This window comes from Flavobacterium cupriresistens (assembly GCF_020911925.1).
Taxonomy (GTDB): Bacteria; Bacteroidota; Bacteroidia; order Flavobacteriales; family Flavobacteriaceae; genus Flavobacterium; species Flavobacterium cupriresistens.
In genome coordinates this window covers 288358-346028 of the sequence record NZ_CP087134.1, presented here as the reverse complement: position 1 = coordinate 346028, position 57671 = coordinate 288358, and the positions used below count along the sequence as shown (strand labels likewise).

Below are 57671 nucleotides of genomic sequence, written 5' to 3'. Positions count from 1 at the left end.
AGCACTAGGAAGCAGTTATAAAGGAAAAAAGTGTGGTACTTTTGGAGATTTTGGAGTTTTTTCTTTTAACGGAAATAAAATCATTACAACTTCAAGTGGAGGTGCACTTATCTCACGCTCTAAGAGACTAAAAGAAAAAGCTATTTTTTATGCTACCCAATCAAGGGATGAAGCAATCCATTATCAGCATAGTGAAGTGGGGTATAATTATAGAATGAGCAATGTTTGTGCAGGAATCGGAAGAGGGCAGATGGAAATTTTGGATTCTAATCTGGATGCCAAAAGACAAATTCATGATTTTTACGTTAACCTGTTTAAAGACATAAAAGAGATAACCGTTTTTGAAAACCCAAGTCTCGAGTATGATTCAAATTACTGGCTAAATACGATTTTGATTGAACCTAGTCAAAAGGTAACCAGAGATGTTTTGTTGCAAGCTTTCGAAAAAGCCAATATAGAATCAAGACCGTTATGGAAACCAATGCATTTACAACCTCTATTTTGTGACTATCCATTTTATGGGAATGAAGTTTCCAATGATTTATTTAGGAAAGGTTTGTGTCTTCCATCAGGAGTAAACCTTAACGATCAGGAAAAAGGACGAATAAAAAGAGTTATTGATAAACTCTGTGAAGTCGCATAATGAGAAGACTTAACTTATAAGTTGCCTCTGATTTAATATATCTAGTATTAGACTATTTTTTGAAGCAATAGGAGACTAATGCTTTAGTTATTATTTTTAATTGAAATGAATTTTTAATATCTTTAAATTTGTATTTTTGTAGAAATTATACATTAAGATTTCCAAAGCAAAGCAAACCAAATTGAATACAGATAAACCAACCAGAATCACGGATTTCTTGCATAGTTATTTTTCGCCAAGAAATCTAAGAGCCAATATTAATAACTTAAGTTACTTACCTAGGTGGATTATTGTTGGTATAGACGTAATGGTATTAGTCTTTTCCTTTACTTTTACTTATATGTTGTTTGAAGGAACAGCATTGGGTTACATTGTTACTTCACATCATTTTTACTTTGTAACCAGTTTAATTTTTATTAATATCTTTTTCTTTTGGTTATTTAGGACTTATTCAGGGATTATTAGACACTCGTCTTATATTGACGCTATAAAACTGCTGTTTTCACAAATGTCAGTTTTGGTGTTCTTTTTGTTTTTTAACCTAGTATTTGAGTTGTATTTCGGGCACAAAGCGTTTTTAAATACAGCATTGTTTATAAATTTAGTTTTATCTTTTTGCGGTTTGTTTTTATACCGTGTAATTGTCAAACAAACTTTCGAATTGTATTTTTCTGAGAAAACCAGTTCTAAGTTAATCAGAACCGTTATTTATGGTACCGATGCAAATGCTATTTCGGTAGCGAATGCATTAAAATTTGAATCTCCTTCCAGATTTAAAATCGTTGGTTTTGTAGATAAAAACAATCAAAATGCATCTAAACGAATGTTAGATCTGCCGATTTTGATTTTAAGAAAAAAATTACCGGCATTAATGCGTTCTGTTGCTGCAGAAGGCGTAATTATAGCGGATAAAAGTTTATCTAAAGAAGAACAATTGATTATCGTTGATCAGTGTTTAGAGTTTAATTACAGGGTTTATACAGTACCTCTTATTTCTGACTGGGAGAATCAAAAAGAGATTTCACAGAAAGTAAAAAATATTCAAATTGAAGATCTATTAGAACGAAAACCTATAGTTCTGGATAGTAAATCAATTTCGAAACAGCTAAAAGACAAGACAATTCTTATTAGTGGTGCAGCAGGGTCAATAGGGAGTGAGATAGTAAGACAAGTATTAGGGTTTAACCCTAAAAGAATCATTATTTTGGACAATGCAGAAACTCCCCTTCATAATTTATGCTTAGAAACTTTAAGCATGAACAGTGAAACAAAAATCGTTGCTGTAATTGCTGACGTGAGGAGTAAAAAAGCATTAGAAAAGGTTTTTAAAACCTATAATCCACATGTTGTGTATCATGCTGCGGCATATAAACATGTTCCTTTAATGGAAGAGAATCCGTCTCAGGCAATTTTAACAAACATTAAAGGAACTAAGAATTTAGCCGATTTATCTTGTAAGTATAACATCAAAAAGTTTGTTATGGTTTCTACGGATAAAGCTGTTAATCCTAGTAACGTGATGGGGGCCAGTAAAAGAATTGCAGAGAAATACGTACAGTCTTTATTTTTGAAAAATCAAAAAGAAGAGAATCAAACCGCAACAAAGTTTATTACGACTCGTTTCGGAAATGTTCTAGGGTCAAATGGATCTGTTGTGCCCTTGTTCACCAAGCAAATTGCTGAAGGCGGACCGGTAACGATTACGCATCAGGATATCATTCGTTATTTTATGACTATTCCCGAAGCATGTCAGTTGGTGTTAGAAGCCGGAGCGATGGGTAACGGTGGAGAGATTTATATCTTCGACATGGGTAAACCGGTAAAAATTATTGATTTAGCGAAAAAAATGATTAAACTGGCAGGTTTTATTCCTGACAAGGAGATAAAAATAAAAATTGTTGGATTAAGACCGGGAGAAAAACTATACGAAGAATTATTAAATGATACTTCTAAAACATTACCCACTTATCACAATAAAATCATGATAGCGCAGGAGATACAGGATGAATATGAAAATTTACATACAGAGATCGAAGAGCTTATCGGTATTGCAGATTTTTATGATAATGACGATATTGTTACTAAAATGAAAAAAATAGTTCCGGAATTTAAAAGTATGAATTCGACTTTTGAAGTTTTGGATAACTAGTTTTGGTAAATTAAATTTTGATTATAAGAGTATATTAAAAGTTGTTTTTTTAAAAAACGCCTTTTTGCTTTTTAAATAATTTTTAAGGAAGCAAAAATCTTGTTAATTGAATATACCAATAAAAAGGCAGGCTCCAATTTTAAATAATACTATTGCAATTTTATTGTGATATAAGTAAAAATGAACAATACAAATACTACTAATGACTGGCTGTTTGAAATAATACCAAAAAACAGATTTTTTTCGCTAAATCTTAAAGAGATTTGGCAATATCGGGATTTACTGTTTCTTTTTGTAAAGCGAGATGTTATTACGGTTTACAAACAGACTGTTTTAGGGCCGCTTTGGTACCTGATTCAACCGCTGTTTACGTCAGTAACTTTCACCATAATATTTAATAATGTTGCCGGAATTAATACCGGTACTGTTCCTCCGTTTTTATTTAATTTGGCAGGAATAACTGTATGGAACTATTTTACAGCCTGCCTTAACGGAACATCAGATACTTTTAAAGCAAATGCCGGAATCTTTGGTAAAGTCTATTTTCCCAGAATCATAACACCACTTTCAGTTGTGATTTCTAATTTAATCAAGTTTGGGATACAATTTTTTATTTTTATTGCTTTCTATTGTTATTACTGTATTCAGGGAAGAGACTTAAGTTTTAATAGCCTTGTATTGTTTTTCCCTGTTCTTATTCTCATCATGGGAATTTTAGGATTGGGATTGGGAATGTTGATTTCCTCAATGGTAACAAAATACCGTGATTTTAGCTACTTAATTGGTTTTGGAATACAGTTACTAATGTATTTGTCTGCGGTAATGTATCCAATGGATTTGATTAAACAAAAACTGCCGGATTACGGTTGGATTGTAACGTATAATCCTTTGGCTTATATTATAGAAACTTCCAGATACATGCTTTTAAATGTTGGTGAAATATCAATTTTAGGGTTATGTTACACCGTCACGATCACTATTGTAGTTTTTTTTATTGGACTTTTAGTTTTTAACAAGACCGAAAAAAGTTTTATTGATACCGTTTAGTTTAAAATTTTAAAAGAGTCAACTTATAATTTACCATTGAAAAAAGATATCATATTAAAAGCCGAAAATATTTCTAAACAATATCGTTTAGGTCAGGTTGGTACAGGAACCATAAGCCATGATTTAAACAGATGGTGGCATCAATTGCTAGGAAAAGAAAATCCTTATCTGAAAATCGGAGATACAAATGATCGTTCTACCAAAGGAACTTCAGATTATGTCTGGGCCCTTCAGGATATTAATTTTGAAGTAGAACGTGGAGAGGTGTTGGGAATTATCGGTAAAAACGGGGCAGGAAAGTCTACACTGTTAAAAATATTATCAAAGGTAACGGCGCCAACAACGGGCAGTATAAAATCACGCGGTCGTATTGCTTCACTTCTTGAGGTCGGTACTGGTTTTCATGGTGAAATGACTGGTCGTGAGAATATTTTCTTGAACGGTGCTATTCTGGGTATGACCAAGAAAGAAATCGCTTCAAAACTGGATGAAATTATTGAATTCTCAGGTTGTGAACGTTATATTGACACCCCCGTAAAAAGATACAGCTCCGGAATGACGGTTCGTTTGGCTTTTGCGGTTGCAGCTTTTTTAGAACCTGAAATTTTGGTAATTGACGAAGTTTTAGCTGTTGGAGATGCCGAGTTTCAGAAAAAGGCAATTGGTAAAATGCAGGATATTTCTAAAGGAGAAGGGCGAACTGTTTTGTTTGTGAGTCACAATATGGCAGCAGTGAAGAGTTTGTGTACCAAAGGGATTATTTTAGAAAATGGTAAAGTTGTTTTTGAAGGCGAAATAGAAAATGCAGTAAGTTATTATCTTGGTGGTGGTGCTGAAGCAATGAATTTGAAAACATTTGGAAAAGAGTATGACCTTCCAATTTTCAAATTAAACGAAATTTCTTTACATAATTTAGGAAGAAGTTCTGATACTGTATTACTGGAGAATGAATTAATTATTCTGAATACAAAAATAGATATAAAAGTAAATGATGCACAGAGATATCATATAACCTATCACTTGTTTAACGAAATGGGCGAGGCAATGTTCTCGTTCTCTAATGCAGGATCATTTTCTTTAAAAGGTGGAGTAAATAGGATTACATGTAATTTTCCGGCGTCTTTTTTCCAGTCAGGGCAATATTTTCTGTCGCTTTTTATAATTGAGGATGCAAGAAAATCAGTTTTTGTCGAAAATGATATTATTTCTTTTACGGTTGTAGATTCCGGAAGGGAATTGGGGACCTATATGGGTAGAGAGCCCGGTTATATAAAACCGCAGTTTGAATGGAAAATAGAATAAATTTTTAATAGATCAATAAATGTCGGAAAAAATAAAGGTCAGCGTATGCATGATAACTTATGGCCATGAGAAATTTATTGAAGAAGCAATAAACGGTGTTCTGATGCAAGAAATTGATTTTGAGATTGAATTAATTGTTTCTAATGATGCATCCCCTGACAATACTCATGAAGTTGTAATGTCAATTATTGAAAATCATCCAAGAGGTAGCTGGATTAAATATATAAAACAGGAGTCTAATCTCGGAATGATGCCAAATTCGGTATTTATTTTAAAGGCATGTAGAGGTGAGTTTATTGCCATTTGTGAAGGAGATGACTACTGGATCGATCCGTTAAAATTAAAGAAACAAGTCGATTTTTTAGAGTTAAATGATGAATATGTTATACATAGCGGGAATGCAATCCAATTAACTGCAGATTCTAATTTATGTGGCAAGCCTTTATTAAATATTGAAAAGAGTAATTGTTTTGAGTTAAAAGATTTTTTAACTCAAAACAATATAATTACATGTACAGTAATGTTTCGAAATGTTAAATTTAAATTTCCTAAAGATTTTGAAAAAGTAACTTTCGGTGATTGGATGCTCTATGTTATTTTAATTAAGAATTCTGGACAAAAAGCATATTTGTCAACTGACTGTTTATCTGTTTATAGAAGCCATAGTGAAGGAGTTATGAATAATTTGAGTAAATACAATTATTACAATACTCATATTTTTCAAATAGTAACTATTTATAAGTATTTGAAAATTAAAAGACTTGATAGAAATGTAATTTCAATTCTAAATAATTTTTACTTGGAGAAATTCAGAATTGAAGTTAAAAGTAGGTCTTATATAAACATCTTTAAAACTTCATTTTTGCATTTTAAAACTACTTCTACATCAATGCCTTTTAGAAAATATTTAAGTGCACTAAAACAAGAATTCTTAACATTTTAAACAAGTAATTTTGAATAAAGTTTCTATAATTGTCCCCTGCTACAATCAAGCACATTATTTGCCCGAAGCTTTACATTCAGTATTATGTCAAATGTACATTAATTGGGAATGTATTATTATCAATGACGGAAGTTTTGATAATACAGAGCAAGTGGCTCGTGAGTGGTTGTTAAAGGATAATCGATTTAAATACATTTTTAAAGAAAATGGGGGGCTGAGTAGTGCAAGAAATGCAGGTTTAGATTTTGCAAATGGAGATTATGTGCAATTTTTAGATGCAGACGATTATTTAGATAGTGAGAAACTTTCTAAATCAGTAAACATTATCCGGAAAGACTCAATTAATACTGTTATTGTATCAAATTTCAAGTTTTTTAAAAAAAGCCTTGTGGATGAATTAGGATATGGTTCTAATCTGGATATAAATTTGTTTACTTTTCAAAAAATTTTATTTGAATGGGATTCTACTTTTAGTATTCCAATTCATTGTGGTTTTTTTAGTTCTTCATTATTTGATGAGTTTAGATTCAATGAAGATATACGAGCAAAAGAAGACTGGATAATGTGGTTATATATTTTTCAAAGAGAAATATCTTTTGACTTTTTAAACGAAAAGTTGGCTTTTTATCGACAACATTCAGGAGGAATGACTAGAAATAAAAAACATATGTTTGAAAATACAATTAAGGCTTTCAGTTATATAGAAAATTTGGTTACAAGAGAAGATTATAATTTTTTTTTGCTGCATATGATAAGTAAAAAAATGAGAGAATATGACGAATTGAACCTTAAAGTTGAGGAATTAAAAAAGAGAATAATAAATTCAAATAATAGTATAGGATTTAAAATTGAAAAAAAAATAAAGAAGTATTTAAAGAAACTAAATTTTATTGGATTTTTTTAGTCTCTACAGGATGATTCTAAAAAAAACTTAATGATTGCTTAAAAAAAGATAGAAATAGATGATTAAGTTGCCGCTTGTTTCTGTAATTGTACCCAATTTTAATCATGCTATTTTTCTGGAAAGAAGATTAGAAAGTATATTCAACCAGAGTTATTATAATATCGAAGTAATTTTATTAGATGATTGTAGTACAGATAACAGTCGTCAAATTCTTTCAAACTACGCTAAAAATCCAAAGGTAAGTCACTGTATTTTTAATGAAATTAATTCAGGAAATACATTCATACAATGGCATAAGGGTATAGAATTAGCAAAAGGAGATTTTATTTGGATTGCTGAATCAGATGATCATTGCGAACCCAATTTTATAGAGGAGTTAATTAAACCTTTGATTGAAGATGTAAGTATTGTTTTATCTTATTCTCAATCAAATAAAATGAATGAGTTAGACAAAATTACAGGAAGTTGGTTAGATTATACTTTAAATTTGGATGATTCAGCGTTTGACAAAAAAAATGTAATGGATGGTAATATATTTGTAGAAAAATTTTTAATTTATAAAAATGTCATCCCAAACGCAAGTGCTGTTATTTTTAGATTTAAGAATAATTTTCAAGCCGAGTATATTACAACAGACAAAGAGTTACGATATTGTGGCGATTGGATTTTTTATTTTAAAGTATTACTGAACAATAAAATAGCATTTACTCCAAAAAAATTAAATAATTTTCGCTACCACAACAAAAGTGTAATTGCAAAAGCACTCAAAGCGGATGATAAGATGAAATTGTTGAACTTAGATCTTGTTATGCGTTCTAATATGAATGATTTTTTATACTCGAAGAAACCTTTTAATTATCTGAATATTGCGGCAGTGAATGCTAAAATTATTAGAGAGATCAAGTACAATAAAGCACTACTATTATTTGAAAGTAAAGAATATTCGAAGTGGTTTGGATACCTTATAATGATTCCAGGTACATTTATTACTAAAAATAAATATTTTAGAAGGTTTAAGAGAAGATTGTTTTTGTATTTAAAGCTCAATGATAAGTGATGATTTCTATTATTATATGCTCGCGTAAAGATAAAATCGATCCCAAATTTGAAGATAATATTCGAAATACAGTTGGAACTAATTTTGAACTTGTACTAATTGATAATTCTACTAATAAATATTCGATTTTTCAGGCATATAACCTGGGTATTCAGAAAAGTAGAGGAGATATATTGTGTTTTATTCATGATGATATCTTGTTCCATACTAAAAATTGGGGACTGCTTTTAAAATCAGAATTTAACAATTATCCTGATTTTGCTCTTATTGGAATTGCTGGTGCAAAAGTCAAAACTCAATTTCCGACAGGTTGGTGGGATTGTGAAGATAAGGACAAAGTAATAAACATCATTCAACATGAAAAGGGAAATGTTACAAAGGAAAATTTTGGATTTGAAGATGGTGATCTAAGCGAAGTTTATGTTATTGATGGTGTATTTATGGCTTTAAAAAAAGGTCTAAATATAGAATTCGAGACAAGCTTGGGGGGATTTCATGGTTATGATTTAAATTTATCGTATGAAGTAATTGAAAAAAACAAAAAAATAGGAGTAACAAATAAAATTCTTATAGAACATCTCTCTATTGGGAGATTAGATAAAACATGGCTTTTTTCAATGATGCTTTTTCATAAAAAGTACCAGAAGAAATTAAAAAAGTATAAATATAGTTACGAGCAGGAGTTTTTTGCCGGTAAGGCGTATATAGATCATTGTCTGCGTATTTTAGGCAAAAAAGAAGGATTGATTTATCTTTTTTCAATTTTTCAGTTTAGCTCTTCAATAAAAATAATTTTTTCTTTAGAAAAGTACTTCTATATTAAGTTAAAAAAATCATGAAAATAAGTGTAGTCATAGTTACTTTCAACGGTATGAAATGGATCGAAGATTGTATAAAATCTATCTTTGAAAGTGCATTGTTACCAGAAATAATAATTGTAGATAATTGTAGTACCGATAATACAGCTGCGTTTTTAAAGCATAACTATTCTCAAAAAATTAAGCTCATCGAATCTAAAGAAAATTTAGGATTTGGACGAGCGAACAATAAAGGCATTTTACTAGCACTTGAATTAAACAGTGATTTTGTTTTTTTATTAAATCAAGATACCGTTATAGAAAAAAAGACTATCGAAAAACTCTTGGAGGTCGCAAATAATAATACGGATTTTGGCATAATCAGTCCGATACACTCAGATGGGAAAGGCGTTTCGTTAGACGTAAGTTTTTTGTATTACATAAATCGTCAATGTTCAGATTTAATTTCTGATTCAATTTTAAATAATACATTGAAGGAAATTTATTCAGTAGAAATGATAAATGCTGCTGCTTGGTTTTTACCAAAAAAGACATTTGAGGTTGTGGGAGGTTTTGATCCTATGTTTTTCTTGTATGGTGAAGACGATAATTTTTGTCAAAGAGTGCTTTATCATAATTTAAAAATAGGAATTACACCTTCAACGGTTATAAAACATGATAGTGATAACAATTATACTGTCAATTTTTCCAAAGGTTCTGAAAAATATTACAATAGATTTTTAAATAGAATAAGAGTTAAGTACGCTGATGTAAATTCAGAAGAGTATAAAAAAATTGATAGAATAAAAACATATTTTTTTAAAGAAGCAGTTGTGAGTTTATTAAAACTCGATTTTAAAGGATATTTAGTAAATAAGACCAAATGCAGATTGATAGATAAAAAAAGCATTAAAAATAGTGTTTTGCAAAATAGAGAAACTGGTAAAAAATATTTAGTGTAAATGATGCAATCAAATGTAAATAATCTTGTATCTGTAATAATTCCTTGTTATAATGACCAGAATTATATTCAGCAAGCAATAAATTCGATTAATAATCAAACGCATAAAAATGTTGAGATTATTATTGTAGATGATGGCTCAGACTTTGCCACAAAAGAAGTTCTTAAAGGGATAAGACAGGAAAAACTCATCATTTTATCTCAAGAAAATGCAGGGCCGAGTGCTGCGAGGAATAATGGAATAAAACAAGCTAAAGGAGATTTTATTTTAACGCTGGATGCAGATGATTATTTTGAGAAAGATTTTATTTCAAAGGCTTTAAATTGTCTCATGCTAAATGATAAGTTGGGTTTGATTAGCTGTTGGATAAATGTTTTTAGTGACAAAAAAGGTGTTTTAGAAAAATTTAAGCCTGAAGGAGGAGATTTAAAAATATTAATTCTTGGTAACGGAGCATCAGCAGGAAGTGTCCTTTTTAGAAAGCAATGTTGGATTGATGCAGGTGGTTATGATGAAAAAATGAGAAAAGGATATGAAGATTGGGAATTTAATATTTCAGTTGCCAAGGCTGGTTGGAAGATTAATATAATAGAAGAATATCTTTTTTATTACAGGAAAAAAGAGGAATCGAGAAATTCTCAGGCAGATAAATTTCATAAATATGAGTTATGGAAATATATTTATATCAAACATAATGACTTATGGAATGCAAACCATGAGTTAATGATAAATAATATTTTTTCTCAGATGGAAAGAATTGAAATAGGGTCGCATAATCTTCGGAAATCGATGGATTATAAGATTGGGAGAATGTTTTTAAAGCCTTTTCGTTTTATTAAAGGTTTTTTTGTTTAAATAAAAAATAGATAAAGTGGAATATTTAAAATTGGTTTCAATCGTCATTCCGTGTTATAATGATAAAGATTATATTGAAGAAAGCGTCAATTCGGCTTTAAGTCAAACCTACCAAAATACCGAAATTATTATTGTAGATGATGGATCAAATGAAGCAACAAAAAAGATTTTATCGAGTTTCAATCATAAAAAAGTAAAAATAATTACTCAAGAAAACAAGGGACTAAGTGCGGCTAGAAATGTAGGAATTATAAACTCCAACGGTGACTATATTGTAACCTTAGATGCCGATGATATTTTTGAAAATTCTTTTTTAGAAAAAGCAGTCCCCATTTTAAATTTAAAACCAGATATTGGTGTTGTTGGTTGTTTTTCGAACTATTTTATAAAACGAGATAAAATAATCGGTAAAAACTGTCCAACAGGAGGGAATATAGACAGTTTCTTATTTCGTAATAACACAATGGCCAGTTCTTTATTTAGAAAAAAATGCTGGTATGATGCTGGCGGTTTTGACGAAAAAATGAAAAAAGGTTATGAAGACTGGGAATTTTGGATTTCAGTTACCAAACAAAATTGGGAGGTATTCGTTATTGAAGAATTTCTTTTTAACTACAGAAAAAAGGAAAATTCGATGCTTCAGATCACTAATCTTTTATACGAAGAAGAAAATTACTACTATGTATTAAACAAGCACAAAGAACTTTATACAAGAGATTTTGATAAAACTATTGATTTTCTACAAAGAAGAACATTAAGATACAAATCAAATGAATTAAAAAGATTAAGTTCTGTCGATTATAGATTGGGAAATATGGTTTTAAGACCATTGAGGTTTTTTAAAAAATGTATTTCTTCGCTATTTGCAAATTAAATTATTAACAATGAAAAGAGCTATTTATAAATTGCTTTCAAAATGGAGTGCGATAATTAAAAATGAAAAACAAAAGAAGGAAACAACTCGTTTTTTATTTAGATATGATTTTATAAAAGATTTAGTAGCTAAAGCACTTTTATTTATTCAGTATTTATCCTGTAATGTGCGAACGAGTAATGCGGTTAAGAATAAGAGATGAATCAGCCACTAATTTCTATAATTATACCAGCTTATAATCGTGGACATTTAATAGATGAAACTTTAGATAGTATTTTGGCTCAGACTTATTCAAATTGGGAATGTATTGTTGTTGATGATGATTCAACAGATAATACAGAGGCTGTTGTTGAGGAATATGTAAAAAAAGACAGTCGTTTTTATTTTCATAAAAGGCCTAAGAGTAAAGTAAAAGGAGCTAATTCTTGCAGGAATTTTGGTTTCGAAGTAAGTAAGGGAGAATGGATAAAGTGGCTCGACAGTGATGATATTATGTATACAGAGGGTTTATCTTCAGAATCAAAACTGATAAATGAATATTCAAAAGTTATACTCTCTCCTTTGGTACTTTATGATTTTGATCTAAAAAAAGAAATTAAAAAAAGTACTGTTTTTTCAGTTAATTTAGTTCATGATTATTTTACAGCTAAAGTAGCATTATATGTATCAGGGCCTTTGTGGAAGAGGAGTTTTCTAAATAAGCAGGATTATCTTTTTGATGAAAAAATATCAAATGTAGATGATTGGGATTTTAATATGAGAATGTTATATGAAAAACCAATTATTGAATTTAATGAAAAGCCGATAATTCTTTACAGAATACATTTGGATTCTTTGTCGCATGAGGTGGTAAAAGGGAATAAAACTGAAATAATTTCAGTTTTAAATGCTTTAGAAAAGCATTTAAAACTAATTAAAGTAAATAAAATAACAACATACAAGCCTTTATTAAAATACACTCATATTTATTATAAAAGAGCAATTTATAATGCATTATCCTCTAATCAGGATTATACATTCTATTTATATTTGAGAATATTCAAAATTCATTTTTATAATTGGTATGATTTGGCAGGGCTTATTAAAGTTAGTTTTGGATTTTTAGTATATAAGTTCTTTAATAAGGGATATGTTTTTTTTAAATAAATGATAAGTTACTATGTTGGTATTTAATAGCTTGGGTAGAAAAGGGAATTTAGGAAACCAATTGTTTCAAATTGCTGCAACTGTGGGGCTGGCTATAAAACACAAAAAAGAGTTTTCATTTCCGGAATGGGAATATTCGAAATATTTTGAATACAAATTACCAAAACAGGATAAAAATAAAAAGTTGATTCAAGTTGTTGAAAAGAGCTATGAATTTCATAATTGGGAAATTGGTACTAATGATTATGATATAAATGGAGCTTTACAATCAGAGAAATATTTTGATATTGAAAAGACCAGAGAGATATTTAAATTTAAGGATGATTTTTTGGAAGGATTATTAGATAAGTATAATTATCTGTTTAAAAACAAACCAATTTTTATATCTGTAAGAAGAGGTGATTTTGTAAATCACCCGGATTATTATCAGTTGCCATATTGGTACTATTTTTTGGCTTTAAAAAAAAATTTCCCCGATTGGAAGGAGCGAGATTTGATTTTCATGAGTGACAACATAGAATATTGTAAGTATCATTTTAAGTTTTTAAAGAATGCTTTTTTTTTAGAAAATTTGTCAGGGATAGAACAATTAGCTTTAGGTGTGCAAGGAGAGGATTTTATAATAAGTAACTCTACTTTTTCTTGGTGGTTAGGCTGGTTGGGAGAAAAAGAAAACAGTAAAATCATCAGACCTGTTCACAATTTTAGAGGGCAACTGGGGAAGCAAAATAATGACAAAGATTATTTTCCTGAAAGATGGATCTTATTTGATTACAAAAAACATTGTTTAGGGGGTAAAAATTACAAATTTTTTATTCAAGAAATTTATTTTCAATTACAAGATTTTATTAAATTAAAGATGGACAAAGTTTGTAGCATAGTAGACAGAATAAAAAAGAAAATTTTTAAATGAGAATCCTTTTTATATCAATGCCATCCATCCATGTCATTCGCTGGATTGAAAATCTAAAAGATACTTCTTTTGAATTGTATTGGTATGACATTCTTGGAAGAGGAAAGTTGGAGACTTTAGAAAATGTCCGACAATTGCTAGAAACTTCAAAAAGAAAAATTCCGCACATAAAGGGGGAATTTTTTCTTTCTAAAAAAATGCCCGGATTTTATTCGTGTATTCGCCCTTTTCTTGAGGTTACGGAAAATGAAGCCCTCGAAAAAATTATCAGAGAGATAAGTCCAGATATAATTCATAGTTTTGAGATGCAGTCCTGTTCTTATCCAATAGTCAAAACGATGAATAAGTTTCCAAATAGCAAATGGATTTATTCGTGTTGGGGCAATGATTTGTTTTATTTTCAAAAGGATAAGAAACATAATGCAAAAATAAGAAGTGCGCTTTCAAGAATAGATTTTATACATACAGATTGTCTGAGAGATTATCAGATTGCCAAAGAATTAGGGTTTAAAGGGAAACACTTGGGTGTAATTCCGGGCGGAACAGGTTACAAATTAGAAGCGTTGGATAAGTTAAAAATCCCTTTCGAAGAAAGGAGAATAATTCTTGTGAAAGGGTACCAACATAAATTTGGAAGAGCCCTTAATGTAGTGAAAGCATTGCAGAAAAAATTACCCAATTTGAGTCAATATGAGGTAATTATTTTTGGAGCACATCCGCAGGTCATAACCTACGTAAAACAGAATAATCTTCCCTTTACGGTATTTGACAGAGATGAATTATCGCAAAATCAGGTAATGGAATTGATGGGAAAAGCACTTTTGTATATTGGAAACAACATTTCAGACGGTATGGCAAATACAATGCTTGAAGCAATAGTTATGGGAGCCTTTCCGATTCAATCTAATCCAGGTAACGTTTCGGCCGAAATTATTGAACATGGCGTTAATGGTTTTTTAATTCAGGATCCTGAAAATGTTGAAGTTATTGCAGCGTTAATTATTCAAGCAATTGAGAATAAAGAAATGTTGGTTAATGCGAATAAATTAAATGAAAAAATTGCTTTGGAAAAATTAGATTATGTCCTTAATCAGCGAAAAGTAATAGCTTTATACCAAAATATTGAAATAAATTTCTAAATGCGAATAGGCTTTAATCCCAATAAAGATAAACCACAGGAATCAAATGATTTTTTTCATCAGATTGTAATTCCTGTTTATATTCCCGATCAGGAAGGATATTTTAAGGAAAGTTTTAAAATTTTGCAATATTGTCTGGAATCAGTATTCAAGACTGTTCATCAGAAAACGTACATTACGGTTGTAAATAATGGGAGCCATGATGATGTGGTTGAATACTTAAACGAGCTTCAAAAAGACGGAAAAATACAAGAAGTAATCCACTCTACAAATATCGGAAAGCTAAATGCTATTGTCAAAGGTATTTCAGGACATGATTTTACTTTTATTACCGTTGCTGATTGTGATGTTTTGTTTTTAAAAGACTGGCAAAAAGAGACTTACGCTGTTTTTGAGAAGTTTTCAAAAACGGGGACAGTTTGTCCAACACCATCTTCGAGGTCTTTAAAAAGTTATACCTTTAATATATGGTTTGAACTGCTGTTTTCAAAATCACTTCGTTTTAGAAAAGTTAAGAATCCCGAGGCATTAAAGGCTTTTGCGGCAAGTGTCGGAAAACCTAATATGTATAGTAGTTTGCATCTCGAAAAATATCTGACGGTTGCAAATGGTAATTTTAAAGCTGTTCCCGGAGCAGGTCACTTTTTAGCAACATATAGAAAAGAAGTTTTTGAAAAAATGGAGATTAAACACTCCGCCTTTATGCTTGGAGGAGATAGTGAAGAAAAATTTCTTGATCTTCCGGTAGTGAAGAATGGAATGTGGCGACTTTCAACCGAGGATAATTTTGCTTACCATTTAGGAAATGTAGAAGAGAAATGGATGCAGGAAACCTTAGAACAAATAAAACCGAATGATTTTTTTCCTGTTGAACCACCTGTTTTAAGAAAAATAAAATCATCGGAAATTGCATTTTTATTAAAATATAAAGTATTCTCAAGGATCATTACACAAAAAATGATATGGCAATATTGTCTAAAGCTAAAAGGACTTTCCCGAGAAGAAGTACTCCAATATACCCGGAAATATGAATAATCCGGCGCAAGTAATTCTGATTTCTCAAACCTCTCTTCCTTATAGTAAGATTGGGAGTTGGACGACTCTGTATAAAAATTACCTCGAGAACAATCATAAAATCGATTATATCATATGTCCGAAACCGCAAAAATTGTTTGATGGAATACAATACCATTTTGCAAAACTTACGTTCTGGCACAAATTGCAACGTAAATTTCTGAAGCGTAAAAATCTGGAATATTTTGTGGCTCTTGATAAAATAATTGACCCCAAGCAAAAATATATCATCCAGGTTGTTGATAATTATGGAATGGTTAAGTCACTTAGAAAACATCTTGTTTCAAAAGGAATTGAGAAACAATGTTACATCCAGTTTTTTTACCACGGTTTTTCACCCTATACAAAATCAGGTTCTGGTCAGGATTTTTACGAAATTATTGATGAAATGATCGTGTTAACGATGGACAGTTATAAAGCGCATCAAAAAAACAATATTATACTTCCAAGCCATTTTTCAATTTTAAATAACGGAATTGATACAAAGAAGTTTAAGAAAGTTCCTGAAACCGAAAAAATAAAATTAAAAGAAGAATTAGGCTTTGGCAATAAAAAAACCTTCGTTTGGTGTTCGCAAGACCGACCAAAAAAAGGACTGGAGTTAATTTTAGAGGTTTGGAGAAAAATCTATTCCGTTGAAAAGAAAATACAATTAGTTGTGATTGGTTGCGATCCAAGACAAAAAATGGAGGGAGTGGTTTTTCTGGGGAAAATTCCAAACGAAGAACTTCCAAAATATTATCAGGCTTCTGATTGTTATCTTTTCCCTACTTTATGTCAGGAAGGTTTTGGGCTTAGTCTGATAGAAGCTTTGCATTGTGGGAATTATTGTATTGCATCTGCTTTTGGGGGTGTTCCGGAAGTGCTGCACTACGGGAAACTTGGAAAGCTAATCGAAAATCCTTATTTTATTTCAGAATGGGAAACGGCAATAAATGCATTTTTAGAGGGAAATATTGAGCTTCCTGAATTTTCAAATGAATTGTATGCTATGGAGAATTGGAATATAAAAATGAACCAGATTATTGATCAGGCAAAATGCAGACTGGCAAACAGTCAAATAGCATTATGAGAATAGAGCAGTTAACCTTTACCAGATTTCTGGCTGCAGTTTCAGTTGTTGTTTTTCATTACGGTGGAAAAAGCTTCCCTTTCAACAATGAGAATATTGCTTTTATATTTCGCAATGCTGACGTATGTGTTAGTTATTTTTTTATTTTATCAGGTTTTGTAATGATACTGGCCTATGGAAATAAAGCTTTTATTTCAGCAGGAGATTATTTAAAAAACAGGCTGGCCAGGATTTACCCACTCTATTTTTTGGCTATACTGATTATACTTTTACTGCAATTCAGAGAAAAAAACATAGACTACTGGGGTTTGTTCTTAAATGTTTTTATGATTCAGGCCTGGATTCCAGACAAAGTTTTATCTGTTAATCCGCCAGGATGGTCGCTGTCTGTTGAATTACTTTTTTATGCCATCTTTCCTTTTGTATTCAATAGATTCCTCAAAAAAATGACCTTGGAAAGAATTACGGTCGTTATTGTTTTGTTTTGGGTTTTGAGCCAGATCATCTTTCAGCTGTATTTTTTCAGGTACGAAGAAAATCAATTAAGCATTATCAAAGATGTTTTGAAATACAATCCGTTACTGCATTTGAATGAGTTTCTTGTCGGAAACCTCGCCGGACTTTTTTTTATTAGAAATTTAAAAGAGAAAAAAGGCAACTATGATTTCATCCTTCTGATATTGGTCGCTTTATTAATTTTGGCATTAAAATTTCCACTAGGCTTAAATTTTCATAATGGATTATTAGCAGTGCTTTTCATTCCGATGCTGTTTTTTATTTCATTAAACAATGGAATCATAACAAAGCTGTTCAGAAATAGAGTCTTTGTACTCTTGGGAGAAATTAGTTTTGGAATTTATATTTTACAACATCCGGTTTATGCTTTAATAAGCGCTTATAGTGTTAACAAATACCTGCATATTAGTGATCCAACAATTGTCTTTTTTCTAAGGCTTTTTATCTTGATAGTCTTTTCTTCAGTAGCTTATATTTATTTGGAGAAACCAATTCAAAGCAAAATGAGAATTCGAAATAAGGCTGCCCTTCAGATAAAAAATGCCTCTTGACAGCTCTGTCCTTGAGGTTAGAGTGTTTTTTTGATCTTGGAAGAGATTTTAAAAGAGATAAAATTAAGTAATAGATTAAATTAATGAAAAGACCAGTAAGTATCACATGAGAATAGACCAATTAACCTTTACCAGATTTCTGGCTGCCACTTCGATTTTTATCTTCCATTACGGTGGGGGAAGTGTTTTTATCGAGAACGAGCACTTGTCATTTATTTTTCAAAATGGCATTGGGGTAAGCTATTTTTTTATTCTGTCTGGTTTTGTAATGATTATTGCCTATGGGAACAGCCCTTTGGTGTCCTTTGTTGAGTATTATAGAAACAGGTTTGCACGAATCTACCCGTTATATTTTTTCGCCATAATTTTGGTGATTTTTGTACAGTTGATAGATCGAATGTTTGATTTTTCAGGTTTTTTTTTAAATGTTTTCATGATTCAGGCCTGGATTCCCGGAAAGGCTCTTTCGTTTAATTTTCCAGCTTGGTCTTTGTCAGTAGAAGCCTTATTCTATGCTGTTTTTCCTTTTGTGTTTAATAAAGTGTATCAAAAAATAACGATTAAACGACTGGCCATTTATGTTGCTTTATTTTGGATTATTATTCAGATCGTAACTAATGTACTGTATGCGTCTTTTGGAAAAAGTGATTCCGTGTACATTGGTGAGTTTTTACGTTACAATCCATTATTACACCTTCATCAGTTTTTGGTTGGGAATCTCGCGGGATTACTTTTTATAAAATTCCTGCAGGATAAAAGAAAGAATTATGATTTGCTAATTATCGTATTCTTTGGTTTGATGATTTTAGCCTTAAAATTTCCATTTCAATTAAACCTAAATAGTGCCTCAGCATTGCTTTTAATACCGATAATAATTTTAGTTTCCCTCAACACGGGGTTAATCACAAGGTTTTTTGAGAAGAAAGTATTTGTGTTTTTAGGAGAGATCAGTTTTGGAATTTATATTCTTCAATACCCGGTTTGTTTTTTTATTAGTAACTACAGGATCAAAAAATACTTTCATATTGAGGATTTGACAATTGCGCTCCTGATTAGATTCGGTATGCTGATTTTGGTTTCTTCCATAACTTATATTTATCTTGAGAAGCCAATTTTAAGCCAATTGAAATCAAAGAAAAAAAGGCTGGAACTTTCTGAAAATGCAGTTTGATAAAAACAGAAAAATTATGAAAACTATAGCTATTATTCCCGCTCGGGGAGGTTCAAAGAGAATTCCGGATAAAAACATTCAGATTTTTGGAACATTGCCATTAGTAGTACATTCTATTTTATATGCCCAGCAAAACGGTAGCATAATTGATGAAATTTATGTTTCGACTGATAATGCCGAAATAAAAAAAATAGCCCTACAGTTTGGAGCAAAGGTAATTGATCGTCCTGCCGCAATTTCAGGTGATTTAGAGCCCACTGTTTCAGCATTAAAACATGTTTTGGAATCTATTGACAGTAATGACGTTGAAAACGTAATTTTACTGCAAGCCACTAATCCGTTGCGACCGGAGAATTTGTTAGCAGAAACTTTCGAAGCCTATCAAAAAGAAAACGTTGACAGTCTATTTACAGTGACCAGAAATCATCAGAAATTTGGAAAAATCATTAATAAAAAGTTTACTCCTTTTAATTATACAATTGGCCAGCGAAGTCAGGATTTAGAGCCTCTTTTCTTCGAAAATGGATTGTTATACATCACAAAAGCATCCTTAATTTTGAATGATATTATTATTTCAGAAAATGCATTTCCGTTCGAAGTAAATCATATTTTTGCACAAGTTGATATTGATACCGAAAACGATTTTAAATACGCACAATTTATACAAGCATTAAATCAAAATGAAGGATAAGATTTATTTTCCTAATTTAAATGGACTAAGATCTATAGCAGCTTTTATGGTGATATTTAGTCATTTAGAGTTAAATAAAGGGCTTTTTGGGATATCTAATCATTTTCAGGAAATTAAGCACATTGGAAAATTAGGGGTTTCATTATTTTTTGTTTTAAGCGGGTTTTTAATTACTTTTCTTCTACTTATGGAAAAGGGAAAATATGCAACAGTTGCATATAAAAAGTTTTACACCAGAAGAATATTGCGAATTTGGCCTTTGTACTTTGTTATTGTGATTCTTTCCTTAGGGGTACTTCCTTTTTTTGATTTATTTCAAATTCCGGGAATGCGAATAGATCTGAAGAATTCTTTTGAATATTTGATCGTCATTCTTTTATTCGTTTTCTTTCTGCCAAATTTGCTGATTCAGATTAAAATAATTCCGTTTGCAGCGCAGACTTGGTCAATTGGAACTGAAGAACAATTTTATCTTATTTGGCCGTGGATAATAAACAATGTTAGAAGATTAAGTCTGTTATTTATATTCTTAATTTTTGGTTATAATGCCCTTTTGTATCTAATTGATATGACGTTTTTGCAAAGTGTTCCGTATTCCAATTTAATAATAGGTTTTATCTATAGCTTTCAACTGGATGCCCTTACAATTGGAGCCATGTTAGCCTATCTAATGTATAGCAAACATCCGGTTATTAGATTTTTTACCTATACACCTTTATTTATAATTGTGAGTATTTCTACAATAGTACTGATTACATTAAATTTCGAAAACCATTATGTAAGTAGATGTTTATATCCACTTCTTTTTGGCATGTTAATATTGTGTCTCGTTTATAACCCTCAATTAAAAAAAATACTGGAAAACAGAATTTTAAATTATTTGGGAAAAATATCATATGGCTTATATATGTATCATCAAATAGTAATTGTTTTGGTATTAAATATTTTATTTAAATTGGATATTGTAGAGGATTGGCTTATCTATATTTTGTCTATAATTTTGACAATTATTATTTCAGGTATTTCTTATCGCTATATAGAAACTCCTTTTTTAAATAAGAAAAAAGCATTGTCTGTTTTTAATAATGAAAAATAAAAATATGAATCCATACATAGAAATTGCCGGTAGAAAAATCGGAGCGGATTTTCCACCTTTAGTTATTGCCGAAATCGGAATTAATCACGAAGGATCTCTTGAGGTTGCTAAAGAAATGGTTGATGCAGCATATAGAGCAGGAGTTGAGGTTGTAAAACACCAGACGCATATTGTTGCAGACGAAATGAGTGGTGCTGCCAAAAAAGTAATTCCTGGTAATGCAGATGTTTCTATTTATGAAATCATGGAGCGTTGTTCCTTAAATGAAGAGGAGGAACTGGAACTTAAAAATTACGTTGAAAGTAAAGGTATGATCTTTATTTCAACACCTTTTTCACGAGCAGCAGCAGAAAGATTAAAGAAATTTGATATACCGGCTTATAAAATTGGTTCAGGAGAATGTAACAATTATCCACTACTGGAACATATTGCTTCTTTTGGGAAACCGGTTATTTTGAGCACAGGTATGAATACGATTGAAAGTATTCAAAAAGCGGTGGCTATTTTTGATAAACATGCCATTCCCGTTGCTCTGTTGCATACGACTAACCTATATCCAACACCAATTCATTTGGTTCGTTATGGAGCCATGACCGAATTGCATGAGGCATTTCCTGATAAAGTTTTCGGATTGAGTGATCATACCTTAAATAATAATGCCTGTTTGGGAGCTGTTGCTCTTGGAGCCAGTATTTTAGAACGCCATTTTACAGATCATATGCAACGCACAGGTCCGGATATTGTTTGCAGTATGGATGAAAAAGCTTGTGGTGAATTAATTGTTTCGAGTGCCGAAATTGCTTTAATGCGCGGGGGAACAAAAAAACCGGCACTAGAGGAGCAGGTAACTATAGATTTTGCTTTTGCAACAGTTTGCGCGATTGCACCAATTAAAAAAGGAGAAAAATTATCAAAAGAGAATATCTGGGTAAAACGTCCCGGTACAGGAAAAATTCTGGCAGAACATTTTAATGATCTAATTGGAAAAGTGGCAACAAGAGATATAGAAAACGATGAGCAGTTAGATTTTTCTGATTTTCAACACTAAAAAAGCTATGATATCTATTGTTATTAGAAATAAAAATGAGGCAAAAGCTCTTGAGAATATTCTGTCTATTATTACAGATGTATATTCCGGAGACTATAAAGAAATTATAATTGTAGATAATTATTCGACAGACAATAGCGTAGAGATAGCCTTAAAATACAATTGCAGGGTGGTAAATATAAAAGACTTTACCTACGGCAGAGCAATAAATGTGGGAATCGAAGCTGCGGCAACCAAATATGTTTTATTGTTAAGTGCCCATGCGATTCCGGTTGGCACGAGTTTCTTTAAAAATACATTAGCTGCTTTAACTGCCAATGAAAATATAGCAGGAATAAGATATATTAATAGTATAGAGAATTATAAGCGAGCAGTAATAAATAATTTTAAAGTACTAGAACCTCTTGATAGTGGTTTAATGGCCGCCTGTGCTTTAATAAATAAAGAAGTGTGGGCGCAGTTTAAGTTTAATGAAGAGCTCGTTGCGATTGAAGATAAAGAATGGTCCGACCGGGTAGTTAAGAACGACTTTCAAATAATAGATTTGAACGAAACTTATTTTTATTTCATAAAAAGGACGGTAAAAGGAAATATTGCGAGATATAAAAACGAAACCATTGCCTCGAATGTATTACGACAAAAAGAGTTTCTCAGTACAACCGTTATTTGGGGTTCGTTTTTAAAGAATATACTATTTGCCAATACCAAAAAATATTTTGAATCAATGAATCGTGAATTCTTGCTTTTGAAAGCCAAAATTGAAATTCAAAAACAGTCCAAAAAGAAAGCTTCGAATTAATGAAAAAAATCCTTTTCCTAACCGGAACCCGAGCCGATTTTGGTAAAATAAAGTCGCTGATTTCAATTCTGGAAGCACAACCGGAATTTGAAGTTTATGTCTTTGTGACCGGAATGCATCTGCAGGAAATTTATGGGTATACCTTAATCGAAATTGAGCGCTGTAATTTTAAGAATGTATTTACTTTCGAAAATCACACGCACGAAACCACAATGGATTTAACTTTGGCCAAAACAATCGAAGGTTTATCCAATTACTGTAAAAAGATCAACCCCGATATGATTGTGGTACATGGTGATCGTGTAGAAACACTTGCAGGAGCTATCGTAGGGTCTTTAAATAATATTTTGGTCGCTCATATTGAAGGTGGAGAAGTCTCAGGAACCGTTGATGAATTAATCCGTCATAGTGTTAGTAAATTAAGTCACATTCATTTTGTGTCGAATAAAGAGGCCAAGAGAAGATTAATTCAAATGGGAGAAATAAAAGAATCTGTTTTTGCTATAGGTTCGCCCGATATTGATATTATGTTCTCTGATACACTACCCGATTTAGAGATCACCAAGAAGTATTATGAAATTCCATTTCAGGAATTCGCCATTGTGATGTTTCACCCCGTAACGACGGAATTTCAATCCATGAAAGAATATGCAGCTACTTTCGTCGATTGTTTACTGGCGGATGATCATAATTATATTGTTATTTTTCCAAATAATGATTTAGGGAGTCAATTCATTTTAGATTCCTATGAAAAGTTAAAACAAAATACAAGATTCAGAATTTTCCCATCTCTTCGTTTTGAATACTTTCTAACCTTGCTAAAAAACAGCCAGTTTATTATAGGAAACAGTAGCGCCGGAATTCGAGAAGCTCCTTATTATGGAATTCCAATCATTAATATCGGAACCCGTCAGCAGAATAGGGCCGTTCATGCCGATATTATCAATACAGATTATGCTTCCGAAAGTATAAAAGAAGCATTATCGGTTATAGATTCTCACGAAGTTCAGGCTTCTACTACTGATTTTGGACAAGGAAATAGCAGCAAATTGTTTTTGGATTCACTAAAGAAAAACGATATTTGGCAGCTGAATCACCAAAAGCAGTTTAAAGATTTTTAATGAGAAACAATAAGGTTTTTAGTTTAGGATACGCGGGGATTGGCTTACGAAATTTTGCGTCTGCCATTTTTTGTGAATTTGGTCTTGAAAATAGCAGTGTTGTTTCATTTTGGAATACGAGTGCCTTTCAATTAAATGAACTATCAAGCTAAGGAAAAGTAAAATGAAACAGTTTTTTCGAAAAATAGCGTGGACAATTCTGGGAAAAGGATATTTTGACTTTTTAAAAGGTCAAAATAAAACCTATTTGGATAAGGCTAAAAATGTTTCTATTGGTTATAAAACCTATCATAATGGAGCATTTGTCTGGCAATGGCATCAAAATTCAGCATTAGAAATTGGAAAATACTGTTCGATAGCCAATGATGTGAATTTTATATTAGATTCTGGGCATCATACGATAAGTGAGGTCACAAGTTATCCGCACTTCAATCATCTTGTCAATAAAGAGTTACCGATCGGTAGCAGTACCCAGTCTGATTTTAAAAGAAATATTAGAACAGAGGAAAGTAAAACCATAGTCGGCAATGATGTGTGGATTGGAATGAATGCCATAATTTTGCCCAATGTAAAAATTGGAGACGGAGTTACAATCTTGGCAGGTACAGTGGTTACAAAAGATGTTCCGGATTACGCAATTGTTGGAGGAATTCCCGGAGCAATTGTAAAAATGAAATATGATCTCGATACCATCGACAAAATGAAAAAAATACAATGGTGGAATTGGAGCCCCGATAAAGTAGAAGAGAACGTAGGAGATTTTTATATTTCGATTCATGATTTCACTACCAAGTGGTTTAAGTAATTCATTGTAACCATAAATAAATAGCATTTGCATTTTAATAATTAATTCAATTTATGTTTTTTAACTCCTTAGCGTTTGCTATTTTTTTACCAATCGTCTTTTTTCTATATTGGTTTGTTTTCAATAAAACCAAAAGCACCCAAAATGCCTTATTGATCGTAGCGAGTTATTACTTCTATTCCTGTTGGGACTGGAGATTCTTGTTTTTACTGGTTTTCTCTACATTTCTGGATTATTATACCGGTATTCAGATCGAAAAAGGAAAGTCTGAAAAAAGCCGAAAATTCTGGTTTTGGCTTAGTATTTTAGTCAATTTAGGATTTCTGGGAATTTTTAAATATTACAACTTTTTTGCAGCTTCTTTCGCAGAATTATTAAGTTCGGCGGGAGTTAAGGCAAGTCCGATTTTATTAGAGGTTATACTTCCGGTAGGAATTTCATTTTACACTTTTCACGGACTATCCTATGTTATTGATATCTATTACAAAAGAATAAAAGCAGAATACAATTTTGTAGATTATTCACTTTTTGTAAGCTATTTTCCTCTTTTGGTGGCAGGACCAATAGAGCGAGCCACACACTTATTGCCACAGGTAAAAGTAAAAAGAGAGTTTAATTTTCAACTGGCAAAAGAAGGTGTTTATCAAATCATTTGGGGTCTGGTAAAAAAAGTAGTTATTGCAGATACCTGTGCAACCTATGCCAATGCTATTTTTGATAATTATACAGGAATGAATTCGTTCTCTCTTATTTTGGGAGCCGTATATTTTGCATTTCAAATTTATGGAGATTTTTCAGGCTATTCGGATATCGCATTGGGGGTTTCAAAATTGTTTGGTTTAGACTTGTTACGAAATTTCAATTATCCTTATTTCTCCAGAGATATTGCCGAGTTCTGGCGTCGCTGGCATATTTCGTTGTCGTCTTGGTTTCGCGATTACTTATACATCCCATTGGGAGGAAGCAAAGGCGGTCTTGGGATGAAAATCAGAAATACATTCATCATTTTTGTGGTCAGTGGATTTTGGCACGGCGCCAATTGGACTTATGTAGTCTGGGGATTTATAAACGCCGTGTATTTCCTGCCTTTACTTTTGTCAAACAGCAACCGCAATAATATGGATGCAATTGAGCTGAAGTTTAATTTCGATTCCGTAAAAGTACTAATGAGTATTCTTTATACATTTTTGCTGACCTGCGTTGCTTGGGTGTTTTTTAGAGCCAGATCTATTACAGATGCTGTTTCTTATTTAAAAAGGATAGTTACAAACAGAGATTTCAGCTTTCAATATTTAGATAACGAACGTTACAGCTACGAATTGTTAGTAATGATTGGTTTGTTTGTTTTGGTTGAATGGAATAACAGAAACAAAATTGAACCGCTTTCAGGAAAAAGAAGCATGCTTAAATTGGCATTAGCCATCGTGGCTATACTAGCTTTCGGAACCTATTCAGATTATAAAGAATTTATATATTTTCAGTTTTAATGAAGAATTTTTTAATTTATACAGTCAAAATTATATTCGTAACAGCTCTTGTAGCGGTTATACTGGACGGATTGTATACCGTTGTTTTTATGCAATCAAAAAACCGTGGTAAGGTCGAAACGGTAGTAAATTCTGAAGCTAAAAAATATGATGTCGTAATCCTAGGCTCTTCTCGTGCCAATAACCATTTTGTGCCACAAATGTTTGAGGATAAAGGATTGAAAACATTTAATTACGGAATGAGCGGGGGGCATCTTTTCGAAGCTTCACTGATGTTAAAGTTAATGATCGAAAGAAAATATGTGATTAAGAATGTAATCTTAGAAGCCGATTTAAATCTTTCCGGAGAGGAGAAATCCGAGGGGATTTCGGCCCTGTTTTTACCCTACATTCACAGTTCTGAGACGATAAAAAAACATTTTGAAAACGAAAAAGATTTCAATGAGTTGTATTACCTGCCTTTTTATCGCTATATAAAGTACGATGGCAAAATTGGATTTAGAGAGGCTTTTTTTACTGCAATTCATAAAAAAACATCTATGTTGGATAATTCAGGATATTACCCTTTGTTCAAAACAAAAAACGGGAATATGAAAAACAATATTGTTAATCTGAATCCACTGCCTCACAATAAATACTACCAAGAGATTAAGGATATCTGCAAAGCCAATGGCATTAATTTTATAGCGGTAATGACACCAATGTGCGAGAATGTTAAAGGAATGAACTATTTCGACAAAGTAAAAAAGGCCTATCCTGAAATTCATAATTATGAAAATGTAGTAGTCGAAGACAAGTATTTCTCATCCTGTGGACACATGAACGATTCCGGAGCAAAGATTTTTACGGCGAGAATTATAAATGATTTTTTTGGTAAAAAGTAACCAGACCAGTTTTAAGAATTATAAGTTAATGATTGAATTTTTGAATGGAGAAGGATAAAATTTTATTGCTCTTTCCCGATGGAGTCGGAATTAGAAATTATCTGTATTCTAATGTCTTTAAAGATATGGAAGAGGATTTAGTATTGTTTCATAATTTTGATCCTGAAACGGTAAAAGCGATTAGAGATAATGTAACAATTGATGACGAAATTACTATTCCAGCTTACAAAGAATCTGCTAAAGAGAAATTTTTAAGAGAATTAATTTGCCTTTCCAGACTCTATTATAATACCCAAAAAGTAAAAAACACTTCCTTATTGACCAATTGGAATTGGAATCAAAAGACATTTTCGAAAAAGGTTTTTTATAAACTAATTGAATCTGTAGCTCCTTTTTTTAAAGAATACTCCAATATTCTCAAATTAGAAGAAAAATACCAAAAAGCAATCCGTCAGAATGTTTTCTACGATGAGGTAAAAAATATATTAAAAGAGGTACAGCCAAAAACTGTTTTTTGCTCGCACCAACGTGCGCTGAAAGTAGCCACTATATTTGCCGCTGCGACCGATCTGGGAATTAAGACAGCAACTGTAATTTATTCCTGGGATAATTTGCCAAAGGCAAGAATGGCGTTAAGAGCAGACAATTATTTGGTATGGTCCGCTTACATGAAAAAAGAATTAGAGCTGTATTATCCTGAAATTCCATCAGAAAAGATTGCTATTACTGGAACTTCTCAATTTGAGTTTTACGAAGAGAAAAAAAACAGTATTGACAAAGAGACTTTTTACAAGAGCTATAATTTAGATCCAAATAAGAAAATCATTTGCTTTTCAGGTGATGACACAAAGACATCTCCCGATGATCCGGCGTACTTGAATGATATTGCCGAAGAATTGATAAAAGCTAATTTACAGGATGAATATCAAATTTTGTTCAGAAGATGTCCGGTCGATTTTTCAGGTAGATATGATGCTGTTGTACATAAATATAAAGATTTGATAAAAGAAGCCGTTCCTTTGTGGTATTTTAATACTACAGACGAATGGAGTACAGTGTATCCATCGGTTGACGATGTGAAGTTGTTGGTCAGCACTGCTTTTTACTCGGATATAGTGGTGAATGTTGGATCGACTATGGCTTTTGATTTTGCCATGTTCAGCAAACCTTGTGTCTTTATTAATTACGATCAGCCAATTAAAAATGTGAAAGATTGGTCGGTAAAAACGATTTATCAATTTCAACATTTCAAGAGTATGCCTAATAAAGATGCCGTAATTTGGCTGAACAATAAAGCGGAAATTGTAGAAAAGCTAACGCTTCAAAAGAGTTGTAGTTCGAAGATGATCGAATGGAAAAAAACAGTACTGGAAGATTATAAAAATGCCTCAATGAGAATAAGGGAAATCATTAAAGCAAATTAAAATGCACATCTGTTTTTTAACAAATGAATATCCAAAAGAAGGATTCCCTCATGGCGGGATAGGTAGTTTTGTAAAGACTCTGGCTGTAGCATTGGTCAAAAGAGGAATTCATGTTTCGGTAATTGGGATTAATTATACTTTAAATGACGAGACCGAAATTGTAGACGGTGTGCATGTCTATCGTTTAAAAAGAAGTACTTTAAAAATGATTTCCTGGTATTTTAATTTTAAAGCAATTAACAAAAAGATAAAAGAAATTCACCAAGATAATCCTATCAATATAGTGGAGTCTTCTGAGTTAGGTCTTGCTTTTATCAGTAAAATAAAGACTATAAAATACATCATACGACTTCACGGAGGTCATCATTTTTTTGCGGAAAGCGAAAATAGAAAAATCAATAAATGGAAAGGATTTCAAGAGAATCGATCGTTTAAAAATAGCGATGCTTTTATTGCCGTTTCTCAATATGTAAAAACGCACACCGAAAAATATTTAAGTTATAACGGGAAAGCTGTTGCCTATATTAAAAACCCGATAAACACAACATTGTTTCAGCCAATGGTAAAAGAAGCTCCTGAATCGAAAATTGTCTTTGTAGGTACGGTTTGCGAGAAGAAGGGAATTCGCCAGTTAATACAAGCTTTTCCATTGGTAAAAAAAGAATATCCTGAGGCAACATTAGAAATATATGGCAGAGATTGGTTTTTTCCTGACGGTAGTTCTTACCTGCAGCTATTGAAAGAAAAAGAGTTGCCGCAATTAGGAGAGCTTGTAAAAGACATTCATTTTCATGGAGCAATTCCATATACAAATATACCAGTAGTGTATTCAGAAGCTACAGTTTGTGTATTCCCGTCTCATATGGAAACACAGGGACTAGTCGCACCGGAGGCGATGGCTATGGGAAAAGCCGTTGTTTTTACCAAATTAGGCCCCGGGCCGGAGACAATAGAAAATTATAAAACAGGCTTGTTATGTGACCCACATAACCCTGCAGATATAGCCCAAAAGATTATTTGGACTTTTGATAACAAGGAAAAATCAATTGTAATGGGTAAAAAGGCCAGAGAAGTTGTACTTGAAAAATATGGTTTAGAGAATATTGTTCTTCAGAATATTGATTTTTATAAGATGGGAATTTTAGGTAACGAATAAATGAAAACAATTTTAATAGCACATAATTATACCGAAAGTTCATTTTCTTTTATGAGTTATTATTTAGCTCGTGATTTAACACGTGCAGGCAATAGTGTTGTATTTATTTCGCACAACCCTTTTTTTAACAAACCCTTCAAAGAAAATATCGGAGAAGGAGAACTTTCCGTTTATTCCTGGCCAACAGTAAACAGACCTGTGAAATTTAAGGATGCGCTTTGGTTCGCTAAACTCTATTGGAGATACAGGCCAACTGTACTAATAAGCCATTTTGTAAATGTTAACATCACTACCATAGTATCTAAAATACTTTCACTGGGTAAGATTAAAACATTTCCCTATTATCATACATTGTCTACTCAGATTCAGCAAGATGTTTCGAGTTCCTCTTTGAAAAGGAATTTCAAAAAATACAGAAAGAAACTGCTTTATAAATGGTTTGCAGATCAGGTTATTTGTCCTTCGGACTTAGCCAAAGAAGATCTGGAATACTATTTTGGCTGCACAAAAGGAGTAAAAGTTGTGAATCCGATGAAAGACAGGTTTAATGGAAAAAGTACTTTAAATTCAGACTCTATTGTAGTGTCTTATTTAGGGCGGCTCGAACCATCAAAAGGAGTTATTGATTTAATTCATGCTTTTTTAGTTTATAAAGAGAAATTTAAGACATCAAAAATTATTTTGAATATTGCGGGCAGCGGTAGTCAGCACAATCAAATTGAGGAATTAATAGGAAACGATGTCAAGATTAATTTTGTTGGGGCCTTAACTTATAATGAAATTGATAAATATCTCAATGAAAGTCATTATACTATTATACCTTCTAAATTTGATAATTTACCAACAGTGGGTTTAGAATCGATGATGAATCAGACTCCTTTGCTAATTTCAAATACCACAGGACTTTCTACAGAACTGGAAGAGGGGATAGATTGCTTTAAATTTAATCCTACTAAAGAAGAAATGGTTTTGCTTTTTGAAAGAGTAGAAAACAGTGCTGAAAATCAATATGAGATGGGGATTAAGGCAAGGAAAACATTTGTAGAAAAATTTGGTGTTGAAACCTATAGCGCAATGATGAAAAAAATAATCGAAAGAAAGTAAGGGAAATCCAATTGCATCCGGAATACTATTTAAAAGAACCCTTTCTTTCACAGAAAAAGCTCAGAATCTATGAATTTTACAATCATCACCCATGTTCTCCATAAAAAGGAAGAGACTCATTTGTACGGCTATGGGCCGTATGTCTGGGAGATGAATATCTGGTTTAAATATGTAGATCAGGTCAGTATTGTCGCTCCTTTACTTAAAGATAAAGTCGGCAACATTGATTTGGCTTATCAACACCCCGAGCTTAATTTTCAGGAAGTTCCTGCTTTGGCATTAACTACGCCTGTTGGTATTTTAAGGAGTCTTCTTTTTTTACCCTTGGTATCGTGGAGGACTTATAAAGCAATGCAAACTGCGGATCACATTCATTTGCGTTGTCCGGGAAATATGGGTTTGTTGGGATGTCTGGTGCAGATTTTATTTCCGAATAAAACAAAAACAGCCAAATATGCAGGTAATTGGGATCCAAAAAGCAAACAACCGTTGGCGTATCGGATACAAAAATATATTTTAAGCAATACTTTTTTGACCAAAAATATGCAGGTTTTGGTTTACGGAGATTGGGAAAACCAATCTAAAAATATAAAGCCCTTTTTTACAGCGACCTATTCAGTATCTGAGAAGGAAAGCATAGAAAAACCAAGCCTTGATCCGGTAATAGAATTGATTTTCGTCGGAAGCTTAGTTAAAGGTAAAAATCCGATGTACGCAATACGACTGGCAGAGAAACTGATTAAAAAAGGTAAAAACGTCGTTTTGAATATCTATGGAGAAGGAGTTGAAAAAGAGATTTTACGGGACTATATTAAAGTAAATCAATTAGAAAACCATGTTTTATTGCACGGTAACCAAAACCAGGATATCATAAAAAAAGCATATAAAAAAAGTCATTTTGTAGTACTGCCATCTAAAAGTGAAGGCTGGCCTAAAGCAATAGCCGAAGGTATGTTTTGGGGATGCGTACCTGTTGCAACCAAAGTTTCGTGCGTTCCTTTTATGCTCGATTATGGAAACAGAGGGATCTTGTTGGATATGGATTTAGAGAAAGATGTAATTCAACTGGAAGAAATACTGGAGAATGAAAAAGCTTTTTTTTCCAAAAGCAAGCTGGCACTGGAATGGTCACAGAATTATACAACAACTGTTTTTGAAACGGAGATTAAAAAGATACTCACAGAATGAGAATTGTACAGCTTATAGACTCTTTAGAAACGGGTGGAGCAGAGAGAATGGCAGTAAATTATGCTAATGCTCTGGCTAAGAAAATTACTTTTTCGGGATTAATTGCAACCCGGAAAGAAGGGCTGCTTTTAAGTCAGATAGACGAAAAAGTGTCTTATTTATTTTTAAAGAGAAAAAAGAGTGTAGATTTTAAAGCTGTTTTTCAGCTGAGAAAGTATCTGAAGAATAATAAAATTGATATTATTCATGCGCATAGTTCTTCTTTTTTTATTGCTGTTTTAGCTAAAATAACGCTTCCGAGAGTAAAAATTATCTGGCACGATCATTATGGGATCTCACAGGATCTAACTTTAAGAAAGAGCTTAAGTCTTAAATTTGGCTCTGTTTTTTTTAAGGGTATTATTTCAGTGAATACCGCATTAGAAAAGTGGGCAGCATCATATTTGTTCTGTCCTGATATTATATTTCTTCCTAATTTTATTGAGAAGTCAGTAATTTTAAATGAAAAAATATCCTTATTTGGATCCGAGGGAAAGAGAATTATTTGTGTTGCGAACTTGCGTCCCCAAAAGAATTATGAATTACTGTTAAATGTAGCCCGTTCAATAAAAGATAAATTTCCGGACTGGAGTTTTCATCTGTTCGGCAAAGATTTTAAAGATTTATATGCGGACCGATTAAATAAAATGGTAGCCGAATTTAAACTTCAGGATACCGTCTTTTTTTACGGTGCTGTAAAAAATGTGGGCAGTGCTTTAGAACAATGTGATATTGCGGTCCTGCCTTCTTTTTCTGAAGGGCTTCCTTTAGCCGTTCTGGAATATGGATTGTACAAATTACCGGCTGTTGCAACAAATGTAGGCGAGATTTCCAAAGTGATTACTTCTGAAAAGGAAGGACAGATTATTGAATCTAATAATAGCAATCAATTTATCGAAGCCATTCAAATCTTGATAGAACAGCCAAATTTAAGAACAGAAATGGGGTTGAATTTGAATAAAAGAATCCTGTCAGATTACAGTGAAGATGCAATAATAAAAGAATATATTTTTTGGTTGCAATCTTCAACTAATTTTGTGGTGAAAAACACCAACTAAAATACCAATGAAAAACCCGAAACTAATATACATATACCTTCTCGTTATCCATGCAGCAATTGCTGTGTTGGTTTTTATTTTGCCGTTTACCTCAAAGATATACGCTTTGTCGATCTGCGCTTTTGGACTTATTTACATAGTGAAAAATAAAAACAAAAATAATGAAGTTCTGATAATGTCGGCATATGTTATTACAGTTGAGGTGTTTTTAAGGATGACAAACGGTGCTATTTTAAATGAATTTGGTAAATATGCTGTTATACTCTTTATGTTTATAGGGATCATCTATTCCGGTTTTTCGAACCGGGCATTTATCTACTGGATCTTTTTTATTTTGCTTATTCCAAGTGTGATTTTATCTGTTTTTTCCTTAAATATGGATACAGACATCAGGAAAGCAATTGTTTTTAATATTTCAGGACCAGTTTGTTTAGGGATTTCGTCTATTTACTGTTTTCAGAGAAGAATAACTTTCGACAGATTAAAGGTGGTGATAACGGCCTTGGCTCTGCCTCTGGTTTCTATTGCTGCTTATCTTTTTATGTATTCTCCAAGTGTGAAGGATGTTGTAAGAGGAACAGATTCTAATTTTGCAACTTCAGGTGGATTTGGCCCCAATCAGGTATCAACTATTTTAGGCTTAGGAATTTTTGTGTTTTTCGTACAACTATTATTGAACTCTAAAAGTAAGTTGCTCATAGCGGTTAACGGTTTTCTTGTCCTCGTTTTTGCTTTTAGGGGAATTGTTACTTTTTCAAGAGGAGGGGTAATGACCGGTATTGTAATGATTGTTTTGCTTCTAATTGTCTTGTACAAACAAGGAAATGTAAAGTCTAAGGCGAAAGTTGGTTTAGTGATCATCCTTACATTTCTGGCAGGAGTAGGGGTCTGGGGATACTCGTCAATGCAAACCAGTGGATTGATTAATAAAAGATATGCTAATCAGGATGCAGCAGGAAGAGAGAAAAAGAGTAAATTATCGGGTAGAGAAGTTCTTATCGCTTCCGAATTTCAAATGTTTCTTGATAATCCTATTCTGGGAGTAGGGGTAGGAAAGAATAAAGAAATCAGAGAAGAAGAAACAGGTATTGAAGCGGCTTCTCATAACGAAATAACCAGGATGATGGCTGAACACGGGACTTTAGGCATAATAGATTTGCTGATTTTATTGTTTACTCCGTTATTGTTTTTTGTAAATAACCGCCAAAATGTATTTGTCCTTTCATTTTGGGCTTTTTGGCTATTAACAATTAATCACGCGGCTATGCGATTGGCAGCTCCGGCCTTTATATATGCTTTAGCGCTGCTTTCTGTTCAAATTAACATTCCTGAAAAACCTGAACATTCACTGGATTAAATCCTTTTTTTTATAATACATTTGTTGCGAGTTAATTACCCCAAATTAAACTATAGAATAAATGTTTTTAAATAATAAAATTCATTTCGAAATATCGGAACGGAAAGTACTACTTCATATTTTAGATGCTATTTCTGTCTTAAGCGCACTTTTTTTGTTGAGTGTTACTTTTGATTTTAAGTATTTTGAGTTTTCAAGCGCAAATTATTACTGGGAAATTGTATTGATCTTTTACATCTACATGTTCGGCTCTATCTTCGAAATGTATAATTTACAGGTCGCAAGCAATCAGCTTCAGATTCTTAAGAGTACTATATTTACTACCAGTACAACCGTAATTGTGTATTTACTGACTCCCATTTTATCGCCGGAATTACCCAAACACAGAATCGCAATTGTGGTATTTTATTTTGCTATTCTCTTTTCATTATTAGCCTGGAGATACCTGTATGTTTATTTTTTGGCTTCGCACAGATTTGTACAGAACGTAGTTTTAATATGCAATCAGAATCAGGTCGAAGAATTGGTTTTAGGGCTTGAAAATGTTGATCCTCATTATAAAATTGTGGGTTTTGTAAACTCAGATTCGGTAGTTCAGGAGGATTTGGGTTTTCATTACGTGAAAAAAATCAAAAGAGAAGATCTGGAAGATTTTGTTTCTAAACACAATATCTCAGAGATTGTCATAGCCTCCCAGAATACGGATGGAATAACGACTGAGTTGTACCAGAAGCTACTCCATTTATTAGAAGGCGGAAACATAATTCGGGAGTATACACAAGTTTACGAAAGCAAAACGCAGCGTATTCCGGTGCATTATATTTCAAGAGACTTTTATCGGTTTTTCCCTTTTAGCCGAAGTAATAATAATAAGTTGTATTTGTTTCAGGTTCGTTTTTTCGAATTCTTTTTTTCGTTCGTGGGTCTGATAATCTGTTGTGTTTTTATTCCTTTCATTTTTATCGGAAATTTGATTGGGAATAAAGGGAGTTTGTTCTATACGCAGGAAAGAGTAGGTAAAAATGGCGTTGTTTTTAAAATATATAAATTTAGAACAATGGTAGAAAACTCAGAATCTGATGGAGTGGCTTTTGCAACTTCAGGGGATAGACGTGTTACTCCGTTTGGAAAATTTATGCGCAAATCCAGAATAGACGAATTACCACAGTTTTTTAATGTTATTATAGGAGATATGGCCGTTATTGGACCAAGACCCGAACGTCCGTTTTTTGTAGATGAAATTGCCCAGAGAATGCCTTTTTATGAAACAAGACACGTTATAAAACCCGGTCTTACCGGTTGGGCACAAGTCAATTATTCTTACGGTGAATCGATAGAAGAAAGTCTGATAAAATTACAATATGACTTGTATTACATCAAACACAGAAGTGTTTTTCTGGATTTGAGTATTACATTTAAAACCATTACTACAATTGTGTTTTATCGCGGACAGTAATTTAGATGATAATAGGAATCCGTTTTTTGTTTCGGATTGCTACTCGTACTAAAACAAAGCCACTCGTTATTATCATTGGCAAAACAATAAAGAAATGTGCTTTATTGATCAGGAAGATGGTATAAACGATTAGAAAAAGCAGATGTAAAACTGTAAATCGATAAGTCCATTTTTTGTTTTTGATTATAGAAAGAAATAGTAGAATCAACAACAGCGGACTGAATAAAAGCACATTATAATTCATCGATAGCTCCAGATGAAAAGAATAAAATCCAACAGAAACAAAAAAGATTCCCATTAACGACAAAATTAAAAGATAGATTTTGTCTACTATTCTGTTGTGTACTAAAATTACAAAGGCGAGTACAATAAGGTAAGTGTAAATGTTGTTCCACCAAGATGTTGGTGTTTCTTTTTCAAAACTCAAAAGTGTTTTACTTGCACTGGCCAAGGGACGATTTTGAAAAGTAGTTTTTTCTAAACTGTTTTTCAATTCAAACGGTAAAAAGATACGGGTTCCCAATTGGTCCACTTTGGTTCCGAAAATAATGCTCGTTCCTAACTTTTCATAAAAATGTCCGTCAAAATAAGGATACAGTATAGATCTGTATGTGATATCAGTGTCGCCTTTTTTGGTAATCGTGTTTTTTCCTAAAGTGTTATTGATTACATCTACAACCATCGAAGTACAGTTTTTATCAATAAATTTATAGGTATAAAAACGATCTTCAGAAAGCAGTGTTGTATTTAGTTTGTCAAAAAGTCTTTGTTTTAAATCCTGCGAAATAAGTAATTCCTGCTCGTAAACACTTCGTTTTTCATAGTTATAGTTGTCAATAAATTCAGCATACGAGTGGGCAATAACAAAATACTGCAAATCTCCTTTTGTGAATTTTGCAACAAAATTAGGAGTGCTGAAATCAAAAGCACCATAATTATAAACAACATCAATATTGGTCAAAGGATCGGAAACGCGAATGGCGGTGTGTCCAAAATAAGAATACGTTTCGTTGCCAAGACCGCAAGTAATAACGCTTACTTTAGCATCTTTTGACAAGGGTACATTTTGGCTAAAACCAATAGTAGAACTTAATAATAATAAAGTAAAAAACGTTATTTTAAAAATGACTTTCTTCATGATTTAAAATTTTAAGAAGTTTAAAGGTTTGTAATTATTATCTAAAGATACCTAAATCTACTTTTATCGAAAAAATATTAGAGTACAAAGCAGTACTTTGATTACCCAAATCAGTCAAAGCATAATCTACCTGAATACCTTTATATTTAAATCCTAATCCTATATTCGGTTGAAAACTTAGTTTTTCGGTGTTGTCCAGTTGTGTTACATTCTGAAAATTTCCGGCTCCGGCTCTTAAGAAAACCAAGTCTGTATAGCCGAACTCAAAACCTACTGCCGGATCGATACTTACAATTTTGGAGGAAATAATATCATGTGTTTGCTCAAAACGCATATTAAGGTTGGTGGCAATTAAAAGGCTGTAGTCATAATGAAAATCTATTTTTCTGGACACGCCCAATTGTGCTTTTGGCAACGTGATTTCGGTACTCTCGGGCAAGGTATTATTCTCTCCCGGAATAGCGTCTGAGATTTTTTTATATTCTTCCTCATCAATATTCCAGACATTATAAGTAGTAGTGATGTCCCGGAGCATTAAACCAAATTTCCAGTCGTTTCTTTCAAACTGAAGTCCAAAATCGAAACCAAATCCCCAAGAGTTCGCAAATTTTCCAATAATACGACGAATCACTTTTGCATTTACCCCATATTGAAATCCTTCTATAGGCAATTTTCGGGCGTATGAAAACGTAAAACCATAATCTGCTGTTGAGAATAAGCGTATTCGGTTGTAATCAATGTTTCCCTGATTGTCGATTAGTTCGGTCGTGTCCATAATATCATCAACGCCAAAACGAATCATCGAGATTCCCCAGGCACTTCTGTCATCAATCGGACTCGCATAACCAATATAATCGTATTGCGCAATGTTGGCAAAATAATTGGCGTGCATTAAGGATATTTGGTGATCTTCAAGATGAGTCAAACCGGCAGGATTCCAGTAAACGGAGTTTACATCATTTGTAGAGGATACAACAGCGCTTGACATCCCAAGTGCAGCAGCGTCAACGCCGATATTCATAAACTCATTCGAGTATTTTCGAATCGTTTGTGAATAATGCATAGTAGAGCTCCAAAATAGTAAAAGCGCGAAAAGTTTCTTCAACGGATATTTTTTTTGTAAACCGGGGTCTGTTTTAAATTTTATCAAAAATATAATATTTTAATCATCTAATTTGTTGATTTTGATAAATATTACAAAACTCAAAATTTTAGACAAAAAACTCCTTAAAAAACGTGTTTTGGATGCAGTTATTGTACTAAATTTGTTGCTCACTATTATCAAAATTTAGTACAGATGAATATTAAAAAACACATTCCTAATTTAATTACATTAATCAATCTTTTCTGCGGTTGCATAGCAGTTGTTTATGTTTCAGAAGCCAACTATCTAATGGCTTTTTACATGGTTTGTTTAGGAATATTTTTTGATTTTTTCGATGGCTTTTTTGCCAGATTATTTAAAGTTTCCAGTCCGCTTGGGTTGCAATTAGACTCTTTGGCCGATATGGTGACCAGTGGAGTTGTGCCGGGTTATGTTATGTTTGCTTTATTTACCAATAGTGCACACGATTTAGGGACAAATGCCTTTATTCCGTTTTTAGGATTTATAGTGACATTAGGTTCTTGTTACAGATTGGCTAATTTTAATATTGATACACGTCAGACAGATTCTTTTATTGGTTTGCCAACACCCGCTAATGCCTTGTTTATTTTGAGTTTGCCTTTGGTATTGAAATTTTCAGATTCTTTGATAGTACTGGAAATTCTGACTAATCAATGGGTTTTGTTAGTGATCGCTTTATGTAGTGCTTATATTATGAATGCCGAAATACCATTGTTTTCTTTAAAAGTAAAGAAAATGAGCTTAAAAGAGAATGCGCTTCAAATCGTGTTTTTGTCAATTTGTCTTGTGCTGTTATTTTTACTTCAGTATAGTGCGATTCCGGTAATTATACTTTTTTATGTACTACTATCAGTGGTAAACAATACTTTTTTGAAAAAGTAGTTAGTTTTTATTGAATGAAAAGAAAACCGGCCAAAAGGACAAATAACAATCGAAAATCAAATTCAGGTTCTTCGATCGGTAGGTTGTTTCGTTACCTGACTATTTTTGCTTTTATTGGACTTTTTCTGACGGCGGCCTATCATTATCGCAGAGGATTGGCCTACTATTTGGGGTTTAAATCACATAAGGTTTCAGAAAAAGAAATCGAGGACAAACGACTTTCGGATGTTCGGAACTTTCAGGTTCTGGCCAAACGGGAAGGAAAATCAGTTGGTGTGGATGTATCTGAATACCAAGGAAAAATAAGTTGGTCTTACGTAGATACTTTAGAGCAAAAATACCCGATAGATTTTGTGTTTATCAGAGCAACTGTGGGCCGAGACAGAAAAGATTTCCAGTTCAAACGAAATTGGATCGGAGCCAAAGAGAATAAAATGATCCGAGGGGCGTATCATTACTATCGTCCCAATGAAAACTCAATAGAACAGGCAAATCTCTTTATTAAAACCGTAAAATTGGAAAAAGGCGACTTGCCTCCGGTTTTAGACATCGAAAAACTTCCTAAAAACCAATCTCTGGACAGTCTGAAAAAAGGCTTGAGACGTTGGTTGCTCAAAGTAGAAGAGCACTATAAAGTTCGTCCGATTATTTATAGTGGCGAAAGGTATTATGCTGATTTTTTGAAAGAAGAATTCAGCGAGTATTTGTTTTGGATTGCCAATTATAATTTCTACCGTGAAAGAATAGAGGAAGACTGGCTCTTCTGGCAATTTACAGAGAAAGCAACTGTACCGGGTATAAAAACCACGGTTGACGTTAATATCTATAATGGAGACTTACAACAATTGCAGTTTATTACAGTGGATTAGTTTTTAGTCTCAGTTTTTAGTCTCAGTTTTCAGTGACTGCGACTGAAAACTGCGACCGAATACTAAATTAAAACTCCAGCTTCTTCTTACGTAACTCAAAGTTCTGTCCCAGATAAACACGACGAACCATTTCATCTTCTACCAGTTCTTCGGGTATTCCAGCTTTTAGGATTCCTCCTTCAAACATTAAGTACGTTTTATCGGTGATGGCCAAGGTCTCTTGTACGTTGTGGTCGGTGATTAGAATTCCGATATTTTTGTTTTTTAATTGCGCTACGATTCTTTGGATATCCTCAACGGCAACCGGGTCAACACCTGCAAAGGGTTCATCCAGCAGAATAAACTTAGGATCTGTTGCTAGTGCGCGCGCGATTTCTGTACGACGACGTTCCCCTCCCGAAAGTAAGTCCCCTCGGTTGGTACGAATGTGTTCCAGACTAAATTCTTCAATTAAACTTTCCATTTTTGCAATTTGCTCTTCTTTAGAAAGTTTAGTCAATTGTAAAACACTTAGAATGTTATCCTCAATACTTAATTTTCTAAAAACAGAGGCTTCTTGCGCCAAATAACCAATTCCCTGCTGTGCACGCTTGTACATCGGATAATCGGTAATGTTCAGGTCATCCAGATAAATATTGCCCTGATTTGGTTTTACCAATCCTACAATCATGTAAAAAGAGGTTGTTTTTCCGGCACCATTTGGTCCCAAAAGCCCAACAATTTCCCCTTGATTAACTTCAACGGAAATTCCTTTAACAACACTTCGGCCTTTGTAAGTTTTGATTAAATTATCGGCTCTTAGCTTCATTTTTTTTAATTAGATAATGTGAAAATTAGATCGCGAGGTAATTCTAAAAACTAGCTCAATCTATTTTAAAAATTTGATTTGAAAGGACAAAATAAAAACAAAATAATCAATCAGATAAATCAATTAACAAATTATTGCATTTTTGAAATTATCGAAAGTATATGCTAAAAGTACATAATTAGACCATTTATAAAATTATCTCATGATCTAATTAGCACATTTTCTAATTATCGTTTTCTATTTGCCGCTCTCTTCAAGTGCTTCCCAGAATTCATAAGCTCTTCTTAAATGAGGGATTACAATTGTTCCTCCAACTAACGTGGCGATTCCCATTGCTTCCATCATTTCTTCTTTTGTAATTCCTTCTTTATAGCTGGTTTCTAAGTGATATTTTACACAATCATCACAACGTAAAACCGCTGACGCAACTAATCCTAATAACTCTTTCGTTTTTACATCAAGAGCTCCCGGAGCGTATGCGTTTGTATCAAGGTTGAAAATTCTTTTTACAATTTTGTTGTTATCTGCAAGCAGTTTCTCGTTCATTTTAGAACGGTAGTCGTTAAATTCTTGAATAATATCAGACATTTTCTTTCATTTTATTTCGATAAACAATTCGGGATATAAGGATACTTACTTCATAAATAAGTAACATTGGTATGGCGACAATTGTCTGGCTAACCACATCCGGCGGAGTTACAATTGCGGCAACAATCAAAATGATGATTACAGCATATTTCCAATATTTCCTTAAAAAATCAGGGGTAACTAAACCTAATTTTGTTAGGAAATAAATTAAGATCGGTAATTCAAAAAACAAGCCACTCGCAAGTATACTTGTTTTAACCATTCCCATATAAGAATCTAAAGTAAATTGATTTTTTACGACATCACTCACCGAGAATGTAGCCACAAAATTGACTGACATTGGGATAACCACATAATAGCCGAACAATACCCCTAAAAAGAAAAGTAAGGAAGAGGTGAAAATAAAAACTTTAGCATTTTTTCTTTCTTTCTCGTACAATGCCGGACTGATAAATTTCCAAAGTTCCCATAAGATGTAAGGGAAACTTAGTACAAAACCAGCCAGAAGACACATCCATACAAAGATGTTTACCTGTCCTTCCATTTCGGTGTTCTGAATAATGAAATTCAATTCCGTAATACAGATGCTTTCAGCAAAACCCAATTGATGTGATAATTGACAAAAATATTGGTAGGTAAAAAAGGTTGGTCGGGTAGGTCCTAAAAGAACACTGTCGAATAAATAGTCACTCACAAAGTAAGTCACAATCCCCATTACAACTACTGCTATAGTACTTCTTACTAATAACCATCTTAATTCTTCAAGATGATCTAAAAACGACATTTCGTTAAGATTTTTCTTTGCCATTATACGATTCCTTCTTTTAAAATATCATGTAAATGTAAAACACCTTTATAAGTTCCATTATCCGAAACAATCAATTGCGTTATCGAAAAATCTTCTAAAATATTTAAAGCATCTACTGCCATCGTATCGGAGGATACTAATTTTGGGTTTTTAGTCATAATATCTTTAGCGGTTAATTCGGCAAATGTATCGCGGTCGTTCAGCATTCTTCTGATATCTCCGTCCGTAATAATTCCGATTATTTTATCGTTTTCTATTACTGCCGTTACTCCTAATCTCTTTTCAGATATTTCAAATATAACCTTTTTAACTGAGGTATCAGGTGTGACCATTGGTTTTAGTGAATGCTCAATCATATCTTTTACGCGAAGTAATAGTTTTTTTCCTAGAGCGCCACCTGGATGGTATACTGCAAAATCTTCGGGTTTGAAGTCGCGCATTTCCATTAGGCAAACTGCAAGAGCATCTCCCATGACAAGTTGTGCCGTGGTGCTGTTTGTTGGTGCCAAATTGATAGGGCAAGCTTCCATGTCGACCGTAGTATTCAAAACATAATCAGAACCTTTTGCTAAAAAAGAGGTTATGTTTCCCGTAATTCCGATTAAAATGTTTCCGAAACGTTTTAATAACGGAACTAAAACTTTTATTTCAGGACTATTCCCACTTTTCGAAATGCAAATAATAATGTCTTCCTTTTGAATCATTCCTAAGTCCCCGTGAATCGCTTCTGAGGCGTGTAAGAACATTGATGGCGTCCCTGTGGAGTTAAAAGTGGCCACCATTTTTTGAGCAATGATCGCGCTTTTTCCGATGCCCGTAACGATTAGTCGGCCTTTAGTTTCGTATATGCGTTGGGTTGCTTCGTAGAAATTTTCGTCGAGAAAATCAATTAGCTTTGTAATTGCTTCACTTTCAGATAGTATGGTTTTTTTTGCTATTGCTAATATATTTTCTTTTGTGATCAAAACAGAATATTTAAAATTTGTATGTGTAAAAGAAAGTTGTATCTTTATGTGTTGCAAATTTATACAAAATACCATTAATATAAAGAATGAATTCAAACGAAATTGAAATACACAAAGAATTAAAGAAGTATTTCGGGTTTAGCCAATTTAAAGGCTTGCAGGAGCAAGTCATTACAAGTATCCTCGGTAAAAAGAATACTTTTGTGATTATGCCTACTGGTGGTGGAAAGTCTCTTTGTTATCAATTACCCGCTTTAATTCAGGAGGGAACGGCTATCGTTGTTTCTCCTTTAATTGCTCTGATGAAAAATCAGGTCGACGCGATTCGAAGTCTTTCTTCGGAAAACGGAATTGCGCACGTATTAAACTCCTCGCTCACTAAAACAGAAATCACACAGGTCAAAAAAGACATTACTTCTGGATTGACCAAGCTACTGTATGTCGCACCGGAATCTTTGACAAAAGAAGAATATGTGGCGTTTTTGCAAAGTGTGCCCATTTCATTTGTTGCCATTGATGAAGCGCATTGTATTTCAGAATGGGGTCATGATTTCAGACCGGAATACCGAAATCTGAAAAATATTATCAAACAATTGGGTAAAGTGCCTATTATAGGTCTTACGGCTACCGCAACGCCAAAAGTTCAGGAAGATATCCTGAAGAATCTCGAAATGTCTGATGCCAATACTTTTAAAGCATCATTCAACAGGCCTAATTTATACTACGAAGTTCGTACAAAAACAAAAAACATAGAATCGGATATTATTCGGTTTATCAAACAACATAAAGGGAAGTCAGGAATTATTTATTGTCTGAGCCGCAAAAAAGTAGAGTCAGTAGCCGAAGTTTTACAAGTAAATGGCATTAGTGCTGTTCCGTATCACGCAGGTTTAGATGCGAAAACAAGAGCCAAACATCAGGATATGTTTTTGATGGAAGATGTAGATGTGGTCGTAGCAACAATCGCTTTCGGAATGGGAATTGACAAGCCGGACGTTCGTTTTGTTATTCACCATGACATTCCAAAATCATTAGAAAGTTATTATCAGGAAACCGGACGTGCTGGGCGTGATGGCGGAGAAGGACATTGTTTGGCATACTACTCCTATAAAGATGTAGAAAAACTCGAGAAGTTTATGTCTGGAAAACCGGTTGCAGAACAAGAAATCGGTTTTGCTTTATTGCAGGAAGTAGTGGCTTATGCCGAAACTTCAATGTCACGCAGAAAATTTCTCTTGCATTATTTCGGTGAAGAATTTGACGGTGAAAATGGAGAAGGGGCAGACATGGACGACAATGTTCGTAATCCTAAAACCCGTATCGAAGCAAAAGAACAGGTTGTTAAATTGTTGGAAATTGTCCGGGATACCAAACATATTTATAAATCAAAAGAAATTGTTTTTACTTTAATTGGACGTGTCAATGCCGTAATTAAAGCACATAAAACAGATGCGCAAGCCTTCTTCGGATCGGGAGCCGATCATGACGAGAAATATTGGATGGCCCTGCTAAGACAGGTTCTCGTAATGGGATATTTGTCTAAGGATATTGAAACCTACGGAATTATAAAAATTACCAAAAGCGGATTGGATTATATTAAAAAACCAGTTTCGTTTATGATGTCGGAAGATCATGAGTATAATGAATCTGAAGACGAAGCAATAGTAACCGCTTCTAAATCATCCGGTACTGCCGATGAAGTTTTGATGGGGATGTTGCGTGAACTACGAAAAAAAGTAGCCAAAAAACTGGGAGTCCCTCCTTTTGTTGTTTTTCAGGATCCTTCGCTGGAAGATATGGCTTTAAAATACCCAATTAGCTTAACGGAGTTGTACAACATTCATGGAGTTGGTGAAGGGAAAGCAAAAAAATACGGTAGTGACTTTATTACCTTGATCAATCGTTATGTAGAAGATAACGATATCATTCGTCCCGATGACTTAGTAGTGAAATCTACCGGAGTCAATTCTGCTAATAAGTTGTACATCATTCAGAATATTGACCGAAAACTATCATTAAACGATATCGCTTCCGCAAAAGGCTTGACCATGGATGCTCTGATTAAAGAAATGGAGCAAATTGTATATGCCGGAACAAAATTGAACATCAAATATTGGGTAGATGATATGCTGGATGACGATCAGCAAGAAGAAATTCACGATTATTTCATGGAATCTGAATCCGATAAAATCGAAGATGCTCTTAAGGAATTCGACGGTGATTACGATATTGATGAATTGCGTTTAATGCGAATAAAATTTATTAGCGAAGTCGCTAATTAAAGTATTTCTATGAGTTGTTTAAAAGTGCTTTTCATTTTTGTGTTTTTAGTATCAGGTAAATTATTTGCAACCGGTCAGGTTCCGGATTATTTAATTGTAGAAAAAGATACTCTCGCTATACAATCCAATCCATTAGAGGAATATTTTAAAGATCATCCTATTCCCGATAACTTAATAACTGGCTTTTCCAGTGCCAATTGGCGAGGTTATGTTGCCTATTTTAAGTTTTTAGATGGAAAATTGGTGGTAGAGAATATTTATAAAGAAGAATATAAGACAAATAAGGATGGGAAAACGGAGGGATCTTTAATGTCTATATATAAAGATCTTTTTGGAGATAAAACTAATTTTCAATGCCATTTTTATTCCGGGTTGTTAATATGTCCATCTGGAAGTATGATTGAATATGTTCATATGGGATATAGTTCGCTTTATGAAAACTATAATCTTATAGAAGTAAATAAAGGAATCAATGTTAAATCGAAGAAATTTACTGGAGAAGAATTTCGTAAGTTTAAAAAAGATTATTTTAAATATTATAAAAAATCCAATGAATACAAGATTAAAGTTAAAGAGTTTAAGGAGATGAGAAGTCAATCCAGTTCTTTTAATGGTAGTTTTCCAATTGAAAACCCCGGTATTGGAAGAGAGAATAAATCCTTAAAACAAAAAGAGTCCGAGTTTAATGCAGATAAAGAAATAGATTCCTTTATGTTTATTTTTTTAAATGACTATATAAAAACAATAGAAATTCCAACAAATTAATATTTATGAAAAAAGTAATACCGTTATTAAAAATATCTTTTTTTGCATTATTGTCAATTTTAATTTTTAGTTTTTCAACCGATAAAAAAGAGAACGATTCAAAGTTAGTTGGTATTTGGAAAGGTTTTGAAAAAGATGGACAAATAGAAGGGGTCGAAAAACATTGGATACAGCAAAGGTTTGCCGACGGAACTTACGTTATAATGTTTACTGCAAAGCAAGATTGTGAAATTCAGACTTTTACCGAAAAAGGAAAGTGGTGGACTGAAAACGGTAAGTTTTATGAATTATCGTCAAGTACAAAAGACATAGATGTTTATAGTTATGAAGTTAAAGGTGAAGAATCTGTTGAATTTAAAAGTATAAAGCTTACAGGAAAAGATGATAATACGTATGTTTTTAGCGATTATAGACTTGACTTAAAGTAAATCGAAAACAAAAAACAAAAAAATCCAAATTCCATTCACTTTTCAGTTGGAATTTGGGTTTTTTCGTTAAAAAAATCGCTCCAACATTGGAATTTGGAATTTAAAATATTGGAATTTTATTCTAAATAGATTTTATAAAACAATAGTCTTCATCGCTTTTTCTTCTTGAGTAATTCTAATAAATAAGATTGTCAGATATACAGGTAATACATACTTCATGGTATTCCAAGCGCTACAGAGTAAAACGGCACCAATAAGTTCTGGAATTATGTTCAAAAAATAATTAGGATGTCTTACCGTTCTGAATAAAAAGGATCGCACCATTTTATGATTAGGGAGAATGTATATTTTCACGGTCCAAACCGCTCTTAATTCATAAATGATATAAAAAAGTATTAGATAGGAAAAGAGTAATAACCCCAAACCGATCTGACTATTGCGATCAAATTGTGCTTGACTGGTATAAGCCTCATAGAAACAGGATAGATAAAAAGCAGTATGGCATAGAGAAAGAAGAAAAGAGTTAAATTTTCCATATTGTTTTGCACCAAGCTTTTTAATTCTTCTCTCATTAAGGATTGATATAAACAGAGAAACGACTCTTGCAAATAAAAATATTGAAAAAAGATATAATACGGTGCTCATTTTTTGTGATTTTTTAAGCTGAATAACCAGTTAAATTTGAAGGTTATTTAGATCTCTCTATTTTAAACTTTCAAGATTTACAGTTGCTACAGTTTAGTCAATTGTCTCAATACCAGTATTACTTTAATGCCTGTCATTACTAAAGTAAAAATTGAGACAAGTGAATTTAAATATTTTTAAATAAATATAAGCTGTTTCTTTATAGCTGTGTAGAATAAATTAATAGCAGAAATGTAATCTAAATTTATTTGTAGCAAGCCAAGTATTTGATTGTAAAAAATCCCCAACATTGGATTTTAGAATTTCAAAGTATTGGAATTTTACGCTAGTAAATCCAAATCCCATTAACTTTCCAAAAGAAATTAGGATGCTCTAATTAAAAAAACCGCCCCACAATTGGAATTTGGAATTTCAAAAATTTGGAATTTTATTCTACATAGATTTCCCAGTTTTAAGACCGCCCCAACATTGGAATTTGGAATTTTAAAATATTGGAATTTTACTCCACGTAGACTTCCCCCCGATGCGGTTTCAAAGCATCTCTAACAGCAATCATATGCTCATCAGTAACTACCATAAAAGCAATTGCCTGCATGTCATTTATGATTTTATAACCCGTGATATTTAACGGAAGTTTTTCTATGGCGATATATTCTTTTAAATGAATTTCGTGATGTTCGGCTGTTTTTGCAGAAGCCGGGCCACGAAAATCCCAAATCAGTTTTATTTTTCTGGACATGATTTTTTAGGTGCGAAGTTTCAAAGAGGCAAAGGTACAAAGTCTCTTTCGAAAATGGATTTTAGATTAAATAACTAGTTTCGGTTCAAAAATAGTACTTTTGCATGTTCTTTTCATAAAAAGAAAAGCTAATAGAATAAATAAAATACAATGCCAAGAGAACTTTTACTTCAGGTAACGCCCGAAATTGCAGCAAATGAATTGTTGTTACGTGACTATTTGTCTAAACAAATAAAGGTTTCGCCTAAAGAAATTCAACATGTTTCTATTTTGAAACGATCCATAGACGCACGTCAGAAAGCGATTAAAATCAATTTAAAAGTGCTGATTTATATGGCGGGTGAGCCTTTTCAGGAAACCAAAATAGAATTGCCTATATATAAAGATGTTTCTAAAGCTCAGGAAGTAATTGTAGTCGGGGCAGGACCGGCAGGACTTTTTGCTGCATTGCAGTTAATTGAATTAGGTTTAAAACCTATTCTAATCGAACGTGGAAAAGACGTTCGTGGACGCCGTCGTGACTTAAAAGCTATAAATGTGGATCATTTGGTTAACGAAGATTCTAATTATTGTTTTGGTGAAGGAGGAGCAGGAACCTATTCTGACGGGAAATTGTATACGCGTTCTAAGAAACGCGGTGATGTAACCAGAATATTAGAATTGCTAGTCGCTTTTGGAGCCTCTGATGATATATTGGTGGAAGCACATCCACATATCGGGACCAATAAATTACCGAAAATCATCGAGGACATTCGAAAAAAAATCATCGAATTTGGTGGTCAGGTTTTATTTGATACCCGAGTAACGGATATTTTAGTTAAAAATAATGAAGTAGAAGGAATTGTAACTCAAAACGGAGATACGATTCTTGCCAATAAATTAATCTTAGCGACAGGCCATTCCGCAAGGGATATTTTTGAATTATTGGACAAAAAGAAAATCTTTATAGAAGCAAAACCTTTTGCTTTGGGAGTTCGTGCAGAACATTCACAAGAACTAATAGACAGTATTCAATACAGCTGTGATTATCGTGGCGAGCATTTACCTCCGGCACCGTATTCAATAGTGAAACAGGTTAACGGACGTGGAATGTATTCGTTCTGTATGTGTCCGGGAGGTGTTATCGCGCCTTGTGCAACAAGTCCGGGAGAAGTGGTTACAAACGGTTGGTCGCCTTCTAAAAGGGATCAGGTGACTGCAAATTCAGGAATTGTAATCGAATTGAAATTGGAAGATTTCAAACCCTTTGCAAAATTCGGCGCTTTAGCCGGAATGGAATTTCAGAAAAGTATCGAGCAAAAAGCGTGGCACTTGGCAGGAGAAACTCAAAAAGTACCTGCGCAGCGAATGATCGATTTTACACAAAATAAAGTGTCAGCGGACATTCCAAAAACATCCTATGTTCCGGGAACAACTTCGGTAGAAATGGGACAGGTTTTTCCTGGATTCTTATCACAGATATTACGTGAAGGTTTTAAAGAATTCGGAAAATCAATGCGAGGATATTTAACCAATGAGGCTATTTTACACGCACCGGAAAGCAGAACTTCGTCTCCGGTTCGTATTCCCAGAGATCCTATTACCTACGAACATTTACAAATAAAAGGTTTGTATCCATGCGGAGAAGGAGCGGGTTATGCGGGTGGAATCATATCAGCAGCAATTGACGGCGAAAAATGCGCTTTGATGATTGCCGAGACTTTAAAATAAAATAGGTTTGCCACGAATTACGCTAATTTTTTCGCCTAGCCTTATGTGAGTTATTTAAAGTGAAACGTCTTTTTTAAGCTTTATTAACTATGTCTCTATGTGTTAAAATTAATTACACTTAACGGGTGGTTGTAGAAATAAGTTAGCCACGAATTACACGAATTTTTACGAATTATAATTTAAATCTTTAGATAAAAATTAGCGAAAATTGGTGTAATTCGTGGCAAAAAAAATCAAGGAATCAATATTATTTTCCCGGTACTTTTTCGGCTTTCTAAATAATCATGAGCCAGTTTTCCTTCTGATAGTTTGAACGAAGTTGGTGTTGAAAGCGTAATTTTGCCTTCAATAATCCAACTAAATAATTGATTGGCTCTTTTGATTCTTTCTTCTTTAGAGTTTAAATAGCTCCATAGATCTCCGCCGGTTAATGTTTTCGAAGTGTCCATCAACATTCTCGGATTTACAGGTTCAGGATCGCCACCCGCCATTCCGAAGAAAACGACTTGTCCACATTCTTTAGTGACTTCAAAACTTTCGGTCAAAGTGCTGCCGATACTGTCGTAAACAACATCTACCCCGTTCGGAATAACTTTGAAAAGATCCGATTTCCAATCTTGATTATATAAAAAGACATGATCTGCACCTTGCTCAATAGCTACTTTTGCTTTTTCTGCAGAAGAAGTCAAGCCTATAACATTCGCGCCTAAAAGCTTGCTGATTTGTGTTAAAAACTGACCAACGCCACCGGCAACGGCATGAATTAAAACCGTTTCGCCTTTTGCCGTTTTATGACTGTCTGTTGCTAAATATTGCGCGGTTAAACCTTGTAATAGTATAGAGGCGGCAGTTTCAAAAGAAATGGCTTCCGGTAAAGGAAGTATATGATTGGTGTTTACCGCTACCAATTCTGCATTGGCAAAAGGAACGTCTGCGAAGGCAACACGATCTCCGACTTTATATTCCGAATTATTATTAGCATCAACAACAATTCCTGCACCTTCGTAGCCTGCAATAAAAGGAGGATTTCCTTTTAAATGATAATTTCCTTTTCGTCTGTAAACATCGGCGAAGTTTAGTCCGATAGCTTTCATTTCGACTAAAATTTCATCACTTTTTAATTGTGGGTTTGGAATCTCAATGTACTCTAAAACAGTTGAATCTCCGAAAGATGAAAAGGTAAGTGCTTTCATTTATAATTGTTTTTTAGGAATACAAAGAAAGGAAAAATCCAATTGAAGATTGAAAAGCTTTTCATAAAACTGTACAAAAAAACCTCGACTAAATTTAGCCGAGGTTTGAATTATATTTTTTTGCAATCATTGATTAAAAGGATTGTAAAGATTTTTTAAGTTAACCTTGTTTTTTGCTATTTTGCCACGAATTGCACGAATTTCCAAGAATTAAGCCTTAAAATTATTGCCAAAGATTAAAGGAGTAGGAAGACTTAATCCCAAGAAAATAGGAACAATTCGCTAAAATTAGTGCAATTCGTGGCAAAAAAGAAATCATTCTAATCTTTAAATCTGTGGCAAAAAAAAATGAGTTATATACTATATTTTAGGAAACACCATGTCATTAAAAGTGCTTTTTTGTTTGGCTAAAGCTTCAATCTCATCCCATTTTCTTGGAGAATCAATAGATAAGTTTTCGTAAGTATTTTTTTTGATTAAAATATCATCTTCAATACGAACACCAATATTCCACCATTTTTTGTCACATTTGCTGTTTGGACTAATATAAATCCCTGGCTCAACAGTAAGAATCATATTTTCTTTTAAAAGAGTTTCCGGGCCTTTAAAATTTCCTTTGTCATGAACGTCCAGACCAAGAAAGTGAGAGCATCCATGCGGGTAGTAAAGATTGACGTCTTTTAGGTCGTTGATGATTCCTAATTTTAATAATCCCTTTGCAAGAACTTCTTTAGCAGTATTGTTCAGGTCTACAAGTGGAGTTCCTTCTTTGCAAATGGCAAAAACAGCCTCTTGAGCATCATAAACCAATTGATAAATTGCTTTTTGTTCTTCTGAAAATTTTCCATTAGCCGGAATGGTTCTGGTAACATCAGCAGAATAACCATGATATTCGGATCCAACATCCATTAAAAGCAGTTGGTTTTCCATTTTAGTACTGTTGTTTTCTGAGTAATGCAAGATGCATCCATTTGCTCCGGCACCTACAATTGGGGAGTAACCTTCCGCTTCTGCACCATATCTGCGGTGAATGTAAGTATGAATACCTTCTGCTTCGTTTTCGCTCATATCCGGTCCTACAGCTTTCATTACCTCGTTATGTGCAACGCAGGAAAGTTGAACAGATTTACGCATTAATACCAGCTCTTCCGGTGTTTTTATTTCACGAAGTGTACTTGTAATAGTTCTAAAAAGATCTAAAGAAACAACATCTTCTTTTGTGATTCCGGCTTTGGTTTTGAAAGTTTCAAATAAGCCAAAAAGATCATTGCCACTTTTGTTATTACCAATGTCGGTAGGGATTTTGTCGTAGATTAGTGTTTTGAATTTTTTAAAATCGATATCAAAATTTTTGAAATCTTTTCCATTAAAAGTTTTCGCAATTCCCAGTTGAGATTTTGTACCGTCAGCCCCTAGGCGTCTTCCTGTCCACATTTCTTTTGTAGCGTCTTTTTCTCTGACAAAAATAACTTCATTGTATGTTTCGGCGGTACCTTGAGCTTCTTTAAAAATCAATAAAACAGCATCAGGTTCTTTGTATCCGCTTAGGTAATACATATCGGGATTTTGATGAAAAATATAATTAATATCTCTGGAAAATACTCTCTCCGGATAAGAGAAAATTACAGCTACAGAATTATCAGGCATCAATGCTCTAAAAGCTTCGCGACGCCCCTTATGAAACTCTTTGGAGAGGTAATCAGTTGGTAAATTTTTCTGAGAAAAAACCTGAACGGTTGTCAGGAGGGATAAAAAAAACAGAATTAAATGCTTCATTTGTAGTGATTTTGGTTGATGATATTAGTTTTAAGCAACGCAAATTACAAAAAAAAAGATTTGATTTTGAAAAAAAGGAGTTGCCACGAATTGTACGAATTATCACAAATAAAAATGGATTCTCTTTTTGATAAAAAAAATCGTGCAATTCGCAGCAAAAAAAATAACCGCCCCTAAAAAGGAGCGGTTACTTTCTGAATTAACAATTATTTCTTTTTGAGTTGGTCTTTGAAAACTTTTTCAAATTTCTCTATTTTGGGTTGAATTACCATTTTGCAATACGGTTGATTTTTGTTGTTTGCATAATAATTCTGATGATAATCTTCGGCTTTATAGAACTTAGTAAAAGGTTCAATTTTTGTAACTATCGGACTGCTGTATACTTTTGCTTTGTTTAGCTGTGCAATAATGCTTTCTGCTGCGGCTTTCTGTTGTGGGTTGTTGTAAAAAATCACAGAACGATATTGAGTACCTACATCTGCTCCTTGTCTGTTTAGTGTTGTTGGATCATGCACGGTAAAGAATACTTTAAAAATTTCGTTGATGTCCGTTACGGTTTTGTCGTAAGTAATCTGAACGACTTCGGCATGGCCGGTAGTTCCCGAGCATACTTCTTCATAACTCGGATTAGAAACTTTACCTCCGGAGAAGCCTGAAACAACAGATTTTACACCATTTAAATTTTCGTAAACTGCCTCAACACACCAGTAGCAACCGCCACCAAGCGTAATGGTTTCAAGATTTGAAGCCTTTTTTGTTGCCGTATTCTGAGCAAAGCTGTTTAGTGATAATGCGAGGACGCATGTTAAAAATATATTTTTCATCGTTTTTTATTTAGAGTCTGGGATAAAATCAAGTGCGATCGAATTCATACAATATCGTTTTCCGGTTGGTTCCGGGCCGTCATCAAACAAGTGGCCTAAGTGGCCTCCGCATCTGCCGCAAAGTGCTTCAGTTCTTTCCATTCCCAGAGAATTATCTGTTTTGTAAACCACACTTTTTTTGTTGTCCTGTTCAAAAAAGCTTGGCCATCCGCAACTGCTTGAAAATTTAGCAGTAGATCTGAAAAGTTTATTTCCGCAGGAGGCGCAATAATACGTTCCTTTTTCATCGCTCTTCCAGTATTTTCCGGTAAAAGGGCGTTCGGTATCGGCTTCGCGCATTACAGCATATACATCTTCGGGAAGTACTTTTTTCCATTCGGCATTACTGACATTCAGTTTGGCAGTGTCTGTGTTCGAATAATAGGGATTCCCTGGTTTGCTGATTTTATTTTCCATGCTGACCGTTTTTGAAGTTGTTTTTTTGGTGTTTTGTCCGCACGCCTGAAAAATAAACAGCGGAATTAAAAAGCAAAGGCTGAAAAATTGGGTTTTTGTTTTTGTAGTTTTCATGAGACTTTATTTTTGTAGTTCAAAGTTACGACCAGAGTAGGTTTTGAAATGTCGTACACTTTACAATTGCGTTTTTTTTAAGTATGATTTAACGTTTTAGTATTTACGTAAAGGAGCTGTTTTTAGTTTTAAGGCTTATTTTTAAAGGTTTTTTATAAAATTATCAAATACAATGTTTTGTAAATTAGTGTGTTGTGAAATTTTTAGCTCGTTAAACTTTTCACAATCTTTTCTGAGATTTTCAAGCCATTTCTTTTTTCGTATTTTTGTTTGTACAAAACGCCCTATGATAGAAGAAAACGTAATATTAGTCAATCAAAATGATGAGCAAATTGGCTTAATGCCAAAATTAGAAGCACATGAAAAGGCTCTTTTGCATCGTGCTTTCTCTGTTTTTATTTTAAATAATAAGAATGAAATAATGTTACAGCAACGTGCGCATCAAAAATATCACTCACCTTTGTTATGGACCAATACATGTTGCAGTCATCAGCGTGAAGGGGAGACAAATGTTGCAGCAGGAAGCCGAAGATTATTTGAAGAGATGGGCTTTAAAGCAGAATTAAAAGAATTATTTCATTTTATATACAAAGCTCCTTTTGACAATGGTTTGACGGAACATGAATTAGACCATGTTATGATTGGCTACTACAATGAGGATCCGGCCATTAATAAGGATGAAGTTGAAGATTGGAAATGGATGAAAATAGAAGACGTAAAAGAGGATATTGAAAAACATCCGGAAATTTATACCGTCTGGTTTAAGATAATTTTCGATGAATTTTATCACTATTTAGAAGACCATAAGATTTAATGATACCAAACCAAAAACCTAAATGAGAGTAACCATATCAAGAAAAGCGCATTTTAATGCTGCACATCGATTGCACAGGAAAGATTGGACATTGGAAAAAAACAACGCTGTTTTTGGAAAATGTAATAATCCTAATTTCCATGGTCATAATTATGGTTTAACAGTAAGCGTAACAGGAAAAATTGACCCCGAAACCGGTTTTGTAATAGATGTGAAAGTATTAGCGGATATCATACTCGAAGAAGTAGAAATTCCGTTTGATCACAAAAACCTGAATCTGGATGTTCCCGAATTTCAGGATTTGAATCCAACTGCTGAAAATATTGCCGTTGTGATATGGAATAAAATCAGAAAAAGAATTCAACCCGATTTTGACCTGGAAATCGTTTTGAATGAAACAGAGCGTAATTTTGTAACCTATAAAGGAGAAAAATAAAATGTCATTAAAAATAGGAGATATAGTTCCGAATTTTACTGCAAAGGACAATCATGGTGAAGTTTTTGAAAGCCAAAGTGTTTTGGGTCGAAAGCCACTTGTGGTTTATTTTTACCCAAAAGACAATACACCGGGTTGTACCACCGAAGCTTGTAGTTTTAGAGATCAATATGAAGATTTTAAAGATCTTGGAGCTGAGGTTATCGGAATAAGCAGTGATAGTGTCAAATCACATCATAAATTCGCGAATAAACATCAGTTACCGTTTATACTGTTGTCAGATCAGGATAAAAAATTGAGACATCTTTTTGGTGTTCGGGATAATTTATTTGGTCTTTTACCGGGAAGAGTGACGTATGTTATCGATCGGAATGGAGTTGTCATTCTGATTTTTGATAGCATGAATGCTTCCAAGCATATTCCTAAAGCCTTAGCAACCATTAAAGAATTAGTACTATAAAGAAACTATAATTCGTTAACAAAAATAATCGCCTCTTAAAAAAACATGAATTCAAAAATGTACCCTCTGCAATTTTCCCCTATTTTAAAAGAAAGAATCTGGGGAGGAGAAAAATTAAAAACAATCCTTAATAAATCAATTGTTTCCAAAATTACCGGCGAGAGTTGGGAATTATCGACTGTAGAAGGAGATGTGAGTGTGGTTGCCAATGGAGCTTTGAAAGGAAAATCATTGATGGAACTTATTGATGAAACTCCAAACGAAATTTTAGGAACAAAAGTTTATGAGCGTTTTGGAAAACAATTTCCGTTGCTTTTTAAGTATTTAGATGCTCGTGAGGACCTTTCAATACAAGTACATCCAAATGATGCTTTGGCAAAAGAGCGTCATAATTCTTTTGGCAAAACCGAAATGTGGTATGTATTACAGGCGGATACAGATGCCAGAATTATTGTTGGTTTTAAAGAAGATTCAGGAAAAGAAGAGTATTTGAAACATCTAAACGATAAAACCTTAGTTTCGATTTTAGATGATGTAAAAGCAAAAACGGGGGATGTTTTCTTTTTAGAAACGGGGACTGTTCATGCGATTGGTGCCGGTTTAGTAGTGGCAGAAATCCAGCAGACTTCAGATATCACGTACCGTTTGTACGACTTTGACCGTAAAGATGCGCAAGGAAATACTAGAGAACTTCACGTAGATTTGGCACTTGATGCTATTAACTACAATAAGGTAGATACACAAAAGAAATACGAGACTAAAACAAATACTTCTAATGTAGTAGTAGATTGCCCTTATTTTACGACCAATTTTATTCCGTTAGAAGATAAAGTGGCTGTTTCTAAATCAGGCGAGACTTTTACGGTATATATGTGTGTGGAAGGAAGTTTCGAAATGGAATATGATGGTTTTAAACAGTCTTATATAAAAGGAGATACTGTTTTGGTTCCCGCTGCGATAAATGCATTTATGTTGACCGGAAAAGCTTCAATTTTAGAAATTTACATTTCATAGCTCGTAATAAAAAGATTATATGTACTTTTGCAGACGCAAATTAAAATTAAAATAAAATGGCAAACGTTAAAAATTTAAAGAAAGACATCAATTTCGTATTAGGTGATATCATTGAAGCAATTTACTTATTCGAAATGTCTACGACAGGAAATCCAACTCCGGAAACGAATGCTTTGATCGACGAAGCTATTGCTGCTTTCGATACTTTGATCACTAAAGTGAACGCAAAAGATGTTGAAAACAAAAAAGCACACTTCAAACAAATCAATGTTGAATTGGAACAAACTGCTAATCAATTGATTGCTAAAATCAACGAATTGTAAGCAAAAAAAAGTATAAAAAAGTGCAAATTTATTTTGGAAAAACGAAAATCCACCTTATCTTTGCACCCGTAATGAGTCGCCAGCGTAGCTCAGTTGGCTAGAGCAGCTGATTTGTAATCAGCAGGTCGTGGGTTCGAGTCCCTCCGCCGGCTCAACGTAAAATTAACCATCACTTTTGTGATGGTTTTTTTTTGCTCTAAACTTAAGGGTGAATGTCAAAATCTCGCGAAGACGCAGAGTCGCGAAGTTTTTGTTCTAATTTTTTAACTTAGCGACTCTGCGTCTTTGCGAGAAATAATTTGAATCAGATGCAAAAGTTGGATCAGGTCCAAAAGCTGTACAGCAGCAAAAAATAGAATGTGAAAATTTAGTTTGTTTAGCATACATACACACGTTTGCGCAATACGCCTTCAGTTTGTCCTTTCGACGAAGGAGAAATCACATCCGATATTCGACAAAGATTGGCTATTTTCTATGCGGAATTTCTTGTGTGATTTCTCCTTTGTCGAAAGGACAGAACTGCAGAAAATTTTATTTTAGCTTTCAATCCTGTCTTGCTGAAAAAAGAGAGTGACATCCAAAGAGAAATGAACAGTGATTCTAATCAAAAGTCTAGGTATTTAGGGCAAAATTGAAGAAATTTTGATTAAAAGAGAAAGTTTTTTTAGGGTTTAAAAATC

Annotated in this window: 57 protein-coding genes and 1 tRNA gene (1 of these 58 running past the window's edge); 46 read left to right on the top strand and 12 right to left on the bottom strand. The window is 33.2% G+C overall.

Translation table 11 applies throughout. The annotated features are described in order from the left end of the window. The 34 genes from LNP23_RS01620 to LNP23_RS01455 form a co-directional block, all read left to right on the top strand. A protein-coding gene (locus LNP23_RS01620; RefSeq protein WP_230005126.1) for a DegT/DnrJ/EryC1/StrS family aminotransferase crosses the window boundary here: on the top strand, positions 1-643 show its 3' portion. The gene continues 497 nt to the left of window position 1, outside the view; only the last 643 of its 1140 coding nucleotides appear in the window; its start codon lies beyond the left edge, outside the window; the stop codon is at positions 641-643. Between the two features lie 181 nt (positions 644-824). Beyond that, positions 825-2792, top strand: coding sequence for a polysaccharide biosynthesis protein (locus LNP23_RS01615; protein ID WP_230003307.1), 1968 nt, complete (start codon positions 825-827; stop codon positions 2790-2792). A gap of 180 nt (positions 2793-2972) precedes the next feature. After that, complete coding sequence (locus LNP23_RS01610) at positions 2973-3839, top strand: ABC transporter permease (protein WP_230003305.1); 867 nt, start codon at positions 2973-2975, stop codon at positions 3837-3839. Positions 3840-3875: 36 nt separating this feature from the next. Then, the gene (locus LNP23_RS01605; RefSeq protein WP_230003303.1) at positions 3876-5141 is read left to right on the top strand and encodes an ABC transporter ATP-binding protein; all 1266 of its coding nucleotides are present in this window, start codon (positions 3876-3878) and stop codon (positions 5139-5141) included. Positions 5142-5160: 19 nt separating this feature from the next. Further along, a complete protein-coding gene (locus LNP23_RS01600) occupies positions 5161-6084 on the top strand; it encodes a glycosyltransferase family 2 protein (protein ID WP_230003301.1) in 924 nt (307 codons plus the stop codon). Between the two features lie 10 nt (positions 6085-6094). Beyond that, complete coding sequence (locus LNP23_RS01595) at positions 6095-6988, top strand: glycosyltransferase family 2 protein (RefSeq protein WP_230003299.1); 894 nt, start codon at positions 6095-6097, stop codon at positions 6986-6988. A gap of 58 nt (positions 6989-7046) precedes the next feature. Further along, positions 7047-8045 (top strand): glycosyltransferase family 2 protein, encoded by a 999-nt coding sequence (locus LNP23_RS01590; protein ID WP_230003297.1) that lies wholly within the window; start codon positions 7047-7049, stop codon positions 8043-8045. Continuing rightward, positions 8045-8884 (top strand): glycosyltransferase, encoded by an 840-nt coding sequence (locus LNP23_RS01585; RefSeq protein WP_230003295.1) that lies wholly within the window; start codon positions 8045-8047, stop codon positions 8882-8884. Before LNP23_RS01590 ends, LNP23_RS01585 begins: the two co-directional genes overlap by 1 nt. Beyond that, the gene (locus LNP23_RS01580) at positions 8881-9804 is read left to right on the top strand and encodes a glycosyltransferase family 2 protein (protein WP_230003293.1); all 924 of its coding nucleotides are present in this window, start codon (positions 8881-8883) and stop codon (positions 9802-9804) included. Before LNP23_RS01585 ends, LNP23_RS01580 begins: the two co-directional genes overlap by 4 nt. After that, the gene (locus LNP23_RS01575) at positions 9805-10659 is read left to right on the top strand and encodes a glycosyltransferase family 2 protein (protein ID WP_230003291.1); all 855 of its coding nucleotides are present in this window, start codon (positions 9805-9807) and stop codon (positions 10657-10659) included. It abuts the gene before it with no gap. A gap of 16 nt (positions 10660-10675) precedes the next feature. Further along, positions 10676-11533, top strand: coding sequence for a glycosyltransferase family 2 protein (locus LNP23_RS01570; protein ID WP_230003289.1), 858 nt, complete (start codon positions 10676-10678; stop codon positions 11531-11533). 10 nt (positions 11534-11543) lie between these two features. Further along, the gene (locus tag LNP23_RS01565) at positions 11544-11735 is read left to right on the top strand and encodes a hypothetical protein (protein ID WP_230003288.1); all 192 of its coding nucleotides are present in this window, start codon (positions 11544-11546) and stop codon (positions 11733-11735) included. Further along, entirely contained in the window at positions 11732-12679 is a 948-nt protein-coding gene (locus tag LNP23_RS01560; RefSeq protein ID WP_230003286.1) for a glycosyltransferase family 2 protein, read from the top strand. The genes LNP23_RS01565 and LNP23_RS01560 overlap by 4 nt, the downstream gene beginning before the upstream one ends. Positions 12680-12692: 13 nt before the next feature. Further along, complete coding sequence (locus LNP23_RS01555) at positions 12693-13592, top strand: alpha-1,2-fucosyltransferase (protein WP_255663519.1); 900 nt, start codon at positions 12693-12695, stop codon at positions 13590-13592. Further along, on the top strand, positions 13589-14731 hold the full coding sequence (locus tag LNP23_RS01550; protein WP_230003282.1) for a glycosyltransferase: 1143 nt from the start codon (positions 13589-13591) through the stop codon (positions 14729-14731). The genes LNP23_RS01555 and LNP23_RS01550 overlap by 4 nt, the downstream gene beginning before the upstream one ends. Next, positions 14732-15766 (top strand): glycosyltransferase family A protein, encoded by a 1035-nt coding sequence (locus LNP23_RS01545; RefSeq protein ID WP_230003280.1) that lies wholly within the window; start codon positions 14732-14734, stop codon positions 15764-15766. It abuts the gene before it with no gap. Then, a complete protein-coding gene (locus tag LNP23_RS01540) occupies positions 15759-16877 on the top strand; it encodes a glycosyltransferase family 4 protein (protein ID WP_230003277.1) in 1119 nt (372 codons plus the stop codon). Before LNP23_RS01545 ends, LNP23_RS01540 begins: the two co-directional genes overlap by 8 nt. Next, the gene (locus tag LNP23_RS01535; RefSeq protein WP_230003276.1) at positions 16874-17944 is read left to right on the top strand and encodes an acyltransferase family protein; all 1071 of its coding nucleotides are present in this window, start codon (positions 16874-16876) and stop codon (positions 17942-17944) included. Before LNP23_RS01540 ends, LNP23_RS01535 begins: the two co-directional genes overlap by 4 nt. A gap of 106 nt (positions 17945-18050) precedes the next feature. Continuing rightward, positions 18051-19115: an acyltransferase family protein gene (locus LNP23_RS01530; RefSeq protein WP_230003274.1), complete on the top strand. Its 1065-nt coding sequence runs from the start codon at positions 18051-18053 to the stop codon at positions 19113-19115. A gap of 16 nt (positions 19116-19131) precedes the next feature. Then, positions 19132-19806, top strand: coding sequence for an acylneuraminate cytidylyltransferase family protein (locus LNP23_RS01525; RefSeq protein ID WP_230003272.1), 675 nt, complete (start codon positions 19132-19134; stop codon positions 19804-19806). After that, a complete protein-coding gene (locus LNP23_RS01520; RefSeq protein WP_053004191.1) occupies positions 19796-20902 on the top strand; it encodes an acyltransferase family protein in 1107 nt (368 codons plus the stop codon). The genes LNP23_RS01525 and LNP23_RS01520 overlap by 11 nt, the downstream gene beginning before the upstream one ends. Before the next feature lie 4 nt (positions 20903-20906). After that, complete coding sequence (neuB, locus tag LNP23_RS01515; RefSeq protein ID WP_047774472.1) at positions 20907-21950, top strand: N-acetylneuraminate synthase; 1044 nt, start codon at positions 20907-20909, stop codon at positions 21948-21950. A gap of 7 nt (positions 21951-21957) precedes the next feature. Beyond that, the gene (locus tag LNP23_RS01510; protein ID WP_230003268.1) at positions 21958-22749 is read left to right on the top strand and encodes a glycosyltransferase family 2 protein; all 792 of its coding nucleotides are present in this window, start codon (positions 21958-21960) and stop codon (positions 22747-22749) included. Continuing rightward, a complete protein-coding gene (neuC, locus tag LNP23_RS01505; RefSeq protein ID WP_230003266.1) occupies positions 22749-23870 on the top strand; it encodes a UDP-N-acetylglucosamine 2-epimerase in 1122 nt (373 codons plus the stop codon). The genes LNP23_RS01510 and neuC overlap by 1 nt, the downstream gene beginning before the upstream one ends. A 163-nt stretch (positions 23871-24033) precedes the next feature. Continuing rightward, positions 24034-24675: a CatB-related O-acetyltransferase gene (locus LNP23_RS22870; RefSeq protein ID WP_305070195.1), complete on the top strand. Its 642-nt coding sequence runs from the start codon at positions 24034-24036 to the stop codon at positions 24673-24675. A gap of 53 nt (positions 24676-24728) precedes the next feature. Continuing rightward, complete coding sequence (locus LNP23_RS01495) at positions 24729-26162, top strand: MBOAT family O-acyltransferase (RefSeq protein ID WP_230003264.1); 1434 nt, start codon at positions 24729-24731, stop codon at positions 26160-26162. Continuing rightward, positions 26162-27046: a hypothetical protein gene (locus LNP23_RS01490; RefSeq protein ID WP_230003262.1), complete on the top strand. Its 885-nt coding sequence runs from the start codon at positions 26162-26164 to the stop codon at positions 27044-27046. The genes LNP23_RS01495 and LNP23_RS01490 overlap by 1 nt, the downstream gene beginning before the upstream one ends. A gap of 44 nt (positions 27047-27090) precedes the next feature. Beyond that, the gene (locus LNP23_RS01485; protein ID WP_230003261.1) at positions 27091-28470 is read left to right on the top strand and encodes a UDP-glycosyltransferase; all 1380 of its coding nucleotides are present in this window, start codon (positions 27091-27093) and stop codon (positions 28468-28470) included. 1 nt (position 28471) lies between these two features. Then, a complete protein-coding gene (locus LNP23_RS01480) occupies positions 28472-29626 on the top strand; it encodes a glycosyltransferase family 4 protein (RefSeq protein WP_230003260.1) in 1155 nt (384 codons plus the stop codon). Next, the gene (locus LNP23_RS01475; protein WP_230003258.1) at positions 29627-30730 is read left to right on the top strand and encodes a glycosyltransferase family 4 protein; all 1104 of its coding nucleotides are present in this window, start codon (positions 29627-29629) and stop codon (positions 30728-30730) included. Between the two features lie 69 nt (positions 30731-30799). After that, complete coding sequence (locus tag LNP23_RS01470; RefSeq protein ID WP_230003256.1) at positions 30800-31918, top strand: glycosyltransferase family 4 protein; 1119 nt, start codon at positions 30800-30802, stop codon at positions 31916-31918. Beyond that, the gene (locus LNP23_RS01465; protein WP_230003254.1) at positions 31915-33015 is read left to right on the top strand and encodes a glycosyltransferase; all 1101 of its coding nucleotides are present in this window, start codon (positions 31915-31917) and stop codon (positions 33013-33015) included. Before LNP23_RS01470 ends, LNP23_RS01465 begins: the two co-directional genes overlap by 4 nt. 7 nt (positions 33016-33022) lie before the next feature. Further along, the gene (locus LNP23_RS01460) at positions 33023-34372 is read left to right on the top strand and encodes an O-antigen ligase family protein (RefSeq protein ID WP_230003252.1); all 1350 of its coding nucleotides are present in this window, start codon (positions 33023-33025) and stop codon (positions 34370-34372) included. A gap of 61 nt (positions 34373-34433) precedes the next feature. Continuing rightward, a complete protein-coding gene (locus LNP23_RS01455) occupies positions 34434-35828 on the top strand; it encodes an exopolysaccharide biosynthesis polyprenyl glycosylphosphotransferase (RefSeq protein WP_047774197.1) in 1395 nt (464 codons plus the stop codon). Between the two features lies 1 nt (position 35829). On the opposite strand, the gene LNP23_RS01450 is transcribed toward LNP23_RS01455, so the two are convergent. After that, the gene (locus tag LNP23_RS01450) at positions 35830-36966 is read right to left on the bottom strand and encodes a lipoprotein N-acyltransferase Lnb domain-containing protein (protein WP_230003250.1); all 1137 of its coding nucleotides are present in this window, start codon (positions 36964-36966) and stop codon (positions 35830-35832) included. Between the two features lie 37 nt (positions 36967-37003). Further along, the gene (locus tag LNP23_RS01445; RefSeq protein ID WP_487320891.1) at positions 37004-38071 is read right to left on the bottom strand and encodes a putative type IX sorting system protein PorV2; all 1068 of its coding nucleotides are present in this window, start codon (positions 38069-38071) and stop codon (positions 37004-37006) included. Between the two features lie 192 nt (positions 38072-38263). Here LNP23_RS01445 and LNP23_RS01440 point away from each other — a divergent pair, with 192 nt between their 5' ends. Together LNP23_RS01440 and LNP23_RS01435 are read left to right on the top strand one after the other, a co-directional pair. Beyond that, positions 38264-38974, top strand: coding sequence for a CDP-alcohol phosphatidyltransferase family protein (locus LNP23_RS01440; RefSeq protein WP_230003249.1), 711 nt, complete (start codon positions 38264-38266; stop codon positions 38972-38974). 14 nt (positions 38975-38988) lie between these two features. After that, entirely contained in the window at positions 38989-39843 is an 855-nt protein-coding gene (locus LNP23_RS01435) for a glycoside hydrolase family 25 protein (RefSeq protein ID WP_230003247.1), read from the top strand. A gap of 67 nt (positions 39844-39910) precedes the next feature. On the opposite strand, the gene lptB is transcribed toward LNP23_RS01435, so the two are convergent. The 4 genes from lptB to LNP23_RS01415 form a co-directional block, all read right to left on the bottom strand. Beyond that, complete coding sequence (gene lptB, locus LNP23_RS01430) at positions 39911-40651, bottom strand: LPS export ABC transporter ATP-binding protein (protein WP_026982881.1); 741 nt, start codon at positions 40649-40651, stop codon at positions 39911-39913. A gap of 237 nt (positions 40652-40888) precedes the next feature. Beyond that, positions 40889-41239: a carboxymuconolactone decarboxylase family protein gene (locus tag LNP23_RS01425; RefSeq protein ID WP_047774189.1), complete on the bottom strand. Its 351-nt coding sequence runs from the start codon at positions 41237-41239 to the stop codon at positions 40889-40891. Further along, complete coding sequence (gene tatC / locus LNP23_RS01420; protein ID WP_047774187.1) at positions 41232-42047, bottom strand: twin-arginine translocase subunit TatC; 816 nt, start codon at positions 42045-42047, stop codon at positions 41232-41234. Before tatC ends, LNP23_RS01425 begins: the two co-directional genes overlap by 8 nt. Continuing rightward, complete coding sequence (locus LNP23_RS01415) at positions 42047-43012, bottom strand: KpsF/GutQ family sugar-phosphate isomerase (RefSeq protein ID WP_047774466.1); 966 nt, start codon at positions 43010-43012, stop codon at positions 42047-42049. The genes tatC and LNP23_RS01415 overlap by 1 nt, the downstream gene beginning before the upstream one ends. An 86-nt stretch (positions 43013-43098) precedes the next feature. Here LNP23_RS01415 and recQ point away from each other — a divergent pair, with 86 nt between their 5' ends. The 3 genes from recQ to LNP23_RS01400 are packed head-to-tail and all read left to right on the top strand — an operon-like array spanning position 43099 to position 46487. Next, positions 43099-45294, top strand: a complete 2196-nt coding sequence (recQ, locus tag LNP23_RS01410; RefSeq protein ID WP_047774185.1) for a DNA helicase RecQ — start codon at positions 43099-43101, stop codon at positions 45292-45294. 9 nt (positions 45295-45303) lie between these two features. Then, entirely contained in the window at positions 45304-46059 is a 756-nt protein-coding gene (locus LNP23_RS01405; protein ID WP_230003244.1) for a hypothetical protein, read from the top strand. Positions 46060-46064: 5 nt separating this feature from the next. After that, positions 46065-46487, top strand: a complete 423-nt coding sequence (locus LNP23_RS01400; protein WP_230003242.1) for a hypothetical protein — start codon at positions 46065-46067, stop codon at positions 46485-46487. Between the two features lie 132 nt (positions 46488-46619). Here LNP23_RS01400 and LNP23_RS01395 read toward each other — a convergent pair whose 3' ends face one another. Together LNP23_RS01395 and LNP23_RS01390 are read right to left on the bottom strand one after the other, a co-directional pair. Next, entirely contained in the window at positions 46620-47132 is a 513-nt protein-coding gene (locus LNP23_RS01395) for an isoprenylcysteine carboxyl methyltransferase family protein (RefSeq protein WP_230003241.1), read from the bottom strand. 499 nt (positions 47133-47631) lie between these two features. After that, a complete protein-coding gene (locus tag LNP23_RS01390) occupies positions 47632-47871 on the bottom strand; it encodes a hypothetical protein (protein WP_047774181.1) in 240 nt (79 codons plus the stop codon). 150 nt (positions 47872-48021) lie between these two features. Between LNP23_RS01390 and LNP23_RS01385 the strand changes: the two genes are divergently transcribed. Then, the gene (locus tag LNP23_RS01385; RefSeq protein WP_230003239.1) at positions 48022-49581 is read left to right on the top strand and encodes an NAD(P)/FAD-dependent oxidoreductase; all 1560 of its coding nucleotides are present in this window, start codon (positions 48022-48024) and stop codon (positions 49579-49581) included. A gap of 233 nt (positions 49582-49814) precedes the next feature. On the opposite strand, the gene LNP23_RS01380 is transcribed toward LNP23_RS01385, so the two are convergent. From LNP23_RS01380 to msrB, 4 genes are all read right to left on the bottom strand, one after another. Further along, positions 49815-50774, bottom strand: coding sequence for a quinone oxidoreductase family protein (locus LNP23_RS01380; protein ID WP_230003237.1), 960 nt, complete (start codon positions 50772-50774; stop codon positions 49815-49817). 360 nt (positions 50775-51134) lie between these two features. Further along, positions 51135-52550, bottom strand: a complete 1416-nt coding sequence (locus tag LNP23_RS01375; RefSeq protein WP_230003235.1) for an aminopeptidase P N-terminal domain-containing protein — start codon at positions 52548-52550, stop codon at positions 51135-51137. Between the two features lie 206 nt (positions 52551-52756). Next, on the bottom strand, positions 52757-53374 hold the full coding sequence (msrA, locus tag LNP23_RS01370; protein WP_230003233.1) for a peptide-methionine (S)-S-oxide reductase MsrA: 618 nt from the start codon (positions 53372-53374) through the stop codon (positions 52757-52759). Between the two features lie 6 nt (positions 53375-53380). Next, on the bottom strand, positions 53381-53944 hold the full coding sequence (gene msrB / locus LNP23_RS01365) for a peptide-methionine (R)-S-oxide reductase MsrB (RefSeq protein WP_047774173.1): 564 nt from the start codon (positions 53942-53944) through the stop codon (positions 53381-53383). A 286-nt stretch (positions 53945-54230) separates the two neighbouring features. On the opposite strand from msrB, the gene idi reads away from it, so the two are divergent. The 6 genes from idi (at position 54231) to LNP23_RS01335 (ending at position 57143) form a co-directional block, all read left to right on the top strand. Beyond that, positions 54231-54758 carry an isopentenyl-diphosphate Delta-isomerase gene (gene idi, locus LNP23_RS01360; RefSeq protein WP_230003231.1) on the top strand — a complete coding sequence of 176 codons (528 nt, stop codon included), beginning with the start codon at positions 54231-54233 and terminating at the stop codon, positions 54756-54758. A gap of 22 nt (positions 54759-54780) precedes the next feature. Continuing rightward, positions 54781-55194, top strand: a complete 414-nt coding sequence (locus tag LNP23_RS01355; protein ID WP_047774169.1) for a 6-carboxytetrahydropterin synthase — start codon at positions 54781-54783, stop codon at positions 55192-55194. 1 nt (position 55195) lies between these two features. Further along, positions 55196-55654: a peroxiredoxin gene (locus tag LNP23_RS01350; RefSeq protein WP_047774167.1), complete on the top strand. Its 459-nt coding sequence runs from the start codon at positions 55196-55198 to the stop codon at positions 55652-55654. A 45-nt stretch (positions 55655-55699) separates the two neighbouring features. Next, entirely contained in the window at positions 55700-56668 is a 969-nt protein-coding gene (locus LNP23_RS01345; protein WP_230003229.1) for a type I phosphomannose isomerase catalytic subunit, read from the top strand. A gap of 56 nt (positions 56669-56724) precedes the next feature. Next, on the top strand, positions 56725-56991 hold the full coding sequence (locus tag LNP23_RS01340; RefSeq protein ID WP_047774164.1) for a hypothetical protein: 267 nt from the start codon (positions 56725-56727) through the stop codon (positions 56989-56991). A 78-nt stretch (positions 56992-57069) separates the two neighbouring features. Continuing rightward, a tRNA-Thr gene (locus LNP23_RS01335) sits at positions 57070-57143 on the top strand. The last annotated feature ends 528 nt before the right edge of the window (positions 57144-57671 follow it).

What these genes read in the sequence shown, in the direction of transcription:
- LNP23_RS01610 (WP_230003305.1), top strand. Translation starts at nt 2,973, where the DNA reads ATGAACAATACAAATACTACTAATGACTGGCTGTTTGAAATAATACCA.
- LNP23_RS01600 (WP_230003301.1), top strand. Translation starts at nt 5,161, where the DNA reads ATGTCGGAAAAAATAAAGGTCAGCGTATGCATGATAACTTATGGCCAT.
- LNP23_RS01590 (WP_230003297.1), top strand. Translation starts at nt 7,047, where the DNA reads ATGATTAAGTTGCCGCTTGTTTCTGTAATTGTACCCAATTTTAATCAT.
- LNP23_RS01585 (WP_230003295.1), top strand. Translation starts at nt 8,045, where the DNA reads ATGATTTCTATTATTATATGCTCGCGTAAAGATAAAATCGATCCCAAA.
- LNP23_RS01580 (WP_230003293.1), top strand. Translation starts at nt 8,881, where the DNA reads ATGAAAATAAGTGTAGTCATAGTTACTTTCAACGGTATGAAATGGATC.
- LNP23_RS01575 (WP_230003291.1), top strand. Translation starts at nt 9,805, where the DNA reads ATGATGCAATCAAATGTAAATAATCTTGTATCTGTAATAATTCCTTGT.
- LNP23_RS01565 (WP_230003288.1), top strand. Translation starts at nt 11,544, where the DNA reads ATGAAAAGAGCTATTTATAAATTGCTTTCAAAATGGAGTGCGATAATT.
- LNP23_RS01560 (WP_230003286.1), top strand. Translation starts at nt 11,732, where the DNA reads ATGAATCAGCCACTAATTTCTATAATTATACCAGCTTATAATCGTGGA.
- LNP23_RS01555 (WP_255663519.1), top strand. Translation starts at nt 12,693, where the DNA reads ATGTTGGTATTTAATAGCTTGGGTAGAAAAGGGAATTTAGGAAACCAA.
- LNP23_RS01550 (WP_230003282.1), top strand. Translation starts at nt 13,589, where the DNA reads ATGAGAATCCTTTTTATATCAATGCCATCCATCCATGTCATTCGCTGG.
- LNP23_RS01545 (WP_230003280.1), top strand. Translation starts at nt 14,732, where the DNA reads ATGCGAATAGGCTTTAATCCCAATAAAGATAAACCACAGGAATCAAAT.
- LNP23_RS01540 (WP_230003277.1), top strand. Translation starts at nt 15,759, where the DNA reads ATGAATAATCCGGCGCAAGTAATTCTGATTTCTCAAACCTCTCTTCCT.
- LNP23_RS01535 (WP_230003276.1), top strand. Translation starts at nt 16,874, where the DNA reads ATGAGAATAGAGCAGTTAACCTTTACCAGATTTCTGGCTGCAGTTTCA.
- LNP23_RS01530 (WP_230003274.1), top strand. Translation starts at nt 18,051, where the DNA reads ATGAGAATAGACCAATTAACCTTTACCAGATTTCTGGCTGCCACTTCG.
- LNP23_RS01525 (WP_230003272.1), top strand. Translation starts at nt 19,132, where the DNA reads ATGAAAACTATAGCTATTATTCCCGCTCGGGGAGGTTCAAAGAGAATT.
- LNP23_RS01520 (WP_053004191.1), top strand. Translation starts at nt 19,796, where the DNA reads ATGAAGGATAAGATTTATTTTCCTAATTTAAATGGACTAAGATCTATA.
- neuB (WP_047774472.1), top strand. Translation starts at nt 20,907, where the DNA reads ATGAATCCATACATAGAAATTGCCGGTAGAAAAATCGGAGCGGATTTT.
- LNP23_RS01510 (WP_230003268.1), top strand. Translation starts at nt 21,958, where the DNA reads ATGATATCTATTGTTATTAGAAATAAAAATGAGGCAAAAGCTCTTGAG.
- neuC (WP_230003266.1), top strand. Translation starts at nt 22,749, where the DNA reads ATGAAAAAAATCCTTTTCCTAACCGGAACCCGAGCCGATTTTGGTAAA.
- LNP23_RS22870 (WP_305070195.1), top strand. Translation starts at nt 24,034, where the DNA reads ATGAAACAGTTTTTTCGAAAAATAGCGTGGACAATTCTGGGAAAAGGA.
- LNP23_RS01495 (WP_230003264.1), top strand. Translation starts at nt 24,729, where the DNA reads ATGTTTTTTAACTCCTTAGCGTTTGCTATTTTTTTACCAATCGTCTTT.
- LNP23_RS01490 (WP_230003262.1), top strand. Translation starts at nt 26,162, where the DNA reads ATGAAGAATTTTTTAATTTATACAGTCAAAATTATATTCGTAACAGCT.
- LNP23_RS01485 (WP_230003261.1), top strand. Translation starts at nt 27,091, where the DNA reads ATGGAGAAGGATAAAATTTTATTGCTCTTTCCCGATGGAGTCGGAATT.
- LNP23_RS01480 (WP_230003260.1), top strand. Translation starts at nt 28,472, where the DNA reads ATGCACATCTGTTTTTTAACAAATGAATATCCAAAAGAAGGATTCCCT.
- LNP23_RS01475 (WP_230003258.1), top strand. Translation starts at nt 29,627, where the DNA reads ATGAAAACAATTTTAATAGCACATAATTATACCGAAAGTTCATTTTCT.
- LNP23_RS01470 (WP_230003256.1), top strand. Translation starts at nt 30,800, where the DNA reads ATGAATTTTACAATCATCACCCATGTTCTCCATAAAAAGGAAGAGACT.
- LNP23_RS01465 (WP_230003254.1), top strand. Translation starts at nt 31,915, where the DNA reads ATGAGAATTGTACAGCTTATAGACTCTTTAGAAACGGGTGGAGCAGAG.
- LNP23_RS01460 (WP_230003252.1), top strand. Translation starts at nt 33,023, where the DNA reads ATGAAAAACCCGAAACTAATATACATATACCTTCTCGTTATCCATGCA.
- LNP23_RS01455 (WP_047774197.1), top strand. Translation starts at nt 34,434, where the DNA reads ATGTTTTTAAATAATAAAATTCATTTCGAAATATCGGAACGGAAAGTA.
- LNP23_RS01450 (WP_230003250.1), bottom strand. Translation starts at nt 36,966, where the DNA reads ATGAAGAAAGTCATTTTTAAAATAACGTTTTTTACTTTATTATTATTA.
- LNP23_RS01440 (WP_230003249.1), top strand. Translation starts at nt 38,264, where the DNA reads ATGAATATTAAAAAACACATTCCTAATTTAATTACATTAATCAATCTT.
- LNP23_RS01435 (WP_230003247.1), top strand. Translation starts at nt 38,989, where the DNA reads ATGAAAAGAAAACCGGCCAAAAGGACAAATAACAATCGAAAATCAAAT.
- lptB (WP_026982881.1), bottom strand. Translation starts at nt 40,651, where the DNA reads ATGAAGCTAAGAGCCGATAATTTAATCAAAACTTACAAAGGCCGAAGT.
- LNP23_RS01425 (WP_047774189.1), bottom strand. Translation starts at nt 41,239, where the DNA reads ATGTCTGATATTATTCAAGAATTTAACGACTACCGTTCTAAAATGAAC.
- tatC (WP_047774187.1), bottom strand. Translation starts at nt 42,047, where the DNA reads ATGGCAAAGAAAAATCTTAACGAAATGTCGTTTTTAGATCATCTTGAA.
- recQ (WP_047774185.1), top strand. Translation starts at nt 43,099, where the DNA reads ATGAATTCAAACGAAATTGAAATACACAAAGAATTAAAGAAGTATTTC.
- LNP23_RS01405 (WP_230003244.1), top strand. Translation starts at nt 45,304, where the DNA reads ATGAGTTGTTTAAAAGTGCTTTTCATTTTTGTGTTTTTAGTATCAGGT.
- LNP23_RS01400 (WP_230003242.1), top strand. Translation starts at nt 46,065, where the DNA reads ATGAAAAAAGTAATACCGTTATTAAAAATATCTTTTTTTGCATTATTG.
- LNP23_RS01395 (WP_230003241.1), bottom strand. Translation starts at nt 47,132, where the DNA reads ATGAGCACCGTATTATATCTTTTTTCAATATTTTTATTTGCAAGAGTC.
- LNP23_RS01390 (WP_047774181.1), bottom strand. Translation starts at nt 47,871, where the DNA reads ATGTCCAGAAAAATAAAACTGATTTGGGATTTTCGTGGCCCGGCTTCT.
- LNP23_RS01385 (WP_230003239.1), top strand. Translation starts at nt 48,022, where the DNA reads ATGCCAAGAGAACTTTTACTTCAGGTAACGCCCGAAATTGCAGCAAAT.
- LNP23_RS01380 (WP_230003237.1), bottom strand. Translation starts at nt 50,774, where the DNA reads ATGAAAGCACTTACCTTTTCATCTTTCGGAGATTCAACTGTTTTAGAG.
- LNP23_RS01375 (WP_230003235.1), bottom strand. Translation starts at nt 52,550, where the DNA reads ATGAAGCATTTAATTCTGTTTTTTTTATCCCTCCTGACAACCGTTCAG.
- msrA (WP_230003233.1), bottom strand. Translation starts at nt 53,374, where the DNA reads ATGAAAAATATATTTTTAACATGCGTCCTCGCATTATCACTAAACAGC.
- msrB (WP_047774173.1), bottom strand. Translation starts at nt 53,944, where the DNA reads ATGAAAACTACAAAAACAAAAACCCAATTTTTCAGCCTTTGCTTTTTA.
- idi (WP_230003231.1), top strand. Translation starts at nt 54,231, where the DNA reads ATGATAGAAGAAAACGTAATATTAGTCAATCAAAATGATGAGCAAATT.
- LNP23_RS01355 (WP_047774169.1), top strand. Translation starts at nt 54,781, where the DNA reads ATGAGAGTAACCATATCAAGAAAAGCGCATTTTAATGCTGCACATCGA.
- LNP23_RS01350 (WP_047774167.1), top strand. Translation starts at nt 55,196, where the DNA reads ATGTCATTAAAAATAGGAGATATAGTTCCGAATTTTACTGCAAAGGAC.
- LNP23_RS01345 (WP_230003229.1), top strand. Translation starts at nt 55,700, where the DNA reads ATGAATTCAAAAATGTACCCTCTGCAATTTTCCCCTATTTTAAAAGAA.
- LNP23_RS01340 (WP_047774164.1), top strand. Translation starts at nt 56,725, where the DNA reads ATGGCAAACGTTAAAAATTTAAAGAAAGACATCAATTTCGTATTAGGT.